This is a genomic window from Bradyrhizobium sp. WSM1743 (assembly GCF_000473065.1).
GTDB lineage: Bacteria > Pseudomonadota > Alphaproteobacteria > Rhizobiales > Xanthobacteraceae > Bradyrhizobium.
Map to the genome: position 1 here is coordinate 168121 of NZ_AXAZ01000003.1, position 56700 is coordinate 224820.

Sequence of the window (56700 nt, forward strand, 5' to 3'; positions counted from 1 at the left end):
CAACAGGGTGGCGCTCGATGCCATCGCGCAGAGCAACGGCGCCTACCGTGCGGTCGCCAATATCGACGACACCATCACCGAACGCGGGCTTCGCGTGCTGCACGAGGGCGGCTTCCGCGGCTGCCGCTTCAATTTCGTCCGTCATCTCGGCGGCGTGCCCGACAAGCGCGCGTTCGACCGCATCGTCGCGATGGTCGCTCCGCTCGGCTGGCATATCGATCTGCATTTCGATGCGATCGATCTGCCTGAATATGCCGACATGCTGATAAAGCTGCCGCTGAGCTACACCATCGATCATATGGGCCGGGTGAAAGCGTCGGAGGGGCTCGATCAGCTTCCATTCAGGATCCTGATCGAGCTGATGCAGCGTGATGAGAAGTGCTGGGTCAAGATTTGCGGGTCTGAGCGCGTGTCCTCGGCCGGGCCGCCGTTCACCGATGCGGTGCCGTTCGCGCGAAAGATCGTCGAGACCGCGCCGGATCGCGTCATCTGGGGCACGGACTGGCCGCATCCCAACGTCAAGGTGATGCCGAACGACGGCGACCTCGTCGACCTGATTCCGTTGTTCGCGCCGGAGCCGGAGTTTCAGAAGAAGATCCTGGTCGACAATCCCGCGCGCCTGTTCGAGTTCGAGACGTGACGGCGCTGCGCGGAGGCCTGGCGTCGCAAGGATGACGCCGACCATGAATACGAACGAAGGGAGTAGCCCATGAAGACAGGTCTCGTGATCACTGCTCATCCCGGAGATTTCGTCTGGCGCGCCGGCGGCGCCATCGCGCTGCATGCCAAGAAGGGCTATCGGATGAAGATCGTCTGTTTGTCCTTCGGCGAGCGCGGCGAGAGCCAGTTCGCCTGGAAGGAGAGGGGCGCGACGCTGGAATCGGTCAAGGCCGGCCGCAAGGACGAGGCGGATCGAGCGGCCAAGCTGTTAGGTGCCGAGATCGAGTTCTTTGACTGCGGCGACTATCCGCTGAAGCTGACGGAAGCGCATTTCGACCGCATGGTCGACGTCTACCGTGAGCTCAATCCGGGCTTCGTGCTGACGCATGCGCTGGAAGACCCCTATAATTTCGACCATCCGAACGCGGCGCATTTCGCGCAGGAGACCCGCGTGGTCGCGCAGGCGATGGGCCACAAGCCTGGCGCGCAGTACAAATATTCGGCTCCGCCGGTGTTCCTGTTCGAGCCGCACCAGCCCGAGCAGTGTAACTACAAGCCCGACACGATCCTCAAGATAGACGAGGTCTGGAAGGAGAAATACGAGGCGTTCCAGATCCTCGCTGCGCAAAAGCATCTCTGGGGCTATTACGAGCGCGTCGCGCTCAACCGCGGCATCCAGGGTAGTCGCAACACCGGCGTGCCCATGACCTATGGCGAGGCCTATCAGCGCCTGTTTCCGACCGTGGCGGAGGAGCTGGCATGAAGCCGGTCGTCGTTCGCAACATCAAGCGTGCCGATCCCGCCGGAATGGCGGAGTACGGCGTCTCGACCGTGCATGAGGCCTATGGCCGCATCGGCCTGATGAAGCCATATCTGCGCCCGATCTGGGCGGGTGCGTCGATCGCCGGTCCTGCGGTCACGGTGCTGGCGCAGCCCGGCGACAACTGGATGATCCATGTCGCCGTCGAGCAGTGCAGGACGGGCGATATCCTCGTGGTCGGCTGCACCGCCGACAATACCGACGGCATGTTCGGCGAACTGCTCGCGACCTCGCTCCAGGCGCGCGGCGTGCAGGGACTGATCATCGATGCCGGCTGCCGCGACGTCAAAGCGCTGCACGAGATGAAGTTTCCGGTGTGGTCGCGCGCGGTCTCGGCCAAGGGCACGGTGAAAGCCACGCTCGGCTCGGTCAACGTTCCCGTGGTCTGTGCCGGCGTCAACGTCGATCCCGGTGACATCGTCGTGGCCGATGATGATGGCGTTGTGGTGGTACCGAAGCGCTATGCGGCCGCAGTCGCCGAGAAGGCGAAGAAGCGCAACGCGGATGAAGGCGGCAAGCGTAAGCGCCTCGCCTCGGGCGAGCTCGGCCTCGACATGTACAGCATGCGCGAGGCACTGGCGAAGGCCGGTCTCGTCTATGTCGACAATCCCGAGGACGTCTGAAAGCGGAGCCGGCGGATGGATCGTCTCAAGCTGAAGGCCGTGCTCGGCAGCCACCCTCACGTCAAGGCGGTGAAGAGCGGCGAGCTCCGCTCCGACCTCTTCGATCTCGACTTTGTCGAGTACACGCCGACCAACGCGGCGTTCAAACCGATGGTGCGCGAGCAGGCCTTCGACGTCTGCGAGATGGCGATCGTCACCTATCTGATGGCGAAAGCGCACGGCAAGCCACTGGTGCTGCTGCCGGCGACCATGCTTGGCCGCTTCCAGCATTCCTACGCGCTGTACAATCCCGCTCAGGGGACGCTGGGGCCGACCGATCTCGAAGGCAAGCGCGTCGGCATCCGCTCCTTCACGACCACGACGGGCGCCTGGATCAGGGGCATCCTCGCCAATGACTACGGCGTCAATCTCGACAAGGTTCGCTGGGTGACCTTCGAGGATCCGCATGTCGCCGAATATGTCGACACCACCGAGCGTGCGCGCAAAGACAAGAAGATCCTGCGGATGCTGCTCGACGGCGAGCTCGACGCCGTGCTCGGCGAGACCTCTGATAATCCCAAGCTCAAGGCGCTGTTTCCCGATCCGGCCGCAGAAGCCGCCAAATGGTATGCACGGCGCGGCGTCGTACCGGTCAATCACCTCGTGGTCGTGACCGAGCAGCTCGCGAAATCGCGCCCTGACGTGCTTGCAGGCGTTTATGATCTGCTGAAGCGAAACAAGGCGCAGGCGGGGCCGCCGGCAACCCCAGACCTCGTTCCGTTCGGGATCGAGGCGAACAGGAAGCCGCTCGAGCTGATCGTCGACTATGCCTTCCAGCAGGCGTTGATCCCGCGCCGTTATGCGGCCGAGGAACTCTTCGACGAGACGACACGAGGATTGAACTGATGGCAGGCGATCCCAGGCACTGGCAGATCGGGCTGGTCGGCTATGGCGAGGTCGGCAGGATTCTGGCCGAGGATTTGCGCCAGCAGGACATCAAGGTCTCAGCCTATGACATCAAGCTCGGTGACGAGCAGGGCGCGCCGCTGCAGGAGCATGCGGCGAAATTCGGCGTGACGCTCGCTGCATCTCATGCCGAGCTGACCGCAAGATCCGATTTCATCATCTCCGCGGTCACGGCGAGCCAGGCAGTTACGGTGGCAAAGGCCTGTGCGGCGGTGATCAATCAGGGCACCTGGTTCCTCGATTTCAACTCGGCCTCTCCGGGAGCCAAGCAGCGCGCCGCGGCACTGATCGACGGCGCGGCCGGGCGCTATGTCGAGGGCGCCATAATGACCTCGGTGCCGCCATATCGCATCAAGGTGCCGCTGCTGCTCGGCGGACCCGGCGCGCCAGAGCTCGAGCCACTGCTCAACGCGATCGGTTTTGCGGCGAAGGTCGCCAGCGACAAGTTAGGTGTGTCTTCGGCGGTGAAGATGTGCCGCAGCATCATGATCAAGGGCCTGGAGGCCATGGTCATCGAGAGCTTCACAACCGCACGCGCCTATGGCGTCGAGGACGCCGTGCTGGCCTCGCTCGCGGAAACATTTCCCGGCATCGATTGGGAGAAGCAGGGCGCCTATGTCTTTCAGCGCGTGATCGAGCACGGCCGGCGCCGGGCCGAGGAGGTACGCGAGGTGGCCGAGACCGTGCGCGAGGCGGGCCTGACGCCATGGTCCGCACAGGGCACGGCCGAGCGGCAGGCCTGGGTGGCCGATCTCGCCGATGAGGGGCTGTTCGGCGCCAGGGGCACCAGGGAATTCGCTCGCAGCGCCGACTGGCGGACCGAGGCGGATCGCATCCTGGCCAAGATCAATCGCACCAAATAATCAAATCAAGATCGTGCCAGGACCCGTAGGCTCACGACTTGGTCGCGAGTGCGTTCGATCAGGTCAATCAGATTCCTGGATTTGCGGACGAGCTGCTCCGTGGCCGGTTGCGTGCGGAATTCCGCCAGCACGGCGCGAACGCATTTGTTGGCGGCATCGAGCGTCCAGAGCGTACGGTTCACGTCGGCCTGCGTCCGGATCGCCGAGATGTCGAGACCCGAGAGAACGTGGCCGATCCCGTCGAGCCGCTTCACCGCCGCATCGGTAGGCGTACGGGCCTGGACGGAATGATCATCGATGCTGCTGAATGCGCTGAACATACCCCTACTTCCCCACTGAACGCATATGGTCAGTGCAGGCCGTAGTTATGGTCAGCGTGGCCGGCCTCGCAATGCGTTGGGCTACGGTCCGGGATTCTACCGAACTCGGGTGGGCTCGAACCGGCGGTAAAATCGAACTGTGCGATGACCGATTCGGAATGTTTCGCGTGCAGCGTCACGCGATCCCCCCGGATATGAGCGGAACCGCTTTCAGCTCTTCGGACTGAACAGGGTGGGTCGCTGCCGCACAAATGTCTGCCGGCCGCCCTTGAATCCCATCAGGACATCGGGCAGCTCGCCGATAGCGAAGCGGCCGTCCTTTGTATCGAGCACGATGAGATCGGCGGGATTGCCGACCTTGATGCCGTAATCACGGAGGTTCATCAGCCGGGCCGGCAGCTCGGTCACGAGGTCGAGGCAGGTGTCGAAATCGCTCACCGAGGCGTGCGCGACATTGGCGTAGAAGTTCGCCATCCGCAGCAGCGAGGCGTCGCCGAACGGCGTGAAGGGATTGAGCACGTTGTTGGTCGCAATCGAGCACACGACGCCGTCGCCTGCGAGCTTGTGCGCAAGAGTCAACCCGCGTGGCGCGTTGCAGGGAGCCTCGCGCCCCATCAGATAGAGATCGGTCGCGGGCAGCACGGTGACGGCGACGCCGGCCTTTGCCAGTTGCGTGGCGGCCGCCTTCATCCGGTCCGGCGGCAACGCCGACAGCTTCGTGGCGTGCCCGATCGCCACACGTCCCTGATAGTTGCGCCGCTCGGTCTGGCGACAGACCTCGTCGAGATGCCACCAGGAGGGGTCGAGGTCGAAATCGAGATGGAGGTCGACATCGACGTCGAATTCCTGCGCGAGATCGAAGATGCGCGCGAGATGGGCGTTCGGGTCGGCGTCCATGTAGGGACAGCCGCCAATGGCCTCGCCGCCGTCGCGGAGCGCCTGGATCAGTAGCTCCTCGGCTCCGGGATCGTTGGTCAGGCCTTCCTGTGGGAAGACACAGAGTTCCAGATCGATCGCCCAGGCGTAGTCGCGCTGAAGCGCCTTGACCGCCTCGAAGCCGCGCAAGCCGATGCGCGGATCGATCTCGACATGCGTGCGCATGCGCGTCGTGCCGTGCACGATGGCGCGTTCGAGCACCTTTGCGCCGCGCGCGTAGACGTCCTCGATCGTGAAATCCCTCTTCATGCCGGCAACGGCGCGGATCGCTTCGGAGAGGCTGCCGTGATCGTGCCCGCAGCGGCCGAGCAGGCACGCCTTGTCGAGATGGATGTGGGTATCGACGAAGCCGGGCAGGGTGAGATGCCCCTCGAGGTCGATCTCGACCGCTTCGCAGGCAAGCGTTGGCGCGATCACGGCAATGCGGCCGCCCTTAACGCCGATATCGACGGGTGCGGCGGATGATCGCAAGAGCGCGTTGCGGAAGACCAGGTCGAAGGCGGTTTGGGTGGTCATGGCGTCGGATTCAGGTCTGGCAGCCTAGCGGAAGTCGTGGGAGCGGGCAGCTCCAGATTGTGTGCAGTGCTGAGGCCGAATTGTCCAAAAAATGTGCATGCACTTTGAGGCCTGAATTGTAGGATAGCAGCATCCGGAGAACCCCGTCTTGTCCGCTCCCGCCAAAGCCGAACGCCCGATGACCGACGCCGAGATTGTCGAAGCCTATCTCATCGCTTCGATGATACCCGATCCCGACGCCGCCGCGGCCTACATGAAGCCGGGCACGGTGATCACGTTCACCGGTGGACGCGAGTTCGATCATCCGCGCGGGCCGACCGGCTTCAATGCGAAACGCTATCGCTGGGTCAAGAAGAAGATGGACCGGTTCGACGTCTGCCCGGGCGCGGACGAGACCGTCGTCTACAGCGTCGGCACGCTCTATGGCGAGTGGATGGACGGCACGCCGTTCGAGGGCAATCGCTATGTCGATCGCTTTGTCGTGCGAGGCGGCCAGATCGTCAAGATGGATGTGTGGAATGACAGCGCCGAGCGCATCCTCGTTCAGCGCGGCATCGAGGCTTAGCCCCTCCGCACGATTTTCGGCAGCTTGACGACGCGATTGCTCGTCACCTCGTCGGCATAGGGCGCAAGGATATCGAGCAGATCACGGCCGCGCTGGGGGGTAGGAGCGACCAGCGCGCGATTGGCCACGGAATCCAGGTGATGATGCATCAGTTCCATGACCTTGGCCGCGTCGCCCTTGGCGAGCGCTGCGATGATGGCGCGATGTTCGTTGATGGCGCATTCTGTGGAATGCGGCCGGCTGTAGAGCGACAGCGTCAGGCAGCAGCGATAGGCGACCTCGCTCACATAGCGCACCAGGATCGGGCTGTTCGTCATGTGGGCGAGCAGGATGTGGAATTCGGTCGCAAGCCGGATCGACACCGCATCCGTGCCGCCGCGGGCGCGGTCCTCGGCGTCGACATGGGCGTTCAGCTCGGCGATCTGCACCTTGGTCAGCTTGCTCGCGAGCTGGCGCACGACAAGCCGTTCGAGCTCAATGCGGACGTCGAAGGCATCGCGCGCCTCCTGCCAGCTCGGCGTCGCCACCACCGCGATCCGGTTGCGGCGGAGCTCGACGAGGCCCTCGGCGGCGAGCTGCCCCAGCGCGTGGCGGGCAATGGTGCGGCTGACGCCGAAACGCTCGCCCAGCGCATCCTCGGGCAGCTTTGCGCCGGGCTCCAGCGCCTGCTCGATGATGGCACGCCGGAGCGCGCGGCAGATCACGCTGACCTTGTCCGCCGATTCAGAAGTCTTGCTGCTTGCACGCGCCGCCATCGGCGAATCCCATAGGAGGTGAGATTTCTCTTTAGCATAGGCTCACGTCAATTTAGCGCTCGAATTGCATGCAGTTTGGGGCCCGCGCTGCCCAAATTGAATCCGGCAATCTGGCGTGTGTTTTGGCTAGGTCATTGATTTCGCGAGGGGGCAATCGCTGGCATCCAGCTTGCATGCACTTTGGCTGTGATGCGCATGCAACCCTACGCCCAGTTTGACGGCCAGCCCGTTCCCGAAGAGCCTGCTGCGACCGCCATCGAGCTGTCCGAGGCCTCCGTGACCTTCGGGCGCGGCGACCGCGCCGTGCCGGCTCTGTCGAAGACCACGCTGAAAATCGCCGATGGGGAGTTTGTCGCACTGGTCGGCCCGTCCGGATGCGGCAAATCGACCATTTTGCGTCTGGTCAGCGGCCTGGTGCAGCCGACCAGCGGCGTCGTCATCGTCGGCGGCCGCGAGGTGGCGGCGCGGGCGATGCGGGTCGGCATGGCCTTTCAGAACCCGACCATGCTGCCGTGGATGACGATCGAGCGGAATATCATGCTGCCGCTGAAGATCGTCGAGCCGTTCCGCTCGAACTTCCGCAGGTTGCGCAAGACCGAGTTTCGCGAGAAGGCCAACGCGCTGCTGGAGCAGGTCGGCCTCAAAGGGTTCGGCAACCGTTATCCCTGGCAGCTCTCCGGCGGCATGCTCCAGCGCGCCAATCTCTGCCGCGCGCTGATCCATCAGCCGCGCATGCTGCTGCTGGATGAGCCCTTCGGCGCGCTCGACCAGTTCACCCGCGAGGAGCTGTGGGCGATCCTGCAGACCCTCTGGATGACGCACAAGCCGACGGTGCTGCTGGTGACGCACGATCTGCGCGAAGCCGGCTTCCTCGCCAGCCGCATCTGCGTGATGAGCGCGCGTCCCGGCCGCATCCTCGACGACAGCCGCGTCGCGTTTGCGCGCCCGCGCACGGTCGCGATGACCTTCGAGGCGGATTTCGTCGCGTTAAACCAGAAGCTGCGCGCCTTCATCGAGGATGCGCGCAGCGCGGCTGAGCAGGGGACAGGCTGATGATGTTCGGGATTGATGTCAGGCAGAAGGCGTGGTCGGCGGGGCTGATCGTGCTGTTCTTCGTCGCCTGGGAGCTGTTCTGCCTGATGACCGGCATGTCCGACCTGGTGTTGCCGCGGCCCTCGCAAGTGTTCGTGACGCTGGTCCAGCGTTTTCCGGTGCTGTGGCCGCACATTGTGCAGACGCTGGCCACCACCATGTTCGGCTTCGTGCTCGGCGTCGCGCTCGGTGTGGCTCTGGGCGCGATCATAGGTGTGTCGAAGACGGCCTATGACACCTGCTACCCGCTTCTGATCGGCTTCTCCTCGATCCCCAAGGTCGCGGTGGTGCCGATCTTCGTGCTGTGGTTCGGCTCCGGCACGGTGCCGGCGGTGCTGACCGCGCTGTCGATCTGCTTTTTCCCGATCGTCGTCAATATCGCGACGGGCTTAGCTACCACCGAGCCCGAGCTCGAGGACGTCTTGAAGGCGCTCGGCGCCAGCAAGCTCGATATCCTCTCGAATGTCGGCTTGCCCCGGACCATGCCGTTCTTCTTTGCTTCGCTGAAGGTCGCGATCTCCTATGCCTTCGTCGGCGCGGTGCTGTCGGAGACGGTCGCCTCCAACCGCGGCATCGGCAATGTCATGATGACCGCGTCCTCCAATTTCAACGTGCCGCTGGTGTTCGCCGGCCTGTTCGTGCTCGCCGGCCTCGGCGTCGCGCTTTACGTCGTGTTCTCCCTGATCGAAGGCCAGGTCACCGGCTGGGCCACGCGCAAGAACGATGTGATCGCCACCTGAATTCTTGAACCGTCATGCAATGAAGCTGAGGAGGTCTCGATGTTGAGAAAGGTAACTGTCGCTCTGCTGGGATTGGCGCTGTTCGGAGGCGCTGCCACTGCCGAGGAAACCACGATCAAGTTCACGCTGGGCTGGAAGACCCAGGGCAGTGACGCCGCATTCTTCTATGCCAAGGACAACGGCTTCTTCAAGGAAGAGGGCCTCAACGTCGTCATCGACCAGGGCGAAGGCTCCGGCGCCACCGTCACGCGTGTGATGTCCGGCGCCTATGACGCCGGCTTCGGCGACGTCAACGCCATCATCCAGAACGCCGCGACCAAGCCGCAGGAGGCACCCGTCATGGTCTACATGATGTGGAACCAGCCGCCGTTCGCGATCGTGGCCAAGAAGACCAGCGGCATCAACACCATCAAGGATTTCGAAGGCCACACGCTCGGCGGCGCGCAGGGCACGCCGACGACGCGCCTCCTGCCGGTGTTCACCCGCAAGAACGGTCTCGACGGCGAGAAGATCAAGATCTCCAATATGGCGCCAAATCTGCAGGAGCCGATGCTGATCAAGGGCGACATCGATGCGGCCCTGGTCTTCAACATCACCAGCTATTTCAACCTGGTGCTCAACCGCCAGGACCCGGACAAGGACTTCAAATGGTTCTCCTTCGGTGAGTATGGTCTCGATCTCTATTCGAATGGCGTGATGGTCTCCCGCAAGCTGATCGCGTCGAACCCGAAGGCGGTCGCGGGCCTCGTGCGTGCCATCAACAAGGGCGCGATTGCGGTTGCCAAGGACCAGAATGCTGGCATGAAGGCGGCGCTGAACTACGACAACCTCATCAATGCCGATGTCGAGAAGCGCCGGCTGCAATATTCCTTCGAGAAGCTGATCGTCTCGCCGGAGATGAAGGAGATCGGCATCGGCGACATCAAGGACGACCGCATGACACGCGCCATCGGCATCGTGGTCGAGGGCTATCAGCTCGCCCGCGCGCCAACGCCCGCAGAGGTGTTCTCGCGCGAATTCCTGCCTCCGCGCGCGGAGCGAGAGCTGGTGTATACTGCCAACTGATTTCGAAGGGACGGCCATGGCCACGGAGATTGCGGCAAACAGCCTGTTCCGTGGCCCCGACTGCGGCATCAGCGACAATGTCGTGCTGCGGCACGACGGGGGCGTTATCACCGATATCTCGGAAGGAGCGAGGCCGGGGCCGCGCTCTTTCGTTATCCCGGCCTTCGTCAACGCCCATGACCACGCCCGCGCCACGGCATCGTCGTTCGGCGCGGTCGGCATGCCCCTGGAAAGCTGGATCCTGCGCACCGCGCTGGGCACGCCAGTCGATCCCTATCTGACCGCGGCCTCTGCGTTGGCCCGTTCCGCCAAGGCTGGCTGCGCGGCGATGATGGTCCACTACACGCGCCCGAGCGGGACGATGCCGTTGGTCGACGAGGCCAAGGCGATCGCGAAGGCTGCGTCCGACGTCGGCATCCGCATCGCATTTGCGATGGCTGTGCGTGACCAGAATCCGATCGTCTACGGTGATGCCAAGCCGGTGCTGGCAGGCCTTGCCAGCAATGATCGCAAGACCATCGAAGACCTGTTCGTACGCGCGCCGATGTCGCCCGATGCGTATATCGAGCTGACCGACGCCGTTGCCGCCGCCATCGCCGGCCCAATGGTGGACGTGCAACTCGGGCCTGCCGGCGTGCAATGGTGCTCGAAGCCGCTGCTGGAGGCGGTGGCGGAGAACTCCGCGCGGACCGGCCGCCGCATTCACATGCATATATTGGAAACAGCGTACCAGCGCGCCTGGGCCGACCAGCACTTTCCGAACATGGTGCGCTGGCTGCGCGATATCGGCTTCCTATCGGAGCGGCTGACGCTCGCGCACGGCATCCACGCCCGCCCGGAAGAGCTGGAGATGATCGCGGCCTCCGGCGCACGCATCGTCACCAATTTCAGCTCGAATATGCACCTGCGCTCCGGCCTCGCCCCGATCGCCGCCGCGCACAAATGCGGCTGTGCCATCGCTGTCGGCGTCGACGGGCTGGCGCTTGACGAGGATGACGACATCCTGCGCGAGATGCGGCTGGTGCAGATGATCCATGGCGGCCTCGGCTTCAAGGCGACATGGACGCCCGCCGAGCTATTCGCGCTCGCCATCCGCAACGGACGCCGCGCCACCGGCGCGCCGGGGAGCGGGGAGCTCGTCGCTGGCAATCCGGCCGACTACGTCGTGATCGATCTCGACCGACTGGATCGAGACCAGATCATGCCGGTCGATCCCATGGCGCTGCTGTTCGCGCGCGGCAATGCGTCCCTGGTGAAGGAGGTCGTCGTCGCCGGCAAGACCATCGCGCGGGACGGGGTCTGCGTGGGCGTCGATCTGCCGGGCGTCGAACAGGAGTTGCGGGCCATGTACCGCGCCAATTTCGGCAAGCTCGAAGGCTTCCAGCGGATGTGGCAGCCCCTGTCGGAACGACTGGAGGACTGGTTCGAGCAGCAGCTGACCTGTCAATGAGGCGCCCGTCCTCGACCCGGATGTATATAAATAGTCGATAGCTGGTAAGCCCTGCCTCGTCTGGCGCCCGATGCATCTATGCGCTATCAGCTCCGCGATTGCGTCTCGACACCAGTCGATGACCCCCTTGAGGAGCTCTCCGATGCGTCTTCCCACCATTCTTCTGGCCGTGAGCTGTCTTGCCGCCGCTGCCTCAGCCGAAGACCTCACGGGCACGCTCCAGAAGGTGAAGGAGACCAGGAAGATCACGCTGGGCTATCAGGAGGCCTCGGTCCCGTTCAGCTATCTCGACGGCAACCAGAAGCCGGTCGGCTTTGCCATGGACATCTGCCTCAGGATCGTCGACGCCGTGAAGAAGCAGCTCAACATGCCCGACATCGCCGTCGATTATCTCGCCGTGACCTCGTCGAACCGGATCCCCTTGATGGTCAACGGCACGCTCGACCTGCATTGCTCGGCGACCACCAACAATGCCGACCGTCAGAAGCAGGTCGCCTTCACCAACACGCATTTCCTCAGTGCGACGCGGTTCGCGGCCAAGAAGGCCGCAAAAATCAACACCATCGACGATCTCAAGGGCAAGGCGGTCACGGCGGTCGCCGGCTCGGTCAACCTGACGCAGCTCGCCAAGGTCAACACCGACCGCAACCTCGGCATCAACATCATGCCGGCCAAGGACCAGGCCGAGGCCTTCCTGTTGCTGGAGACCGACCGTGCCCAGGCCTATGCACTGGACGACGTCCAGCTCGCGGTCGCGATCGCGCGCTCGAAGGAGCCGCAAGCGTTCATGATCAGCGAGGAGGCGTTCTCCAAACCAGAGCCTTACGGCATCATGCTGCGACGAGAGGATGCGCCATTCAAGGCGCTCGCCGATCGCGCAACCGCGGAGCTTTATGCCAGCCCCGAGATCGAGGTACTCTACAAGAAGTGGCTGCAATCGCCGACACCGCCGAACGGCCTCAACTACAACGTCCCGATGTCATCAGCCTTGCGCAACGCCTTCAAGAAGCCGAGCTCGAGCGCCGATCCTGATGTGTATGTGGTGAACTGAGAAGAGGGCGCGTCGCAGTTAGTCTGGATGTGACTGTGCCCTCTCCCTTAGGGAAGAGGGCGGCTTCAGCCCCTCGACGACGGCATGGATCTCACGCGATCTTATAGCCCCTGAATCTTTCGCGCAGCGCCGATTTCAGCACCTTGCCGGTGCCGGTCATCGGGAATTCGTCCAGGAATTCGACGGCGTCCGGGATCCACCAGCTCGCGATCTTCGGACGCATGTGGTCGAGCAGCGTCTTGCCATCGACGGTCGCGCCCTTCTTGCGGACGACGAGGAGCAGGGGGCGCTCCTGCCATTTCTCGTGGCTGATCGCGACCACAGCCGCTTGCAGCACGTCGGGATGGGACAGCGCGATGTCCTCGAGCTGGATCGAGGAGATCCACTCGCCGCCGGACTTGATCACGTCCTTGGAACGGTCGGTCAGCGTGACGTGGCCTTGACCGTCGATCAGGGCCATGTCGCCAGTGATCAGCCAGCCGTCGCGGTCGAGGCCCTCGTCCAACTTCATGTAGCCGGAGGCGACCCAGGGGCCACGGGCGCGCAGATGACCGACGGTCTTGCCGTCCCGCGGCAGCTCAACGCCGGCGTCGTCGACAATACGCAAAGCGGTGCCGAAACAGGCGCGGCCCGAGACTTGGCGCCGATCGAACTTCTCCTTCTCGCTGAGGTGTTCCGAGCCGGGCCGCAAGCCGGGCATCGAGCAGCCCAAGGCCTCGGTCATGCCCCAGGCCTGGATATAGTCGATGCCATACTCCCGCTTGAGCTTCTCGACCATCGCGCGCGGCGGCGCCGAGCCCGATGACAGCGTCGCGCGGAGCGTCGAGAATTTGTTGCCGGTGCGGCCGAGCCAGTCGAGCAGGATCAGCCAGAAGCTCGGCACGCCCGCCGACAGCGTCACCTTCTCGCCCTCGAGCAGCTCGTACAGCTTGTCGGGCTCGTAGTTGCGGCCCGGCAGCACCAGCTTGGAGCCGGTGTAGGGCGCGGTGAACGGCATGTTCCAACCGTTGCCGTGGAACAGCGGCGCCATCGGCATCATCACCTCGCGCACGCCTTCGCCGTGGCCCGGCAGGAAGTCGAAACTGCAGCACGTCATGGTCTGCAGGATCGCGGCGCGGTGCGAGTAGATCACGCCCTTGGGATTGCCCGTCGTGCCCGAGGTGTAGCAGATCGTCGAGGCGGACTTCTCGTCGAACTCGGGCCAGGCAAAGCCGGCATCGTTCTCCTTCTCCAGAAGCTCTTCGTAACAATGCACGCTTGCGAGCTTCGTCTCGGGCATCCGCTCGCGCGAGGACATCACGACATAGGCCTCGATCGTCTTGAGCTGCGGCGCGATCGCCTCGACGATCGGCAGCGTGGCACGGTCGATGAACAGCAGGCGATCCTCGGCGTGGTTGATGATGTAGACCAGCTGCTCGGGGAACAGCCGCGGGTTGATGGTGTGCAGCACATAGCTCATGCCCGGCGCGGCGTAGAACATCTCGAAATGGCGGTGGGTATTCCAGGCCAGCGTGCCGACGCGGTCGCCGGGATTCATGCCGAGCCGCTTCAACGCGAGCGCCATGCGCTTGATGCGCGGATGCGCGTCCGCGTAGGTGTAGCGATGGATGTCACCCTCGATCTCGCGCGCGACGATCTCGGCCTCGCCGTGATAGTCGGCCGCATACTGGATCAAGCCGCTGATCAGAAGCGGCATGTCCATCATCAATCCCTGCATGGTCTCCTCCGAATGCCGCGTCGTTGCGTGGCGTAGGCTTATGATTTGCGCGGAAGGTTAGCGGAACGTCACGCGGCGTTCACGCAAAAAACAGCGAGCGTGATTGCACGCAGCGCTTTTTCAGAGCTAACGTGATGTCAGCTGCCGGCGAAGCAGCGTTCGCGGTGGAGGAGATGGATGTCAGCGGAAAGACACAAGACCGGCACAACCGGCGCATCTACGGTCGATGTTTCCGCTCTCCGTGCCCGCTATCGCGACGAGCGCGATCGTCGTCTGCGCGCCGAGGGCAAGACGCAATATGTCGAGGTCACAGGCGAGTTCAGCCGCTATCTCGACGACCCCTGGGCCGATCCCGGATTTGCGCGCGCAGCTGTCAGCGAAGCGACCGAAGTGCTCATCGTCGGGGGCGGCTTCGGCGGTCTGTTGTGTGGCGCGCGGTTGCGCGAGGCCGGCATCGCGGATTTTCGTATCGTGGAAAAGGCCTCCGATTTCGGCGGCACCTGGTACTGGAATCGTTATCCCGGTGCCGCCTGCGATACCGAGAGCTATATCTATCTGCCGCTCCTGGAAGAAACCGGCTACATGCCGGTGCGCAAATACGCCCGGGCGCCGGAGATCTACCAGCACTCGCGCCGCATCGGCCGTCATTTCGGGCTCTATGAGCGCGCGCTGTTTCAGACCGTCATCTCGCGGATGACATGGCAGGAGCAGGAAGCACGTTGGCTGGTCGAGACCGATCGGGGCGACCGCATCCGTGCACGATTCGTCATTCTTGCCGGAGGTCCGCTGAGCCGTCCGAAGCTGCCGGGCATTCCCGGCATCGAGACGTTCAAAGGCCACAGCTTTCATACCAGTCGCTGGGACTACGGCTACACCGGCGGCAATGCGGATGGTGGTCTGACCGGTCTCGCCGACAAGCGCGTCGGCATCATCGGTACCGGCGCCACCGCCGTGCAATGCGTGCCGCATCTCGGCCGTTCGGCGAAGGAGCTCTATGTCTTCCAGCGCACGCCGTCCGCGATCGGCGTTCGCGGCGACCGGCCAACGGATCCGGCCTGGGCGCAGAGCCTCAAGCCTGGCTGGCAGCGCGAACGCATGGACAATTTTACGTCGGTGATTTCAGGCGAGCCGTTCGAACAGGATCTGGTGCAGGACGGCTGGACCGGCCTGCTCGGCGAGATCCTGCTGGCGCCGCGCCGCCAGAAGCAGCCGGTGACCTCGTTGGAGGAGGCGCTGAAGGTGATCGAGCAGGCCGACTACCGCAAGATGGAGGAGATCCGCGCCCGCGTCGACGCGGTGGTCAAGGACGAGGCGACCGCGGCTGCGCTCAAGCCCTGGTACAAGGCGTTCTGCAAGCGACCGTGCTTTCACGACGAATATCTCGATACCTTCAATCGTCCCAACGTGCATCTCGTCGATACCAAGGGGCAGGGCGTCGAACGCATCACCGAGAATGCCGTCGTCGTCGACGGCAAGGCCTACGAGCTCGACTGCCTGATTTATGCCAGCGGTTTTGAGGTCGGCACCGATTACGCGCGCCGCATGGGCTTCGAGGTCTATGGCCGCGACGGCACGAGCCTGTCCGAGCGCTGGCAGGGCGGCGTCATGACGCTGCACGGCTTCTACAGCCGCGGCTTCCCGAACTGCTTCCTGATCGTCACGGTGCAAGCCGGCCAGAGCGCCAACTTCCCGCACATCATCGACGAGGAGTCGCAGCATATCGCCTATGTCATCAAGGAGGCCCGCGAGCGCAAGGCGCGCACCCTGGAGCCGACGCTCGTTGCGGAGACCGCCTGGGTCGACGAGGTCGTCAAGGCGGCACTCGGCCGGCAGACCTATCTCGCCGAATGTACGCCGGGCTACTACAACAACGAAGGCGTATTCGATCCGATCGCGGCAAGAAACAGCCAATATTGGCGCGGGCCGGTGGCATTCCTGCGGCTGCTCGACAAATGGCGCAAGGAAGGCAATCTGGAAGGCCTTGAATTGTCCTATGATCAGGCCATGGAGTCGGCGCGTTCCACCGGGTAAGATTGCGCTGCCGAACGGTACAGGACAGGAGAGCTTGGGTATGATCAGGGGCAGGGCTGTTGCGGGAGCGGTTTTGGGCGCAATGACGCTGCTCGGCTGCCTGGCACCCTCCGCCGAGGCCGCGCAATGCGGCAGCTCGCCGGCCGGCTTCGAGGCCTGGAAGCGTGAGTTCAGCGCGGAGGCGCAGGGCAAGGGCATCGGCCCCACCGCACTGTCGGCGCTGATGCAGACCAATTACGCCAGCGCCACCATCGCGGCCGACCGCGGCCAGCGCAGCTTTTCGCTGACGCTCGACCAGTTCCTGGCCAAGCGCGGCGCCACCACCATCGTCGCCAAGGGCCGGCAGCTCAAGCAGTCGCAGGCCGCCTTGTTCGCCTCGATCCAGCAGCGCTATGGCGTCCCGCCCGGGCCGTTGATCGCGATCTGGGGCATGGAGACCGGCTTCGGCAGTCAGCGCGGCAACCAGAATATGCTGTCGTCGATCGCGACCCTCGCGTATGATTGCCGCCGTCCCGAATTCTTTACCGACCAGCTCTATGCCGCCTTGAAGCTGATCGACCGCGGCACGCTGTCGGGATCGACCCGAGGCTCCATGCATGGCGAGGTCGGCCAGACCCAGTTCATGCCCAAGAACATTTTGGCCTACGGCACCGGCAATCTCGAAGTTGCTGCGAATGCGCTAAACTCGACGGCGAATTTCCTCAAAGCCCATGGCTGGCGCGCGGGAGCCGGATACCAGCCGAGCGAGCCGAATTTCGCCGCCATCGAGGCTTGGAATGCCGCAGGCGTCTATCAGAAGGCAATCGCGCTGATGGGCCGGCAGATCGACGAGGGCGGGGCCGCCGCGGCCTCGCGCTAGAGCATGATCCGGACCCGAAGGCCGCGCCAGCGAAAAGTGTGCAGCGGTTTTTCGGGAAAGATCATGCTTAAACAATAGCCTAAAGCGCGATGACGATCTCATCGCGCTTGCGGCTGCTCAGCAAGGCGTGATGCGCCGGCGCGAGAAAGTTGTTGCCATCGGGAACCGACGGCATGAGGTTTGCTTTGATCAAGTTCAGGGCTGGGCATGAGGAGACTCAACATGGCTACCCAGATCGTGATGGACCAGACGGGCGATACGCGCCACGAGTTTGATCCTGGCAATGCCGAAGCGCTGGCGCGAGCCGAACGGCGCTTTCGGGAGCTGACCGGAGCCGGCTTTACCGCGGCTCTTCGAACCGGGCCCGGCGAAGTCACCCGCATCAGATCGTTCGATCCGACCGCGCAGGAAACGCTGTTCTTTCCCCGCCTGGTCGGCGGCTGATCTGAGCCGCTCATGATCGCGGCAGTTTGGCTCCGCGCACCGGCGCGTGCGCGTCTGCATGCGCTGCGTGAACTCTATCGCCGCTTCTTCGGCGAGAACACGCCGGATGCCCGCGGCCGCCGGCTTCTGGCCGAATGGCTGACGCCGGCGCAGCGCGCGCAGTTCGAGCAGCACCGGTATTTCGACGTCGTCGGCAGCGACACCGGCAGGACGTATCGCATCCACTACGGCACGGCCGCCAACGTCCACGAGATCGACGATGAAGGCCACGCGACGATGGGGTGGTGCTTCGTCCCGTCAGGCTTCCTGGTGCCGGGCGACGTGATGCTGGCGCAAAAGATCGCGCTCGAGACCGACGAAAGGGGAGCGCTTGCGCTCGCCAACCGGTTTCCGCCGGCCACGCATTCCGAGCACTTCTACCGGCGGCCTTTCTAGGCCGGGAAGGGCAAGGCAGTCAGGAGTGCGTGGTGCGGTAGGCGTCCAACGCATGCGCCGCGAAGACGCCGATGCTGCAAAGGGCGAGCAGGGCTGAGATCAGCTCAATCATAGCTCGTCCTCCCGCAGCGGCAGGGCAACGAGGTTTTGGCAGCAGGAATAGTCGTAGATCAGGTCGAGAATGAACTGCATGGTGGCCGTCCCTTTATTTATTTTGACAACCACTTAACTGGCCATCTGTTTCAGGCGTGTTTCGTCGCACCGGGAAAGGGGTTTCGCGCGGAACCCTGTGCTGGTTTGTGCGCTGCCGGCCCGCTATATCCCGCTATCGCTCAAGCCGTTTAAGCCGTCTCCCCGGGAGCGGCGCATTATATTGCGAGGCAGAATCATGGCGCAGGTCGAGTGGTTCGATGATCTCACCGTCGGAATGCGGTTCAAGTCCCCCGAAGTTCTGGTCACCGAGGCCGACATCAAGCGCTTCGCCGCCGAGTTCGATCCGCAGCCGATGCATCTCGATCACGAGGCCGCCAAGACGACCCTGTTCAAGGGGCTTGCCGCCTCGGGATGGCACACCGCCGCGATCGCCATGAACCTTGCGATCCAGACCCGCCCGTTCGGCCCGCATCCGCTGATTGGCGCCGGGGTCGATGGCCTGCGCTGGACGATGCCGGTGCGGCCCAACGACCGCCTGCATCTGGTCGGCGAGGTCATGAGCCTGACGCCGTCCAAGTCGAAGCCGCAGGGTGTCGCGCTGGTGAAATGGACCATGTTCAACCAGAACGGCGAGGAAGTTTACACCTTTACTCCCATCGCCATCGTGCCGCGGCGGGACTCGCGTTGATTCATTCGGCAGGCCCCTGAACCGGCGCCGCGCTGATGTCGCTGCCGTGATGCGTCAGCGGCTTCATGCCGGTGACGGTTCTGAGCAGCACATAGAACACCGGTGTCAGGAACAGGCCGAACACCGTGACGCCGATCATGCCGGAGAACACGGCGACGCCCATGGCCCGCCGCATCTCCGAGCCGGCACCGGTCGAGAGCACCAGCGGCAGCACGCCCATGATGAACGCCATCGACGTCATCAGGATCGGACGCAGCCGCAAGCGGCTCGCCTCGATCGCGGCGCGGATCGGCGTGCGGCCTGCGAATTCGAGCTCGCGCGCGAATTCGACGATCAGGATCGCGTTCTTGGCGGACAGCCCGACGAGCACGATGAGGCCGATCTGGGTGAAGACATTGTTGTCGCCCTTGGAGATCCAGACGCCGAACATCGCAGCGAGCAACCCCATCGGCACGATCATGATGATCGAGAGCGGCAGGGTCAGGCTCTCATAGAGCGCGGCCAGCACCAGGAACACCAGCAAGATCGCCAGCGGAAACACCCAGATGCCGGAATTGCCGGCGATGAACTCCTGATAGGTCAGGTCGGTCCATTCGAAGGCAAAGCCGGGCGGCAGCACCTCCGCCGCGATCCGCGTCGCCGCCTCCTGCGCCTGGCCCGAGGAGAAGCCTGGCGCAGCCGCGGCGTTGATGTCGGATGACAGGAAGCCGTTGTAGCGGATGGCGCGCTCGGGCCCCGCGCTCTGGCGGATATTGAGCAGCGCCGACAGCGGCACCATGTCGCCCGAGGACGAGCGCACTTTCAATTGCCTGATGTCGTCGGCGCGAGCGCGGAACGGCGCGTCAGCCTGGACTCGGACGGAGTAGGTGCGGCCGAACTTGTTGAAGTCGTTGACGTAGTACGAGCCGAGGTAAATCTGCAGCGTGTTGAACACCTCCGTCACGGGCACGCCCAGCTGAAGCGCCTTGGTGCGGTCGATGTCGGCGAAGAGCTGGGGCACGTTGACCTGGAAGCTCGAGAACACACCGGCGATCTCAGGCGCTTTCTGCATCGCCGCCATGAATGCTTTTGTCGCCTCGTTCAGCGCGTCATAACCGAGGCCGGCGCGGTCCTCGATCTGCAGCTTGAAGCCGCCGATGGTGCCGAGGCCGTTGACCGGCGGCGGCGGGAACATGGCGATGAAGGCCTCCTGGATGCCGGCATATTTCTTGTTCAGCTCGGCCGCGATCGCGGGCCCGCTGAGCGCGGCATCCTTGCGCTCGTCAAACGGTTTCAACGTCGAGAACACGATGCCGGCATTGGATGAATTGGTGAAGCCGGAGATCGACAAACCCGGGAAGGCGACCGAGCTCTCGACACCGGGCTGGGTCAGCGCGATGTCGCTCATGTTGCGGATCACCTCTTCGCTGCGATCGAGTGTGGCACCATCGGGCAGGCGGGCGAAGCCGACCAGATATTGCTTGTCCTGTCCCGGCACGAAGCCGCTCGGCACCTGCTGGAACAGCAGGGCAGTGAGGCCGACCAGCACCACATAGAGGCCCATCACCGCGGCCTTGCCCGAGATCACCTTGGTGACGGTGCCGCTGTAACTCTCCGAGGAGTAGGTGAACGCCCGATTGAAGCGGCGGAAGAACCAGCCAAGGCTCTTCTCCATGACGATCGTCAGCTTGTCCTTCGGCTCGTTGTATCCCTTGAGCAGCAGCGCCGACAGGGCCGGCGACAGCGTCAGCGAGTTGATGGCGGAGATGACCGTCGAGATCGCGATCGTCAGCGCGAACTGCTTGTAGAACTGCCCGGTGAGGCCGGAGATGAAGGCGAGGGGGACGAACACCGCGATCAGCACCAGCGCAATCGCGATGATCGGGCCCGACACTTCGCGCATGGCCTGATAGGTGGCATCGCGCGGCGACAGCCCGGCCTCGATATTGCGCTCGACGTTCTCGACCACGACGATGGCGTCGTCGACGACGATGCCGATGGCGAGCACCAGGCCAAACAGGCTGAGCGCATTGATGGAGAAGCCGAACACGTGCATCACCGCAAACGTGCCGACGATCGACACGGGCACGGCGAGCAGCGGAATGATCGAGGCCCGCCAGGTCTGCAGGAATAGGATCACGACCAGCACGACCAGCGCGATCGCTTCCAGCAGCGTGTGGATGACGGCTTCGATCGAGGAGCGTACGAATTGGGTGGGGTCGTAGACGATCTGGTAGGACACGCCCTCCGGCATGTTCTTCTTGATCTCGGCCATCGTGGCGCGGACGTTGTCGGAGATCTGCAGCGCGTTGGAGCCCGGCGCCTGGAAGATCGGGATCGCCACTGCCTGCTTGTTGTCCAGCAGCGAGCGCAGGCCGTATTCCGAGGCGCCGAGCTCGATGCGTGCGACGTCACGCAGCCGCACCACTTCGCCGCGCCCGCCCGTCTTGACCACGATGTCGGCGAACTGCTCCTCGTTCGCAAGCCGTCCCTCTGCATTGACCGAGAGCTGGAGATCGATGCCCTTCACGTTCGGGGAGGAGCCGACGACGCCGGCGGCGGCCTCGACGTTCTGCGCCTGGATCGCCCTCACGATATCGCTCGCGGTCAGGCCGTGCTCGGCGGCCTTCTGCGGATCGACCCAGACCCGCATCGAATAGTCGCCGGCGCCATAGAGCTGGACGTCGCCGACGCCGTCGATCCGCGCCAGGCGATCCTTGACGTTGAGCACGGCATAGTTGCGCAAATACGTCATGTCGTAGCGGCCGTTCGGCGACAAGAGATGCACGACCATGGTGAGGTCGGGCGACGACTTCTTGGTGATGATGCCGAGCTGGCGCACCACGGCGGGCAGGCGCGGCTCGGCCTGCTGCACGCGGTTCTGCACCAGCTGCGTCGCCTTGTCGGGGTCGGTGCCGAGCCGGAACGTCACCGTCAGCGTCATGGCGCCGTCGGTGGTCGCCTGGCTCGACATGTAGAGCATGTTCTCGACGCCGTTGATCTGCTCTTCGATCGGGGTTGCCACCGTTTCGGCAATCACCTTGGGGTTGGCGCCGGGATAGGTCGCGCGCACAACGACTGAGGGCGGCACGACGTCGGGGTATTCCGAGATCGGCATCGCGAACAGCGAAATCAGGCCGGCGAGGAAGATCAGGACCGACAGCACGCCGGCGAAAATCGGACGATCGATGAAGAATTTTGAGAGATTCATGACTTTGCCCCTGGGCAATATCCTGCGGTTCTCCGACAGCTCTCCCGTCATTCCGGGGCGCGCGCAACGCGCGCGAACCCGGAATCCAGAGGTGAAGTGATCAGAGTCGGTAACTTCGAGATTCCGGGTTCGCGACTTCGTCGCGCCCCGGAATGACCTGATTTAACGTTGCACCACGTCCTGGTTGCTGTGGTTGGAAGCTTGCTGCCCACGCGCACCCATCGCTGCCACCTCCGTCTTGAGGAGGCCACCGGGACGCACGCGCTGCAGACCGTTGACGACGATGCGGTCGCCGGACTTCAGGCCCGCGGTGACGATGCGAAGCCCGTCGACGGCGCCACCGAGGGTAACCGGCCGGTAGACCGCGCGGCTGTCGTCGCTGACCGCCATCACGAACTTCTTGTCCTGGTCGGTGCCGATCGCGCGCTCATCGATCATCACCAGCGCCTGTTGCTTCGGCTGGCCCATGCGCACGCGGGCGAACTGGCCGGGGATGAGACGCCCGTCCTCGTTCTTGAATACCGCGCGAACGCGGATCGTGCCGCTCTGGCCGTTAACCTGGTTGTCGATGAGCTGGATGTGGCCCTTGGCCGAGAGGCCGCCCGAGGTCGTCATCTCGACCGGAATCTGGTCGAGCTTGCCACGTTGGCCGGTGCTATCTGCGATCGAGTTCAGCGCGCGCAGCACAACCTCTTCGTCCGCATCGAACGAGGCATAGATCGGATTGACCGAGACCAGCGAGGTCAATACCGGGGACGCGGTGCCGGCGGCGACGAGATTGCCGACGGTGACCTCGATCTTGCCGACGCGGCCGTACACGGGCGCGCGCACCTCGGTGTAGTCGAGATTGAGCTTTGCGGTCTGGAGCGTCGCCTCGGCCGCCTTGACGTTGGCGATAGCTTCACGATGGGCATTGTCGCGCTGGTCGTAGTCGCGCCGGGTGACCACGGCGTTGCCGACGAGCTGCGCGCCGCGCTCGAGCTCGCTCTGGGTGAAAACGACCCGGGCCTTCGCAGCCTCGAGCTGGGCCGCAGCCTTGTCGACCTCGGCCGCATAAGGGGCGGGATCAATCTTGAACAGCACGTCGCCGGCCTTCACCAGCGCGCCTTCGGTGAAGTTCGCCGACAGGATCGCACCCGCGACGCGCGGGCGGAGCTCGACGCGGTTGATGGCCTCGAGCCGGCCGGAGAAATCGTCCCACAGCACGGTCTGCCGCGGCTCGATCATCGCGACGGTGACGGAGACAGCCTGTTCAGCCGCGGCCGCCGGTGCGGTCGCTTGCGCCGCATGAAAATAGCGGCCGGTTGCAATCGAGCCGGCCGCAGCGAGGGCGCCCACGATGGCGACGCCACCCAGAAGGCGGCTGAAACGGCCGGTGCGGGAGGTATTTTGGGAGGGGTGCATTTGCGCGCTCCAGATATGTAGTGTTCACTACAGATGTGGAGCTGGATACCGCAGCGCAAGATACTTATGTACCGTTCACTAAGAAAATTGTAGCGGCATACCGCAAGAATTGGAAGACCCTGGGAAAGTAGAATTAGAACAAATAGTTAGGATTCGGCGCTAAGCCTCAGGCAGAACGCGAATTCCGAGGAGGTAGGTACATGGGCATGGGACGCCCCCGCGAATTCGACGCCGAAATGGCGTTGGATCAGGCGATGGAAGTGTTTTGGCGCCATGGCTATGAGGGCGCGACCATCGCCCAGCTCACCGAGGCCATGGGCATCAACCCGCCCAGCCTCTACGCCTGCTTCGGCAACAAGGAAGGCCTGCTGAAGGCCGCGCTCGACCGCTACACCAAGCTGCGCGGCGCCTGGATGGACGAGGTGGTGGCAGCGCCGACTGCCCGCGCCGTCGCCGAGCGGATGCTGATGGGCATCGCCGACAAGCAGACCGATCCCGCCAATCCGCCCGGCTGCCTGCTCGTGCAAGGCGGCATCGCCTGCGGCACCGGCTCCGAAAACGTCCCGTTCGAGCTGGCCGCCCGCCGCGCCCAGAACGAAGACCAGCTCCGCGAGCGTTTCGTCCGCGCCAAGGCGGAGGGCGATCTGAAGGAGAGTTCGGATCCTGCCGCACTCGCGCGCTACGTCTCGGCCGTGTCGGTCGGCATGGGCGTGATGGCGTCCTCCGGCGCGGACCGCGAAGCGCTGCGGCAGGTTGCGAGCGTCGCCGTGCAGGCGGTCGAGGCGCAGTCCGCCGGCAGAACGTAGTCAGCTTTTGTCATCGCGCGGATTGCGTTGAAGGCAGTATCGGCGGCGGGACGAAACCGCCGAATTCGCGCTCGATCAGCCCAGCCAGCGCGATCCTCGTGCGGTCCTCCAGATACGGCCCGATGATCTGGACGCCGATCGGCAGGCCTGACGGCGTGTGCTCGATTGGAACGACGGTTGCCGGCAATCCGCAGGTCGAGGCGGGGTCGGCCCAGATGAAGCACGCATCGGAATGGTTGTATAGCTTGCCATCGATGTCCAGCTGCCGCCTCAGCTGTCAGAATCCGTATCGCCACGTGACCTCCTAAGAGTTTCTACACACAGTTCTGGCACGCTCCGCGCGTCAAGCTCCGCAACCTGCATCGTCGCCTCTCATTGCGCGCACGAAAAGATGGGCCTGCGAACATCGAGGGGGCGTAAGCCATGACTGCACTTGCTTCGGACGCCCGTCGCGCCAAGGGTGGGATCGTGCCGATCCTGTTGTGTGTCGTGCCATTCAGCCAGCTTCCGCTCGATGCCTATACGCCCGGCCTGCCGCAGATGGTGGTGGATCTCGCCGCCGATGCGGCGTCGATGCAGAACACCGTCACCGCCTACATGCTCGGCATGAGTCTGGCACTGGTGCCCGTCGGCATCGCCTCCGACACGCTCGGCCGCCGCAACGTTCTGCTCGTAGGGCTGTCGGTGCTGATCGCGATGAGCATCGCCTGTGCATTCGCCACCAGCGCCTCGCTGCTGCTGGGCTTGCGTTTCCTGCAAGGCATCGGCGGCTGCACCTGTCTTGTCGTCGCCTATGCGGTCGCCGCTGATTGCTTTCGCGGCCGCGAGCTCACCGCGATCTCCGGCCTGTTAGGTGCGGCCTGGGGGCTTGCGCCAGTGCTGGCGCCGGCAGCCGGTGGCTTCATCGTCGAGCTGACGTCCTGGCGCGGTGTCTTCGTCGTCATCGCCATCGCCGCTGCGATCGTCGCCACGATCGTCGTATTCCTTCTGCCCGAAACATTGCCGGCCGAGCGGCGCGCGCCGTTCGATCCGCGCCGCACCGCCGGCATCTTGCGCGATGCGCTCGTGCGTCCGGGCTTCCTGGCCTTCGTGCTGGTCTTTGCTGCCGCGGCCAGCGCGCAACTGGCGTTCGGCGTGGTCGCGCCGTTCTTCTACCAGACCGGCCTCGGCTATTCGGCGGCCATCTACGGCCTCGTGGCGCTCGGCCTTGGCGGCGTCAATCTCGCCGGCGAACTCGGCTGCGCGCATTTCGCGCGCTTCATGCCGGCCCGCATGCTGGGCTTCGGCGCCTTCGCGCTGTTTCTTGCCGGTGCGGTGGTCCTGACCGCGACAGGCATGACCCTCGGCCTCGATGTCATGTCGATCACGATCGGCGGCGCGCTGGTGCTCGGCGGTTGCGGCGTGCTGTGCCCGATGATGTACGGCATGGCGCTCGGCCTGTTCGAGCGCGACCACGGCTTGATCGGCGGCCTCATCAGCGCGCTCTGTTATCTCGCGGTGAGCGGCGCCATGGCGGTCGCGGCGGTGCTGCCTGAAGCGACGCAGGCGCCAATAGGATGGCTCTATCTCGGCCTTTGTGCAGTCGCGGGCGCGCTGCTTGCGATCTCGCTGCCTTCGGCACGCCACGCCACACAGACTTAAGGAAGGAAAATTCTCATGACCACCGTTGGTATTCGCGGCACGTTCTTCGACTTCGTCGACGATCCCTGGAAGCATATCGGCAACGAGCAGGCGGCTGCGCGCTTCCACCACGATGGCCTTATGGTCGTCACTGACGGTGTGATCAAGGCGTTCGGCCCTTATGACAAGATCGCCGCCGCGTATCCGGGCGTCGAGATCACCCATATCAAGGACCGCATCATCGTCCCCGGCTTCATCGACGGCCACATCCATCTGCCGCAGACCCGCGTGCTGGGGGCCTATGGCGAGCAGCTCCTGCCGTGGCTGCAGAAGTGGGTCTATCCGGAAGAGCTCAAATACCGGGATCGCAACTACGCGCGCGATGGCGTGAAGCGTTTCCTCGACGCGCTGCTGGCGTCCGGCACCACCACCTGCCAGGCCTTCACCAGCTCCTCGCCGGTCTCGACCGAAGAGCTGTTCGAGGAGGCGAGCCGGCGCAACATGCGGGTCATCGCGGGCCTCACCGGCATCGATCGCAACGCGCCGGCCGATTTCATCGATACCCCCGAGAATTTCTACCGCGACAGCAAGCGGCTGATTGCGCAGTACCACAACAAGGGCCGCAACCTCTACGCCATCACGCCGCGCTTCGCCTTCGGCGCCTCGCCGGAATTGCTGAGAATGTGCCAGCGCCTCAAGCACGAGCATCCGGATTGCTGGGTCAACACCCACATTTCCGAGAACCCGGCCGAATGCAGCGGCGTTCTGGTCGAGCATCCGGACTGCCAGGACTATCTCGGTGTCTACGAGAAGTTCGACCTGGTCGGTCCAAAGTTCTCCGGCGGCCACGGCGTCTACCTCTCCAACAATGAGTTCCGCCGCATGTCGAAGAAGGGCGCGGCGGTGGTGTTCTGCCCGTGCTCGAACCTGTTCCTCGGCAGCGGCCTGTTCCGGCTCGGCCGCGCCACCGATCCTGAGCATCGCGTGAAGATGTCGTTCGGCACCGACGTCGGCGGCGGCAACCGCTTCTCGATGATCTCCGTGCTGGATGACGCCTACAAGGTCGGCATGTGCAACAACACGCTGCTCGACGGCAGCATCGATCCGGCGCGCAAGGACATCGCCGAGGCCGAGCGCAACAAGCTCTCGCCCTATCGCGGTTTCTGGTCGATCACGCTCGGCGGCGCCGAAGGCCTCTACATCGACGACAAGCTCGGCAACTTCGAGCCCGGCAAGGAGGCCGATTTCGTCGCACTCGATCCGAACGGCGGGCAGATCGCGCAAGCGTGGCACCAGTCGCTGATCGCCGACGGCGCCGGCCCGCGCACGATGGACGAGGCCGCGAGCATGCTATTTGCCGTCATGATGGTCGGCGACGACCGCTGCGTCGATGAGACCTGGGTGATGGGCAAGCGTCTCTACAAGAAGGGTTGAGACGGCGGCTCATGAGCGCATCTCCTGACACAACCGGCCAGCCGGTCGCCCTCGTCATCCAGCGCCGCATCGCGGACGATGGCTTCGCCGCGTTCGCGCGATGGAACGGTGAGGTCGGCGAGGTGCTCAAGGCCTGGCCCGGCTTCCTCGGCCAGGAGGTGGTACCGCCACAGCCGCCCGCGCATGTGGACTGGGTGACGATCCTGCGCTTTGCGAGCCCGGCCGCCGCGCGGGCCTGGCTTCAGAGCGAGGTGTGGGCGAAGCTGATCGCGGACGTGCAGCGCTTCTTCGTCGGTTCGGAGGACGTTCACATCCTGCCCGACACCGGCGTCCAGCGCGACAGCGCGGTCTCGGCCGTCATCTCCTTCAAGGTCCCCGACGGGCTCGAGCATGCGTTCCTGAAATGGCAGCAGAGCATCCAGGCCGCCGAAGCCGAGTTCAAGGGCTTCCTGCGCCACAAGATCGAGCGACCGATTCCCGGCTTGCATGACGAGTGGATCATCATCCTGTCGTTCGACAACGATGCAAACCTCAATGCCTGGCTCGACTCGCCGTTGCGGCAGACGCTGCTCGAGGAGGGCGCGCGCTTCAACGCCGGGATGAATGTGAAGCGGGCGAGCTACGGCTTCAATTTCTGGTTCCCGACGGGGAAGACGCAGGCGCCGGAGCAAAGCGCGGGCCTGATCTGGAAGAGCAACCTGATCGTCCTCCTGGTGCTCTATCCCGTGGTGTACCTTTGGGGCTATTTCATCGGCAGGCCGCTGATCGACAGCCACGGCGTGCCGGTTTGGCTGTCGCTGTTCGTCGGCAATCTCGTCAGCACCCAGCTGCTTGGCTGGTGGCTCGTGCCAGCCGCCTTCAGGGCGCTCGACTGGTGGGTGACGCCGAAGGCGACGATCAGTCGCCAGATCGCGGGCTACGCGCTGCTTGCCGCGCTCTACGGCGCGTCGATGGCCCTGTACGCACTGCTGCTCGCGTGGCATTGGGGACGGTAAGGCCGTCCACCCTATTGTCGCGGAGAAGGGCGGTCGCTGGACATCGATGACCATGTTCGCCCTGACATTTCTTGGGACATCGGCAAGCGTTCCCTCAGCGGAGCGCAACCATCCGGCGCTCCTCGTGGAAGCCGCAGGCAAGCGTGTCCTGATTGACTGCGGCGAGGGCACGCAGCGCCAGCTGCTGCGCAGCGGCGTCGGCTTTCGGCGGCTCGACCGCATCCTGCTGACGCACGCCCATCTCGATCACGTGCTCGGCATCCCCGGCCTGTTCTCGACCCTGGGCCTGCGGCAGACCTCCGACGTGATGACAATTCACGGCGGACTGGGAACGCTCGACATCATCATCCGCATGCTCGCAGGCCTATGGGGCGCGGGGAGGGCGCCGATCGCGGTCAAGTTCGCACCGCTGACCGCGGGACGGGTCATCGATGCCGATGAATTCACAATCGACTGTTTTCCGGTCCGCCATCGCGACACCGACAGTTTTGGTTTCGTCTTCCAAAGCCCCGCGCGCCGTCATCTTCGGCCTGACCGCCTCGTCGCGCTTGGTGTCCCCGACGGTCCCTTGCGCGGCGAGTTGGCCGCGGGCCGACCGATCGTGCTTGCCAACCGAACCGACGATCCGGAAGACGTCCTCAGCCCGCCGAGCGGCGGCAGGAAGCTCGTCGTGATCGGCGACACCGAGACCACCGAGGGGCTGTCGCAATACGCTGCCAATGCCGACATGTTGGTGATCGAGGCGACGTTCCTCGATCGCGACGCACCGACCGCGCGGAATTACGGCCATCTCACCGCGGCGGAGGCGGCTTCCTTTGCGGCCGCGAATAACGTCGGGCAGCTCGTGCTGACCCACATGTCTGGGCGCTACGAAGACGAGGAGATCCTGGCGGAGGCGACAAGGATCTTTCCGAACAGCCGGGTAGCCGCTGATTTCGACCGCCTCGTGATCTAGTCGCCGCGACCGCGCTCAGCTTGACAATCCCGACTTGATCGCGAGATCCTGCGCCTGGCTCGTCACCTGCACCAGCCGCGGCAGCGCCTGATCGCGAAAGGCCGACATGTCCATCCGTATCGCATCGACAGTGACGCTCAATCCGGCGATCACCAGACCCTGTGCGTCGAAGATCGGCGTTGCCAGCGTGCGCAGGCCATAGGCGTTCTCGCCGTCGGAGACGGCATGGCCCTTCTTCTTCACCTGATCGAGCCGGGCGAGCAGGGCATCGAGGTCGGTGAGCGTTCGCTCCGACAGCTTTACACGGGGGCGCAACTCAAGCCGTGAGATCTGCTCGTCGCGCGCCAGATGCGCCAGCATGACGTGGCCGAGCGCAGCGCTGTAGGCGGGGATGCGGGTGCCCGGCCGCCGATCCATCTTGTGGCGATCGAGGCCGGCACCGACGCGGGCAAGATAGACCACGTCGCCGCCGTCGAGGATGCCGAGCGAGGCCGCATCGCCGACCGCAGGCACGAGCTCGCGCAGCAGCGGCTCGACGATGGTCCGCAGCGATCCGTGCGACAGCACGGTGTAGCCGAGATCGAGGCAGGCAACGCCGAGGCGGAACCGGCGGCTCTGCGGAACCGCCTGGAGATATCCGAGTTCGACCAGGGTCTGGATCAGCCGGAACGCTGTCCCGCGATCGAGATCGGCCCGTGCGGCGATCTCACTCAGGGTGAGCTCGAAGGCCTCGCTGGTGAAACTCTTGAGCACGGCAAACGCCTTGCCAACGGAAGCGACGTAATTCTTTGGATTTGTCGGTGTGGCTTCAGGTTTACGCTTTGCGGCCTTGTTCTCAGCCTTTGCCATGCTCGAATGCCCGCCATGACAGCTGCCCTTGACGCGGCGGCAGCCTGATCTTACCAACGGGACAGATCATAACAAATGTTCGCAATCCGAACAATATCGATTTGACGATCGGAGGAAGTTTGTCGACATCATCGCTGCACCCTCATGGCGTGTTCTCCGCCGCGTTGACGCCCCTCGACGCCGAGCTCGCCCCCGATCATGCGCGCTTCGTCGCGCATTGCCGTTACCTGCTGGACGAAGGCTGCGACGGCATCGCGCTGCTGGGCACCACCGGCGAGGCGAACTCCTTTTCCGCGGCCGAGCGGATGTTCCTGCTCGAGGCGGCGGTAGCGGCGGGCATCGCGCCGCAGCGGCTTCTCCCCGGAACGGGCGTCGCCGCGCTCACCGAAACCATTGCGCTGACGCGTCACGCGCTCTCGGTCGCTGTCGACACCGTGGTGATGCTGCCGCCGTTCTACTACAAGGGCGTCAGCGACGACGGCATCTACGCGTCCTACAGCGAAGTCGTGCAGCGCATCGGCGATGCCAGGCTCAAGGTCGTGCTCTATCACATCCCGCAGATGTCGGCGCAGCCGATCTCGCACGCGCTGATCGAGCGGCTGCGCAAGGCCTATCCGGCCACCTTCACCGGCATCAAGGATTCCTCCGGCAACTTCGCCAACATGACCGCGATGGTCGAGCGCTTTCCGGGTTTCTCGGTTCTCGTCGGGGCAGATCCACTGCTCCTGCCGCTGCTGCGCAAGGGCGGGGCGGGCTGCATCACCGCGACCTCCAATCTCGTCGCGCGCGACCTTGCTTATGTCTACAAGCATTTTCGCGACAGCGACGATGATGTGGCGCTCAAGGCGGCACAGGCGCGCATCGTGAAGGCGCGCGAGCTGGTCTCGCGCTTCCCGCAGATGGCCTCGCTGAAGGCGATCGTTGCCGAGCGAACCGGACATGCCGGATGGCAGCGCCTGCGGCCGCCGTTGGAATCCCTGCCGCCGGCCCAAGTGAAAGAGCTGCTTGCGGATGCTGCGGCATTCGCTGCCGCCACCGTCTAGATACGGCCACGGACGACGAGGCGAACCCGATGTCCGATTCTTTCCAGGATGCGTTGGCCGGGCTCGCCGCGATCGTCGGCGACAAGTACGTCATCGCGTCCGGGCCGGATCAGGAGCCTTACGTGGTGGACTGGCGCGGGCGCTATCACGGTCGCGCCGTTGCTGTGGTGAAGCCCGGCTCGACCGCCGAGGTCGCCGCCGTCGTGAAATTCTGCGCCGCAAGGCGGCTGGCGATCGTGCCGCAGGGCGGCAACACCGGTATGTGCGGGGCGGCGACGCCCGACAATCGCGCGGGCAATGTCGTGATCCGGCTCGACCGCATGCGGGCCGTGCGCGACGTCAGCCCGCTCGCCAACACCATCACGGTGGAGGCCGGCTGCATCCTCGCGGAGGTGCAGAACGCTGCGCGGGACGTCGATCGCTACTTTCCCTTGAGCCTTGGCGCCGAGGGCTCCTGCCAGATCGGCGGCAACATCTCGACCAATGCCGGCGGCACCGCCGTGCTGCGCTACGGTCCGACGCGCGATCTCGTGCTCGGGCTGGAGGTCGTCTTGCCTGATGGCCGCGTCTTCAATGGCCTGCGCGCATTGCGCAAGGACAATACGGGCTATGCGCTCAAGCAGCTCTTCATCGGCGCGGAGGGCACGCTCGGCATCGTCACCGCGGCAGTGCTGAAGCTGTTCGCGCCGCCGCGCAGCTCGGCCCTGGCGCTGTTGAAGCTGCAAGGCGTCGAGCAGGCGCTCGAGGTCATGCAGCGCCTGCGCGGCGCGGTCGGCGACCGGCTCGGGAGCCTCGAGATCATGTCGCGCTCGCAGATCGAGGCGATCGCCGCGACCGTGCCGCATGTCACCATTCCGTTCGAGCTGACGGCGCCATGGTATCTGATCGTCGAGCTGACCGACACCCTCGCAAGCGTTGACCTCAACGAGCAGCTGGCCGCGGTGCTTGCTGATGCCATGGAAGCGGGCCTCGCCGAGGACGCCATATTGGCCTCCAATCTGGCGCAGGCGAAGGCGATCTGGGCTGTCCGGCATAGCGTGTCCGAGGGCAACAAGCGCAGCGGCTATGTGGTATCGCATGACAGCGTGGTGCCGCTGGAGCGCCAGGCGGCTTTCGTCAACAATGTCGAGGCGCGGATCAAGGCCGCCGTGCCGCATGCGAACGTCGTGATGCACGGCCATATCGGCGACGGCAATATCCACGTCGTGGCCCTGATCGATCGGGTGCATTGCCAAGACCCGGATGTGACGGCGGCCCTGGTGGCGCAAATCAATGAGATCGTCGATGATGAGACCGCAGCGCAGGGCGGGGCGATCAGTGCCGAGCACGGCATCGGCATCACCAATCGCAGCCGGCTCGCCCGCGTCACCGATCCACTCGACATCGCGCTCATGCGCGACATCAAGCAATTGCTCGATCCGCATGGCCTGATGAATCCCGGTAAGATCTTTTCCGCGGGAGCGAGATGACAATGACGAGCGTCCGGCTGCTTGCTGACGATCTGACCGGTGCGCTGGACACCGCGGCGGAGTTCGTCGGCCTATGCGGACCGTTCGACGTCACCTGGCCGGAAGCACCCGCGACCTTCGGCCCCGGCAGCCTCGCGATTGACAGCGGTACTCGCGAGAGATCGAAGGCCGAGAGCGTAGAGATCGTGGGACGGTTGGCGCCGCGGCTTCAGGGAGCGACGATCGCCTACAAGAAGGTCGACAGCCTCCTGCGTGGTGCCTGGGCGGCCGAGCTCGGCGCCTGTCTGCGCAGCGGTCATTGGGCTTCCTGCGTGGTCGCGCCCGCGTTCGATTATCAGGGACGCCGCACCGCAGGCGGCCAGCAATTCGCACGCACGGTGCAAGGCGAGTGGCATCGGGTCGGCGACAATTTGCTTGATCAATTGAGACAGAGCGGCATCGAAGCACGGCAGGGACAGGCTGAGACGCTGTCGCAGGGTGGTGTCCAGATATTCGATGCCGAGAGTGACATCGACCTCGATCGCGTCGTCGAGATGGCACGGCGCATGCCGGGGCCCGTGCTGTGGTGCGGAAGCGGCGGGTTGGCCGGCGCGCTTGCGCGCAGCCACCGTGCCGATGCGCCGGGCCAATTGAAGTTGCCCGTGCTGGGGCTGTTCGGCTCCGACCAGCCCGCCACCGCCTCTCAGCTGTCTGCGTGCGGCGCGGCGACGATTGCGCTTGCGGAAGACGAGGGCGCGACGCGCGTCCAGCGCAAGCTGGGCGACGACCGGGTGGCACTGGTCAAATTCGCTCTCGCTGAAGGCCTGTCACGCACTGAAGCGGCGCGGCGGATCGCGCGCGAAATGGCGTCGCTGATTGCGGCGCTCGATCCGCCCGGCACGCTGGTCGTCGCCGGCGGTGAGACCTTGAAGGCCGCATGTATTGCCCTTGGCACGCATGCGCTCCAGGTGACGGGGCGTATCGTTCCCGGATTGCCGCGCTCGATCCTGCAAGGCGGGCGCTGGTCCGGCGTCGACGTCATCTCGAAATCCGGCGCATTCGGTCCCAGCGGGCTGTGGCGCGACCTGCTCCGGGACAATCATCTGCTCAGCATGGAGAGTCCGACATGACCTCTCGTCATCTTGCCATCACCATGGGCGATCCGGCCGGGATCGGGCCGGAGATCATCGTCAAGGCCTGCGTCGGGCTGAAGGAGCGGATCGCGAAGGGCGATCTACGCCTGCTCGTCATCGGCAGCGGCGCGGCGCTGGAAGGCGCCAAGGCCGCGCTCGGCGCAGACGTTGCGATCCCGGAGGTGACGGCCGACGATCGCGAATGGCCCAATCTCTGCTACCTGCAAGCCGACGTTGAAGGCGATCCGATCAAGCCCGGCGTGCTCAGCGCCGATGGCGGTCGCTTTGCATACAAGGCGATCGAGCAGGGCGTGCGTCTGACGCAGGCCGGCCGCACCGCGGCGATCGTCACCGCACCGCTCAACAAGGAGGCCCTCAACAAGGCGGGCTATCATTTCCCTGGCCACACCGAGATGCTGGCGCATCTCACCGGCGTGCGCGGCTCGGTGATGCTGCTCGCCCACGGCAACATGCGCGTCAGCCATGTCTCGACCCATGTCGCGCTGGAGGACGTGCCGAAGCGCCTGACGCCGGAGCGGCTGCGCATGGTGATCGATCTCACCAACGATGCGTTGCGCCGGCTCGGCATTGCCAGGCCGAAGATCGCGATCGCCGCGCTCAATCCGCATGCCGGCGAGGGCGGCCTGTTCGGCCGGCAGGATATCGACGTGTCGGCGCCGACGATTGCGAAAGCGGTCGCCGATGGCCTCGACGTCGTCGGCCCGGTGCCCGGCGACACCATTTTCGTCAAGCTGCGTGCCGGCCAGTTCGATGCCGCGGTCGCGATGTATCACGATCAGGGGCACATCCCCGTAAAACTGCTCGGCTTCCAGGTCGATCCGGCGACCGGCCGCTGGCAGGAGCTCTCCGGCGTCAACATCACGCTGGGCCTGCCGATCATCCGCACTTCCGTGGATCACGGCACCGCCTTCGACATCGCCGGCAAGGGCATCGCCAACGAGCACAGCCTGATCGAGGCGATCGACTATGCCGAACGGCTGGCCGCCGGCGCATCCACAGCCAAATCATGAGATCGAACGCACGATGACCAACGCCTTCACACCTATCGAAATCCAACGTCCCAACATCCTCGAGTTCGGCAACGGGACGATCGCCGCCGCGGCGCGCTTCGCCGAGCGGATTGGCGCCAGGCGGCCGCTGGTGATCTCCGACCCGTTCAATGCGCGCCGCGTCGACACTCTGGCGCTGCCGGGTGCGGTGAAAGTGTTCGGCGACGTCAAGCCCGAGCCGGACCTGCCCAATCTCGAGAAGGCGGTGGCGATGGCGAAGGAGGTCAAGCCCGATCTCGTCGTCGGCTTCGGTGGCGGCAGTGCGATGGATCTCGCCAAGCTGGTCGCGGTGATGTGCACGAAGGAGGTAGCATTCGCCGACATCGTCGGGCCCGAGAAGGTGGCCGGACGCAACGTGGCACTGATGCAGATCCCGACCACATCGGGCACCGGCAGCGAGGCCGGCACCCGTGCGCTCGTCACCGATCCCGTCAGCCAGAACAAGCAGGCGGTGCAGAGCCGCTTCATGATGGCCGATATCGCCATCGTCGATCCTGACCTGACTTTGACCGTGCCGAAGGAAGTGACTGCGGCGACCGGCGTCGACGCCTTGGCGCATTGCGTCGAGGCCTATACCAGCCGCAAGGCGCATCCGACGATCGATCTCTATGCGCTCGAAGGCGCACGGCTGGTCGGACGCTATCTCAAGCGCGCGGTCACTGACGGCAGCGACCGCGAGGCGCGCGCCGGGCTGTCACTGGCCTCGCTCTATGGCGGCTATTGCCTCGGGCCGGTGAATACGACGGCGGGCCACGCCGTGGCCTATCCGCTCGGCACGCGCCATCACGTTGCGCACGGTCTCGCCTGCGCGGTGATCTTCCCGCACACGCTCTCTTTCAACATGCCGGCGATGGAAGAGAAGACAGTCGCCGTGCTGGGTGCACTGGGGCTGCCAGAACGCAATGATCTCGGGCTTGCATTCGATGCCAGCTATGAGTTCTGCAAGAATCTCGGCATCGAGATGCGGCTGTCCGCGCTCGGCGTGCCCAAGAACGATCTCGGCGTGATGGCCGACGAGGCGCACGCCATTCGCCGCCTGCTCGACAACAATCCGCGCGATTTGAGCCGGGATGCGATCCTCAATATGTACGAGGTCGCGTTCTAGTCGTCTCCCGCGGCCCGCGGCACCAATCAACAACACAGTGAAACAGAGGAAACTTCGATGAGATCGATGTGGCTTGTTCTTGCCTCAGTCATGCTGCTGGCGACGTCCCCGGTGAAAGCGCAGGATGGCTATCCGTCCAAGCAGGTGACGGTGATCGTTCCCTTCGCCGCCGGCGGCACGGCCGATATCTTCGCGCGCATGGTCTCGAACCATCTGCAGGCGAAATTCGGCAAGCCCTTCGTGGTCGAGAATGTCGGCGGCGCGGGCTCGATCCTCGGCGTCACGCGGCTCGCGAAGTCGGCGCCCGATGGCATCACGCTCGGCCTTGCCAGCACCTCCGCCCTCGCGATCAACCCGTCGCTCTACGGCCCGAAGCTGAGTTACCAGCCGGACAAGGATCTGGTGCCGATCGCCCAGATCAGCGTCGTGCCTAATGTGCTCGTGGTGAACCCCAACAAGATCAAGGCGCGCACCGTGCCGGAACTGATCGCCTATCTGAAGGCGAACCCCGACAAGATCTCGTTCGGCTCCGCCGGGGTCGGCACCTCGCAACATCTGGCCGGCGAGCTGTTCCAGCAGATGACCGGCACCAAAATGGTGCATGTGCCCTACAAGGGCTCGAGCCAGATGCTGACGGACCTCCTCAGCGGCCAGATCGATCTTGCTTTCGACAACGTGCCGCTGCTGCTGCCGCAGGTGAAAAACGGCCAGCTCGCGATGCTGGCGACCGCAACACCAAAGCGCGCCACCTTTGATCCGGAAATCCCGGCGGTGGCTGAATTTCTGCCGGGCTTCGAAGCGGTGGCCTGGCATGGCTTCTTCGTCCCTGCGGGCACGCCGAAGCCGATCGTCGAAAAGCTCTCGGCCGAAATCCGCGCCTTGATGCAGCAGCCGGAGACAGTGCAGAAGATGGCCGAGCTTGGTGCGACCGCGGTCGCGGTGGATTCCGAGCCGTTCTCGGCCTACATCGCTTCCGAGACGGCGCGCTGGAAGAAGGTGATCGAGGCGGCGAACATCAAGTTGGACTAGGCGCAGCGTTGCTGGTCTTTCGGCAGCCGAGACGGGCCGGATCACGAGATGGCCGCTTCTGCGCGGTCCGGCCCGAAATGCGCATTGCTAGCTCACGCCATTGGGATCATGGAATGTGCATGTGACACCGATCGGGGCGCTCGCGTTCTCCTGCCTTAGTGCCGCGCGTGACACAATGACGGTACGCTCGGGATTGGCGAAATTCTCACGCATCTCGATCATCAGTGCGTTGTCGGCGAGCGTCATCATGCGCCCTGACCCGACCGCTCCGTCCGCAGCCCGTGCCACACAGTAGCGGAAATCCACGGAACCATAATCAGGAAGCGGAAACAGGTAGCCGCTTCTCGGGTCTGTCGGCCGCTCCATCACCCATTCCACCGATGATCCCAGCGGTTCGATCTCTCCGGGCGGCTGTCGGGCGAGAAACGAGCGGAATTGGCCGGTGCTCTGGTTCTTGATGAAGTACAGAACGTCTCCGCTGACCTGCACCGCAAGACCGGCGAGGATCTCATCGCCAGTCTTGATCGGGAGGTTGTCGATCACCGTAATCGCTTGTGGCGTCGTGTCCTTCTCGTCCGAGTTGTGCCACCAATCCCACCATGCAAAGTGATTTGGCTTGCGGTTGGGCCAGTGGCCGGTGCCGATTTGAGGAAGGGACGTATTGGGCAACCTGCCGTTGCGGCCGTCGAGGCCGACCCATAACAACGATTTGGGATCGTCGGAGTGCGTGTTCAGCGCCGGCGCGGACGGCTGTTGTACGGCCGGCACCTTCCATCCGCCTGCTGCGAAAACGATCCGCTGCGGCCAGGGCGTGGAGATCAACGCCCCCGACCAATTCAGCATCGACTCGAGCGCCCCTCCGAGCGACGGGGGATCGATGGTGCTGAACGTCGGTTGTTTCGCGAAAAAGCGCGGCGAGACGAGAGCTGTCCAAAATTCGAACAGCTCCGGCTCGGTGAGAACATCCGGCCTTTGCGGAATGCCGTAGAGATCGAGCTTGTCCGGGCTTGCCTCAAGGAGGTTGAAGCCTTCCGGCACGACCTCGTACAAGCCGTAGTCGTCAGTCTTTGGCATCTTTCCCTCCCGCGAAGTCGCCGGTGTCCGCCCATTCGCGCCTGGCGTTGTCGATGAGCTTTGCAAACCTCGGCAGGTACGCTCGATCGAGGAGAATTTTGTCAGTGATCGCGGCTGCGAGTGTCACGCCCGCCACGGTGTCCGAGCGATAGTGGAGGCCGGCGATTTCGCGATTGCGCGCCACTCTGTCGGCGAGCACACCGAGCAACTTATCGATCGTGGTTGTCCCTGCGGCCGCCGGCGGGGGCACCGGAAAGCCGAGCGATGGCGGAATGACTTTCGTGAGCAGCCGCGCGAAGACGTGAGCCTGGGTAGCGTGACCGCTTGGGAAGGATGCATGCCCGCCGTGCTGGATCGGCGACATGAGGCCGGGGACGACCTGGGTCGGACGCGGACGATTGAAATGAGCCTTGTAGTGCATCGTGATCAATGCCGTGAGCGCGTCGGCAACAATCAGCATGCGCGATGTCGCCGGATGCGTCGTCGCCGTCGCGGACACCAGATGCAGGAACTTACTGATGAATTCGTCGGCCTCGGATACGATGTCGTCGAGGGCCGCGGCGCGCTCATGAACTGCCATGTTTCTCAACGCGCTGATATCGTCGTCAAGAACCCCGGCCCATGGGGTTGGTCCGGCGCCGAGCAGTGCAAATCCGCCGAGCCTGTCGAGCCAATCGGCCCGACTGGCAAGATCGGACATCACGACCCAGGCGTACCAACGGGTCGACCACAGCCTCATGCCAAAGCCGCTTGGATTGAATCTGGCGCCGGCGATATCGCGCTCGCTTATGAACGGGCGATCGACGCGATCGCTGAACATGGCGCCGCCTGATCCGCCAGCGTTGCCGCCGTAGCCTCCATACCCGCCATAGCCTCCGTAGCCGCCATATCCGCCGTAGCCGCCGTAACCGCCATATCCGCCGTATCCGCCTGCCATGTGTGCCTCCTCCGTTTAGAATTTGTCGGTGCCGCTCGTGCCGTTTCCGTGTTGAAGTGCCATTGCCAGCCGTGAGAGCGCTGCTTCGACGCGCGCCAGGGTCGGCTTCGGCCATGGCGACGTCGCGATCCACCTCAGGTCGATCTCGCCCGCCGTCATCAGTGGTTGGGCAAAATTCTGCGCATCGTCGAGGCGTCCGCTCTCGACGAGTGCGGCAACGAGGACGCGCAGGTTCACCTGATTGCTGGACAATTGCGTCGCAACCCGCGTCGCGTGTTCGATGGCAGATGTGAGATCCCGTTTGGCAAAATAGGCCTGAGCCGAGATCATCTCGGCGAACCATGCGTGCCGGTCTCTCGGGGACAGGCGCAGATTGACTGCGGCGTCGCGGAGCGCGTCTTCGTAGTTTTCGCAGCGGACATGCACGGCGGCCCGGTACGCGAATGCGAGCGCCAGGTTCGGCGTAAGCTCGATCGCGCGGTCGAGTTGCTCGAGCGCCCCGACATGGTCGTGCTTGCACTGCGACAGCGTGTAACCGCCGACGGCGTTGGCGAGCGGATCTGCCGAGTTGCGCTCCAGCGCTCTTTCGGCGAGTGCACGCGCGGTATCGCGCTCGTTCAATGCATTCGCAGACCACCCGCGCGCCACGCGCTGCATGTGCCAGATGGCGCTGTAGGACAAGGGAGGTGCCCAGCTCGGGCTGAGGACATGCGCCCGCTCGAAATTGGTTCGGGCCGTCACGAACGTCGTGTAATCCGGACTGAACATCTGATCGTAACCGACCAACGCCAGTTGATAGGCGTCGAGATCGTCTGGTCTCTTCTGCATAGCGCGATGGAGCTCCCGGTCGCGGACTTGGGGCGCCAGCGAGCGTATGACCTCGACGGCGATGCGATCCTGCAAGTCGAAGACATCGGCTGCAGTCCCGCTGAGACGATCGACGCGGACGACTTCGACCGTTTCGGCGGCAACGAGCTCGGTCGAGATCCGGATCTGATCGCCGGCGCGCTGAATGCTTCCATGAAGCAGATATTGCGCATTGAGATCGCGGCCGATTGCGCGCAGATCCGGCGTCTGCGATGCTGGGATCATCGTGGAGCCGCGGGAGATGACGAACAGCTCTTTCAAACTCGACAGAGCCTGGACGACGCTGTCGACGACGCCGATCGTGAATTGAGGCTCCAGAGTGGGCGAGAGCGCGCGAAAGGGAAGGACGGCGACCGACGGTCGGCTGACGACGGATCCGGTCAGGGCGACAGCGGGTGCCGCTACGGAAGGCGGAGCCGGCCGCACGACGGTTTCGGGCTGCTGCTGCCGCAGGCCGGCAATCAGGTCCTGCGTCAGTTTGTGCGGCTCGATGTCGTAAGCATCTTCGAGCTGGCGCCAGAGGCGCGCATAGATCGCAAGTGCCGCGCCAATGCTCCCGGCCGCGAGATGGCTCTTGATGAGAACACGAATGGCCCGCTCGTCCTCGGAATCCAGCCGGTGGATCGCCTTCGCTGCAGCTTCCGCGGTTGCCGTGACGACTGGGTCAGTCTCGCTGGGCAGCAGCCTCGTCAGCGCGTCAATCAGCCGTTCGTGGATCAGAGGTCGCGTCTCTGCGAGCCATTCCGAGAATGCCGGATCGACGCTTTCCAGGTCGTCGAGGATATCGTCGGTCAGGCGTTCGCGCGTGAGCAGGAGTGGATGGACGATGCCGCGCTCGGCATCCGAGATGATCTCGACCAGATCGCAGCTCACCCGTTCGATCTCGAGTGCCACGTGGATCTGGTCTGCATGGAAGTGCGGGCAGCCGAGCGCCTTTAGCTCGCGCTGAATCTGGCTTAACGATTGGCGTAGCGAACCCTTTGCGAGCGGGTCTTCCTTCTCGCTCCAGAGCAGCCCGACCAACTTGCTCCTGGGCAACTGGCGTGCGGAAGAGAGCATCATATAGCCGAGAAGCGCTTGCGCCTTTCGGCCGAGCCCGACCTCTTGCCCATCCACGGACGCCGAAAATGCTCCGATGATTTTAAGTGTCAGGTGGCGGGGCTCGTCTGCGCCAACCGCCTTGTTGTTGACTCCCGACATCTCGTCCCATCCCCCGTCGATGGTGTCGACGACAGTGTAGGAGGGCAGGTTCCGGGTGGCCAGACTTGGCAGAATGCAAACGATCGGTTCGCGCGGTCTGCGAAGCCAATGACAGGTGAGCTCAGGAATGCAGCCCGCCGGATCTGAAGCAATTCGGGAATGGTACATCTCGGCTCGTCAGATGGTCAAGGGTTGCGGAATGATCGAAATGCGACTTGCGTGCGGAATGAAAATGCGACTGCGTGCGGAATGAAATGGCTCATCACTTCGAGCCGACGGGCGTGAAATCAGCGTGAATCGGCGGATCTTCGGCGGCATGCGGGGCATTCGCTGCGTCGTCGACAACTCACGCGCGAGCTCGACCTGACTTGTTCGCCTTGTCCGACGTAGCGTGCGCGGCGCCGCAGAGGCGGGCAGGACCCGACGCGCCTCCGGGCCAGGATCGTGTGGCGGCAAGTCCCGTGTGGTCGCGGCAGCGTGTTGGCGCGAACCGGATTCACGGCCCATTCACGATCTGCTTCGCATCGTCGGCCTATGTTTTGTTCACGACCGAAGGGTCGCGCAACTTGGCAAGGGAGAGGCGTATCATGACTGTCCTGCTGAGAAACACCTTCAAAGCCTGGATCGATCGCGCGCCCGGCGCGCCGCCCAAGCTGATCATGACCGGTGACGTGCGGGTGCCGACCAACGGCTGGCAGGCCCGGCTGACAAAGCGCTCGCCGCAGGGGATCAATCCGAAGATCCTGATCCTCGACGTGAATGCACAGGAGCCGAGCGGCGAGGCCCCGCAGAAGATCACGACGATCCCGCTTCGCTACGAGGAAAGCCCACCGCAGGACGAATACGGCCAGGTGATGATTGCGAACGGCAAGGGCGAGATCGTCGTCCACATCGGTCGCACGCATTGAGGGGTGCTCTGGCCGGAATGGTCATGTCCGATCCGGCCATTCCGGGCAGGCCCAGTGCACCGCCTGAGGTCCCCGAGATCAGCTTCCAAGCGCGGTGTTGCCAACGGCGCTCCCCGCTTAGAACTATGCGATGTGGAAAGTGGGGCGCCGATAAGCCGCGTGGAGGGTGCTTGCTCAGTGCTGATCGTCGGTCTAGGTTCGCAGCAACTAACGGGTGCGGGGCCGATGGGGTACGTGCGTTTTGTGCTGGCGGCGATCGTCGTCGGATTTCACTGCAAGTTTGGAGTCATTCATCAGACGATCGGAGGCTTGGCCGCGGTTGAAGCCTTCTTCATTATCAGTGGCTTCTACATGGCCGCCGCCTATGAGCGGCACTATTCCGGTCAGCCTGCTGCGTTCGTCGCCAGCCGCTTCGCGAGGCTTTATCCGCTCTACATCATCGTTGTGATGGCGACGTTCGTTCTGCATTGGTGGAACCCGGCGAACCAAACCGGCATCCTGAATTACTTCCGGACGGACACGCCGCCGTATCTGGTCAACCTGTCGCTGATCGGCCTCGATCTCTTTTCAGCCATCCACAGCAACAAGTACCTGCTCATTCCACCAGCATGGTCGATCAGTGCGGAACTCGTGTTCTACGCGCTGCTGCCCGCCCTGCTTTTGCTCAATGGGAAGAGCCTCGCCGCTTTCGTGGTCGCTGCCTTCGCGTTCAAGATCACCATGATCCACTGCTGCGGATTGAGGTGGGCATATTACCCGTTTTTCAGCCAGATCGGTTATTTCGGCACGGGTATCCTGCTATTTTGGCTGCGAGATCGCCTGACATGGTCGACGCGTACGGGCTACTGCGCTCATTGCTCTCTACGTCCTCTACCTTCTCGGCAACCATTATGCCGACATCGACCAAAACGGAGGCGTCGTTCAGGGAGTGGTGCTGGTTCTCGCGACTTGCATCGTGATTCCGACGCTCTTCGAGCGGATCAACGGGCCGCTGTCCACCGCATTGGGCGACGCGTCATATGGCGTCTATCTCCTGCATTTTCTCTTCATCCAGATCGCGATCGATCTGCAGATCTTTGACCCGATCACGTTGACCAATCCGACCAGCCTAAGTCACTGGCGGATTCTCTTTCAGACCGCGGGCATCCTGTTCACATGCACTGTCGTGGCGCTCGCTTTTGAGTTCACGGTGCAGCGTTGGATTGACCGGGCGCGCCGGTCGGTTTTCTACATCCGGGAAGGAAGACCAGCGTCCTCCCGTCCGCGATACCGGCCTGACGCTGCTTGAACGGTAGGGAAGAAGTCTGCCCGAAACGACCAGCAAGACGATCTCGCTCGCACGTGAACGCAGCAAGAACAGGCGACGATGTTCACAGAAGGGCTGGACCGCGAAGATCAGCGCGGCTATATGAGCGGCCTGCGAGCCGCTGATTTGCAAAATTTCAGCCAGCCTTGCAAAAACTCCGAAGAAAGCTTAGCGATTTCAAGCGCTTCGGTGGGGAATGGTGTAACGGTAGCACAACAGACTCTGACTCTGTTTGTCTTGGTTCGAATCCAGGTTCCCCAGCCAGCTCCGAGCACTTTCCAAAGTATGGTTGAAGGTCCCTGAGCGGGATGGCAGGTCCATGGGCCGCCTCGCTGCTCGCGACGGTTTGCCTCACCTGACACCGTATTTCCAAAGTCGGATCGCAGTGCGCTCTATCGTCCTTGGGGCTGTACAACCCAAGGAGATCCGTAATGCCCTATGTCGATGGTTTCGTTCTCGCCGTGCCGAAGGACAATCTCGAGGCCTACAAGGCGCTGGCGACGACCGCCTGCGCGATCTGGATGGAGCACGGCGCGCTCGATTATGTCGAATGCATCGGTGACGACGTTCCCTATGGAGAACTCACCTCGTTTCCGCGCGCGGTGATGGCGAAGGAGGACGAGGTCGTGGTGTTCTCCTGGATCGTGTACCGCGACCGAGAGACCCGCGATGCCGTCAACAAGAAGGTGATGGCGGATCCGCGGTTGAAAATGGACGGCGCGCCGTTCGACGGCAAGCGCATGATCTATGGCGGCTTCACGACGCTGCTGCGGGCGAGCGACATCGCGACTTGAGGGTGCCCGTTACTTGATCTTGTCGTAAGCTGCCGCGAAATCGCCCAGCGGCATCGGGATCGCGATGGTCTCCTTGGCCATGTTCTGGAAGGAGACCTTCAGCTGCTTGCCCGACCGCAAGGCGGCGAGGAGGTCCGCTGCGATCGGTGTCGAGGCGTAGCAGCCGCGGTTCTCGCAAGTCTGGACCTGGAGGTCGACGGTCTTGCCTTCGTCCACCTGGAGCTTGGCGCCGACGGGAAGGTTGAGGCCGAGCGGCAATTGCAGCAGCGCGATCGGCGCGCGGGTGTCGGGCGCGATGCGGATGTTGATCAGGACGACGGTCTGGCCGGTCTTGGTCAGCACCGCGTTCTGCTCCATCGCGCATTCGAGCGGCGCGTCGCGGCTTGCGCTGGTGCAGCGGACGATCCAGCCGGGCTGTCCGGAAGCACCGTCGGCCTGCGCTTGCGTCGGGGCAGGCGCGGGCTGCGCGGCCGGAGGAGCGGCGTTCTTCTTGGCGCCCTGCTGGGCGTGTGCGGCGCCCGCCGACAGCAGGACGGCAGCGACAACGACGACAAGTCTGGATTGCACGAGCATGGTGAAACCGCATTTGCGAACCGGGGTCTCGCTGTACCGTCGCGGCAGGCGCGGCGCAAGCTTACTCGGCGGCTTCCTTGACGTTGCCGCGCTCGGGCGCCTCATGGCTTTCGTCGCCTGAACGGCCCCAGGTGGAGAACCAGTTGTTGAACTTGTCGAGATAGAGATAGACGACGGGCGTGGTGAACAGCGTCAGCGCCTGGCTGACGATCAGGCCGCCGACCATGGCGTAGCCGAGCGGCTGGCGGATTTCGGCCCCGGTGCCGTGGCCGAGCATCAACGGCACGCCGCCGAGCAGAGCCGCCATCGTCGTCATCATGATCGGGCGGAAGCGCAGCAGTGCAGCCTGGCGGATCGATTCCTCCGGCGTCTTGTGCTCGTCGCGCTCGGCGGCGATCGCGAAGTCGACCATCATGATGCCGTTCTTCTTCACGATGCCGATCAGCAGGATGATGCCGATCAGCGCGATCAGGCTGAAGTCGAAGCCGGCCGCCATCAGGATGGCGAGCGCGCCGACGCCGGCCGAGGGCAGCGTCGACAGGATCGTGATCGGATGGATGTAGCTCTCGTAGAGAATGCCGAGGATCAGATAGACCACGACGAGGGCGGCGAGGATCAGGAGCGGCACGGTGCCGAGCGACTGCTGGAATGCCTGCGCGGTGCCCTGGAAGCTCGAATTCAGCGTCGGTGGCGCGCCGAGCTCGGCCATTGCCCGCTGCACGGCCTCCGTTGCCTGGCCGAGCGCCACGCCTTGCGCGAGGTTGAAGCTGATCGTGATCGCCGGGAACTGGCCCTGATGGCTGATCGAGAGCGGGCGGACCGGATCGGTGGTCCAGGTCGCGAAGGTCGACAATGGCACCTGGTCGCCGGTCGACGGCGACCTCAGATAGAGCTTGTTCAAGCTGTCGAGATTGCCCTGCATCTCCGGCAGGATCTCGAGAATCACCTTGTAGGTGTTGAGCTGGGTGAAATACTGCGTGACCTGCCGCTGTCCGAAGGCGTCATAGAGCGTGTCGTCGATCAGCTGCGGCTGGATGCCGTAGCGGGCGGCGGTGTCGCGGTTGATCTTGAGCTGCACCGTCGTGCCCTGCGTCTGCTGGTCGGTCGCGACGTCGCGCAGCTCCGGCAGCGTCTGCATCTTGGCGAGGATTTTCGGCGCCCACTCGTTGAGCTCGGCGAGATCGGCATCCTGCAAGGTGAACTCGAACTGCGTGCGCGTCGGCCGGCCGCCGAGCCGGACGTCTTGGGCTGCCTGCATGTAGAGGCGGGCGCCCTCGACCTTGTCGAACTGCGGACGCAGGCGCGCGATGATCTGCTGTGCCGAGGCCTCACGCTGATCGCGCGGCTTCAGCGTGATGTATAGGGCGCCGTTGTTGCCGGCGCGTCCGCTGCCGCCGATCGCCATGGCAACGCTGGCAACGTCGGGATCGGCCAGGATGATCTTGCCGAGCTGCTCCTGGCGTCTCATCATCTCCTTGAACGAAATGTCCTGCGAGGCTTCTGAGGTGGCCGTGATCAGGCCGACGTCCTGCTGCGGGAAGAAGCCCTTCGGGATCAGCACGAACAGGTAGATCGACAGTCCGAGCGTGGCGAAGAAGATTGTGAGCGTGGTGCGCCGCCAGGCCAGGGCGTGGTCGAGCACATATTCGTAGCCGCGCAGCATCGCGTCAAAGGCGCGCTCGCTCCATTGATAGAAGCGGCCGTGGCGGACTTCGCCGTGAGCGCGCAGGAAGCGCGAGGCCATCATCGGCGTCAGCGTCAGGGACACGAACATCGAGACGAAGATGGTCATCGCCAGCACGACGGCGAATTCGCGGAACAGGCGCCCGATGATGCCGCCCATCAGCAGCAGGGGGATCAGCACGGCGACCAGCGAGATGCTGATCGAGACGATGGTGAAGCCGATTTCCTTGGAGCCCCTGAAGGCGGCCGCGAGCGGGGTTTCGCCTTCCTCGATGTAGCGAGTGATGTTCTCGAGCATCACGATGGCGTCGTCGACGACAAAACCGACCGCGATGGTGAGCGCCATCAGCGACAGATTGTCGAGCGAATAGCCGGCCACCCACATCAAGGCGCAGGCGCCCAGAAGCGCCAATGGCACCGTGACCGTGGGAATGACTGTCGCCCAGAAGCTGCGCAGGAAAATGAAGATGACCATGACCACGAGCGCGATGGTCAGCAGCAGCGTGAACTGGACATCCTCGACCGCGGCACGGATGGTCGTGGTTCGGTCGCTGATGAGCTCGACCTTGATCGCTGGCGGGATCGCTGCAACGAGGCGGGGCAGGGTCGCCTTGATGCGGTCCACCGTCTCGATGACGTTGGCGCCCGGTTGCTTGAAGATCACCAGGAACACGCCGCGCTTGCCATTGGCCCAGGCCGCCTGCTTGGCGTCTTCGGCGGCGCTGACCGCTTGGCCGATGTCGCGAATCCGCAACGGACCGCCGTTGCGATAGGCGATGATGACGTCGTTCCAGTCCTTCGAGTGGGTGAGCTGGTCGTTGGCGTAGATCGTGTAGGCGCGTTTTTCGCCGTCGATATTGCCTTTGGGGCTGTCGACCGTGGTGATCGCGATCTGGCTACGCACGTCTTCCAGCGACAGGCCCTTGGCGACGAGTTTCGCCGGGTCGACCTGGATGCGGATGGCGGGTTTCTGCTGGCCGCCGATGAAGACCTGCGCGACGCCCGAGAGCTGACTGATCTGTTGAGCAAGCTGAGCGTCGACCGCGTCGCTGACGCTGGTCAGCGGCAGCGTCTCGGATGTCGCCGACAGCAGCAGGATCGGCGCGTCGGCGGGGTTGACCTTGCGGTAGGTCGGGGGCGAAGGCAGGTTTTTCGGCAGCTGGCCGCTGGCAGCGTTGATGGCGCCCTGCACGTCGTTGGCGGCGCCGTCGATGTTGCGATTGAGGTCGAACTGGATGGTGATCGACGCCGTGCCCAGATAACTCGTCGAGGTCATCTGCGCGATGCCAGGAATCTGGGCGAATTGCCGCTCGAGCGGCTGCGCCACCGACGAGGCCATCGTTTCGGGGCTGCCGCCGGGCAGGTTGGCGGTGATCTGGATGGTCGGAAAGTCCACCTGCGGCAGCGGCGCAACCGGAAGCAGGGGATAGGCGACGAGACCGACGAACAGAATGCCAGCCATCAGCAGCGAAGTGCCGATGGGATATCGGATGAAAGGTGCCGAAATCCCGCCCCCAATCATTCCTGTCGTACCTTGTTCTGGGCTGGATCCGAGCTTGCCACAGCCGTCGACACAAGGCTGCCGGGCTGGACCTTGAACTGACCGCCGACGATCACCTGCTGGCCCGGGGTCAAGCCTTCCTCGATGACCGATCGCCCGTCGATGCCATACCTGACCTTGATCTTGTGCACCTCGGCCTTGTTGTCCTGATTGACGGTATAGGCGTAGAGGCCGTTCGTGGAATGCTGGACCGCGTCATCCGGAACCACGGTCGCATCCTTCAGCGTTCGCACCAGGAGCCGCGTCGAGACCGATTGGCCCGGCCACAGCGTGTGGTCCTTGTTGTCGAACACCGCCTTGAGCCGGATCGTCCCGCTGGTCGTGTCGACCTGGTTGTTGATGACCGCGAGCTTGCCCTCGGCCAGCGTCTTCTTGCCGTCGGTGGTGAAGGCGATCACCTTGAGCGCGCCGGCTTTCTGGCCCTCGCTGATATAGGGGAGCTGGTCCTCCGGCGCCGTGAAGATCACCGAGATCGGCTCGACCTGCGAGATCGTGACGATGCCCGTCTGCGTCGAGGCGTTCACGATGTTGCCGATGTCGACCTGGCGCAGGCCGGCGACACCGGTGATCGGCGCCTTGACCTGGGTGTAATCGAGCTGGGTCTGGGAGTTGGCGATCGCGGCTTCGTCGGCAGCGATCTGGGCGGTGAGCTGGGCGACCGTCGAGCGCTGGGTATCCACCCGCTGTGCGGTCGCGAATTCGCCGAGCCTCATGGCGCGCTGAAGTTCGAGATTGGCATTGGCCAGACTAGCCTCGTCCTGCGCCTTCTTGGCCTTCGCCTGGTCGAGCGCGGCTTGATAGGGACGGGGATCGATCGAGACCAGGAGATCGCCCTGCTTGACGATCTGGCCCTCTTTGAATTCGAGCCTGTCGATCTGGCCGTCCACACGGGTTCTGACTTGGACCGTATTGAAACCCTGAACCGTGCCGAGACCGGTGAGGTAGACCGGAAAGTCTGTTTTCTGGACCGGCGCAACGCTGACAGGGACGGCGGAGGGACGAGGCGGGCCTTTTTGCGCGGTCTGGGTTTTTCCAGCCTGGGACGAGCCGAATTTCTGCCAACTATAATAACCCGCGGAGGCCACGGCCGCGATGATCAGAAGCCAGAGGATCGGCCGGGACTTTTTCATGTCGTCTCGTGTCGGCTCGTATGCCCTCAGCTACGAATAATAGGGCAATCGCAGAGTTCCATCGCGATGTATAATACACGCCAAGTTCCAGTGTAAACAGCACTATCAGTTGAGAATCCTAAACAATTGGAAAGCTTTGCACCCTTTGGGCAGTGGTCTGGCGCGGCGATGTGCAGCGCTGCATTTTCCCGGCACGACCGATCGGCGTGCCTGTCTTGCGCAGCACCCGAGACGGTGTGCTCATGCCGAATGACCTCGCGCTGGCCGTCGTTTCGGATCAGTCGCAAGAATGGTTCTAAGTCGCATGGTGGCCGTTTCGGTTGTCAGGCATTTCGGCATCGTCCATATCGGCGCCGCCATAAATGGAGCGCAGGATGGACGAGCTGAACGGCAAGCTGATCGCATGCCAGATTCTGATCACGGGATTGATCGCGCGTGTCGCCAACGAGCAGCGCGATCCCTTGCGCTTCCTCACCGACTTTCGCGACGAGATCAAAGCCGTCGTGAACGGCGTCAACATCGCCGGTATGGACAGCACCGATCGCGTGCGCGCCGTCGCGCAGAAGACTGTCGACGAATTGTTCTCGCTGATGAAGCCGCCGAGCAGCGACTGAGAACGAAGCGCTATAGCTGCGTTGTCTTTAGAACGAATCCAATGTCGTCTTAGAACGATTTCAAACTGTAGTTTAGAATCGTTTTGATCTGGACCGATTCAAGTATTCTCGCGAACGGCTCGCATTGACCCGCTATTTTGCGGCCGATACCAACAGCCCATCGTTCGTTCGAAGTGAATGAGCGAACAAGAAGATGGGGCGTTTGGTAATGGGGCAGGTGGTCGCACCGAAGTCGTTGCGTTCGGTCGTAGCGTTCAACTCGATGGATGAGAGGTCCGCGGGCGTATCCGGCAAGAAGGTCTCAGCGGTTGCGAGCTTGATCGCGGTGGCGTCGGTGTCGAGCGGCGCGCAGGCGCAGCAGTCGAACCTGCCGCCGGTGACGGTCGATGCTCCGGTCGAGCGTCCGCGTCCGGCGGCCTCGAAGCCTTCGCCTGAGCAAGTCCGCGCCCGCAACGCGCTTCGCCGCGCCGCGCAGCGCCAGCAGGCGGCACAGACGGCTCCCACCACGCCGTCCGGCGCGCCCGACGCCAATCCGTACGCGGATCCGGCTGCACCCTATAAGGTCGATCATGTCCAAGCCGGCGGCAAATTTCCGGAGAAGCTGGTCGATACGCCGAAGTCGATCACCGTTCTCAGCAAGGAAGTCCTCGAGGACAAGAACGCCACGTCGCTGAAGCAGGCGATCCTCAGCACGGCCGGCGTGACGCTTGGCTCGGGCGAGGGCGGCAACGCGTTCGGCGACCGCTTCTTCATCCGTGGTTTCGATGCCCGCAACGACATCTTCATCGACGGCGTGCGCGACGCCGGCGTCAGCGTGCGTGAAAACTTCTTCACCGAGCAGGTCGAGATCCTACGCGGTCCCGGTTCGACCGTGTCCGGCCGCGGCGTCGCCGGCGGTGCGATCAACATCGTCACCAAGCAGGCGACGACCGGGGGCAGCTTCTACAACATGGACAGCACGTTTGGCACTGACCAGACCAAGCGTGTCACACTCGACGTCAACCAGGTGATCGACCCGACGCTTGCAGTTCGTGCCGGTGGTCTGTTCCAGGACGCCAATGTCGCTGGCCGCGACTATGTCACCGATAATCGAAACGGCGCGTTTGTCGCGACGACCTGGAAACCGACCGACACGATCAAGCTCACCGGCAACTACATCCATACCGAGCTGACGGGTATCCCTGACTTCGGCGTACCCTACTATCGTCCCAGCACGTCGAGCACCGCGGGCGGGCCGTTCCCGGATTTCGGCGTCAACCGCAAGAATTTCTACGGCTTCGTCAATCGCGACTTCTTCCGGACTGGTCAGGACATCGGCACTCTCAATGCCGAGGTGCAGATCACCCCCGACCTGATGCTCAGCAACAAGACGCGGGCGTCGCATTCGACGCAGAACTATATCGGCACGCTTCCTGAGGCGCCGTCATTGAAGAACCCGCTGACTGCCTCGACTCTCAGTGCCAATCCGCAGAGTCGCTTCCAGGCGACGGACGCATTCGCAAACCAGACCGAAGCGACCTACAAGTTCAACGACGGCGCGGGCTTCAAGCACACGCTGCTCGGCGGCATCGAATACGACCGCGAGCGGTCGTCGATCGACCGATACACCGGACTTAGTTCCGAGCAGGTCACCGGGACGCCCTTTACCGGCAGCGGGGCCAAGACCGACGTGAGCGTGTTTTATCCGCAATATACCAACCTTGGCTTCCCGATACCCGGCGGGCTCACCGGATTGCCCACGAAAATCGCGATCGATACCGTCAGCGGATATGTCATGGATTCCGCCAACTACCGCGATCTGGTGATACTCAACGGAGGTTTCCGTTACGACGACTACAGCATCAAGACCTCCGGCTATGCCGCGAATCGCGCATTCGGTCAGCAGTCGGCTGAGTTCCTGATCCCCAACTTCAATCTCGGCCTTACCCTGAAGCCTCTGCCCAACGGCAGTGTCTATGTGGCCTACGCAACTTCGGCGAACCCGGTCGGTGCCGAGTTCGACGGGACCAGCACGGCCTATGGCGGCCTCAATCCGACCCTTGCCGGCGGCAACAACCAGATATTCGGGCCCGAGAAGAACAAGGCTATCGAGCTCGGCACCAAATGGGAGCTGTTCGACCGTCATCTGCTTCTGACCGCGGCGCTGTTTCAGACCACGAAGGAGAACGCGCGCGAGTCGCAGAACGTGGGCAGCTCGGCTGCGGCTGCGGCGCTCGGTTGCACATATGCTCCGGTTGCGCCAGCGACGACCGTCTCTTGTATCACGGCCGGTGCCGCCTATCGCATCCGCGGCATCGACCTTGGTATCGGTGGCAACATCACCGACAAATGGAGCGTGTTCGGCGGCCTCGTGCTGATGCAGTCGGAAGTGACGCAGTCGCTGGCGCCGTCGGCCAACAAGGCGCTGTACCCGACCAACGTCGGACGTCCGCTCGCCAATATCGCGCACGAGTCGTTCAGCCTGCTGTCGAAATATCAGCTCACCGACACCTGGGAACTGGGCGGGCAGGCGGTGTATCGCTCCAAAATCTACGGCGGCACCCTCCTTGCCGCCAACCAGGGCACGTCGCTCCCGAGCTACTGGCGTTTCGACGTCTTCGCGGAGGCGAAGCTTGATCAGCACTGGAGACTCAAGCTGTTCGTGAACAACATCTTCGACAAGCGCTACTACGACGCGCTCTATCAGAGCGCAGCACCTTTCGTGCTGGAAGCACCGGGCCGTGCCGCCTACGTGGTGCTCTCCGCGCGCTACTAGGAGCAGCGACGAGTTTCATGCTGACATGCATAGCGAACGTTCTTAGCAAGGATGATGTGGCGGATTTCCGCCGCATCATGGACGCCAGCGCGTGGGAAGATGGCCGCTCCACCGCCGGCGCGCAGTCGGCGATGGTCAAGCGCAACGAGCAACTGCCGCCGGACAGCGAGGTCGCGCGCAAGCTCGGCAACCGCATCATCTCGGCGCTGACGTCGAACCCGCGCTTCATCGCGGCGGCGATCCCGCTCCAGATCTTCCCGCCGCTGTTCAACCGCTATGCGGCCGATAGTGGCCATCATTTCGGCCTGCACGTCGACAATGCGATCCGCGGCGACCGTTTGACCGGCCTTCGCATCCGCACAGACCTGTCGGTCACGCTGTTCCTCGCCGAGCCGGAGGAGTATGACGGTGGCGAACTTGTGATCGAGGACACCTACGGCTCGCACGAAGTCAAGTTGCCAGCCGGGGACTGCGTGCTCTATCCCTCGACCAGCCTCCATCTGGTCACCCCCGTGACCAGGGGAACGCGGGTTGCGTCTTTCTTCTGGCTTCAGAGCATGATACGGGACGATCAAGCCCGGAGCATGATCTTTGACCTCGACACCGCGATACAGGCGCTGGTGCAACGGCTCGGGCGTGACGATCCCGAAACGATCAAATTGACGGGTATCTATCACAACCTCATTCGCTACTGGGCCGAAGTATGAAGACCATGTCCTTCCAAGCAAGCCTTGCCGCAGCCTTGATGCTGGCGGCCGCCTGGCTCGCATCCCCCGTTTCTGCCCAGACGCAAAGCCCGCCGGCCCCGGTTCAATCGACAGCTCAGCCGTCCGCGGCCGGAACGGTTCCGTCGGCAACCGCCCCGGCGGCGCCCGCGGCCTCGACGGCTCCCGCCGTTGCGGGCGCGGTCCCCGTGGCCGCCAATCCCGCGAGTGCGAAGCCCGAGGCGGCGGCCATCGCGCCGGCCATGAAGGAATTGTCGCCCTGGGTGATGTTCATGTCGGCGGACGTCATCGTGAAGGCGGTGATGATCGGGCTTGCTTTCGCCTCGCTGGTGACCTGGACCGTCTTCATCGCCAAGTCGATCGAACTGTCGGTCGCCTCGACCAAGCTTCGTTCGGCATTGAAGAAGATTGCGGAGGCACGCTCCCTCGCCGAAGCGCAGATGGCGCTCGGAGCTAAGGAGGGTATCCTGCCGTCCTTCCTGGCGGCGGCGCTGCGCGAGGCGCGGATGTCGGCCGGCTTGTCCAGCGATGCCGGCATCAAGGAGCGCGCGGCCTCGAGCTTTTCCGAAATCGTGCGCGCGGAACAGCGGCGCATCCGGATCGGCATGGGCGTGCTCGCGACCATCGGTTCGACTTCGCCCTTTGTCGGCCTGTTCGGCACGGTCTGGGGCATCATGAACAGCTTTATCGGCATCTCGAAGTCGCAGACCACGAACCTCGCCGTGGTCGCGCCCGGCATCGCCGAAGCGCTGCTCGCCACCGCGATCGGCCTCGTCGCCGCCATTCCCGCCGTCATCATCTACAACCACTTCTCGCGCGTGACCAAGGGCTATCTCGAGCTCGTCAGCCGCGCCTCGGGCGCAGCAGGGCGGCTGCTCTCGCGAGATCTCGACCGCAGCCACGGCAGCGTGCATTCACGCGCGGCGGAGTAGACCATGGCCGTTTCACTCGCAGACAATGATGACGACGACGACTTCTCGGAAACGCATGACATCAACGTCACGCCGTTCATCGACGTCATCCTGGTGCTGCTGATCATCTTCATGGTCGCCGCGCCGCTCTCCACGGTCGACCTGCCGATCGATCTGCCGACGTCAAGCGCGACGCCGCAGAAGAAGCCGGACAAGCCGACTTATCTCAGCATCAAGCCCGATCTGACGCTCGCGATCGGAGAGAACTCGGTTCACCGGGCCGAGTTAATCGGCACCCTCGACGGCCTATCCGACATGAGCAAGGACAAGTATGTTTTCCTGCGCGCCGATCGTTCGGTCCCTTATGGCGAGTTGATGGGCGTCATGGAGCTCTTGCGCTCGGGCGGCTACACGCGGGTGAAACTGGTCGCGCTGGAAGGCGCGCCGAAGGCGCCTGCGGCAGGCGCCGCTCAGCCTTAAGAAGGCGCAACGATGTCGGACGAACCGAGACCATCCCGGAAGCTCTGGATTTTGGCAGCGGTGGCGGCGCTTGCGCTCCATCTGGGCGGTGCTGCGCTCGCGCTGGCTCATTTGCGCACCGACGATGACGGCGACGGCCTTGGCGCGGCCGGCGCCGAGTTCGCCGTGGAGATGGCATCGCCCAAGGTGCCCGATACTGATCTGCCGCCGGGGCCCGATAGCGAGGCGATGCAGGAGCAGCAGGCGCTTCCCGAGCAGAAGGCCGAGACCAAGGAGACCGAGCTTCCGAAGGATCAGTCGCAGCAGGTCGAGGATCCCGATCGCGTCGTGACCGAGAACAACACGAAGAAGCCAACGGAAGACGATCCGAAGATTCAGGCTGTCGAAACTCCCGCGGCCGAGGCATCGCCGAAGTCGGTTGCAACGGCACGGCAGACGCTCGATGAAGACGCGCGCGAGGCCGAGAAAGCCCTGGCGCCGGTGCTGGGGCTCGGCAAGGACATCCTGAAGATAACGGCCGACTGGAACCGCAAGATCAGCGCACACCTCGCGGCTCACAAGGTCAATCCGGAGGGCAAGCAGCCCAATAACCAGAAGGTCAAGGTGAGCTTTGCGATCAACCGGAAAGGCAACGTGCTGTCGGTCGATGTCGCGGAGTCGTCGGGCGATGCAGCCTACGATGCTGCGGCGGTGTCGATCGTCCGCAAGTCCGATCCGATCCCGCAGCCGCCTGCCGGACTGACCGACGACCGGTTCGAACGGACCGTGGACATCATCTTCACGCCGCCGGATTCGAAGAAGAAAAAGACAGCTCAGCGCCAGTAGAGCCGGATCCCGACATAGACCACGACCAGGCAGGCGAAGATCAGCGCCACGGGGAGGGGGCGTTTCTGGGCTCCGCTGGCCGCGCCTGCCCCGAAGAAGCCAGCGCTCTTCGGCTTCGGCGCCGGGCGCCGGAAGGCGGTAACATTGTCCGCTGCCGGCGCGGCCTGTCGGGGACGGACGTCGGGCGGCGTTCCAGCGCCGCCCATCTCGACGTAATAGGCCTTGTAGATCGCACCGATGGTGGCCTCGGTGGCTTCGCCCTCGCTCATCTGCGCCAGCAGGTTCTGATAGCTCGCCAGGAACTCCTGGGCCTCCGGAGGCAGCGCGGACGCCCCGTTGAGCTTGGCCATCATCTTCCAGGTGGCGAAATCGGCGCGGGCACGGGTGTCCGCGCGTCGCGCGATCAGCATATCGGCAGCTTTGACCAAGTCGGCCTCTGGTCCTTCGGCGTGGGTTCGGACGTTACGTTCAACTAGGCGTTGCCGGTCAGGAAGAGAACAGCCTGAATCACATAACCGGTCAACGTTCGCAGTATTGCTGAAATAACATCAAGATTTAGACCGAACTGGGAACCCGCAAGCGGCAGCAGAATCAAGAGCCCGATCAGGATCAACATACCGACCGGCTCGAGCCGGGCCAGCGGCAAGGCGAGAGCCCGCGGCAGCAGGCCGACTGCAACGCGGCCGCCGTCCAGCGGCGGGATCGGCATCATGTTGAAGACAGCCAAGACCGCGTTGATGACGAGGGCATTCTTGAGATTGTCCGCAATCCACTTCGCCGAGCTTGCGGGCACGAGGGGCAGAGCATGGAAGGCGGCAGCCGCGGCCAGCGCCAGCAGGATGTTGGTGACGGGCCCGGCGAGCGCGACCCAGACCATGTCGAGCCTGGGGTTGTTCAGCTTGCGGAAGTTCACCGGCACCGGCCTGGCATAGCCAAACAGGAACGGCGAATGCGCGAACAGCAGCATCGCTGGGAGGATCAAGGTGCCGAACGGGTCGATATGCCTGAGCGGGTTGAAGCTGACGCGGCCGAGCTGCGAGGCCGTGTTGTCCCCGAGCCGGTCCGCGACGAAGGCGTGCGCAGCCTCGTGGAAGGTGATGGCGAGCACCAGGGGGAGGACCCAGACGGAGAGATCATAAATGGAAATGTTCACCAGCTCATCCGTTCCGGTTCGACGCGCGCGCTTTGCAAAGCAGGCCGTATAGGGCCACAACCCTTTACGATCTACCGTTATATGGCGCTCAATTCCGAAATTGCCCGCTGCAAATGATCCGCCAGCAGTGCCGCCGGACGCGACAGGTTGCGCGCGCGGTGGAGGCGGATGTCCGCGGCCGGCAGCGGCGGCAGGCCGTCGCGCTCCGACAGGACGCGCAGGCGAGGGGGCAGGGTGCCCGCCTTCACGACCGTGATGGCGAGGCCCTGTGCCGCGATCGCTTCCACCGCCGCGAGGCTCTGGCTGACGAAGGCGAGCCGCCACGGGCGGCCGGCGGCATCGAGGGCGTCGGCCGCCCATTGCCGGAACAGGCAGCCCAGCGGATAGAGCGCGAC

52 protein-coding genes, 1 tRNA gene and 1 pseudogene (2 of these 54 cut by a window edge) are annotated in these 56700 nt (G+C 63.9%); 37 read left to right on the top strand and 17 right to left on the bottom strand.

The genetic code is table 11. From position 1 onward, the window contains the following. The 5 genes from YU9_RS0104630 to YU9_RS0104650 all read left to right on the top strand — a co-directional run. Nucleotides 1-640: the 3' portion of an amidohydrolase gene (locus tag YU9_RS0104630; RefSeq protein ID WP_027571714.1), read on the top strand. 245 nt of this gene lie to the left of the window's left edge; 640 of the gene's 885 nt are visible here — the last part of the coding sequence; the start codon falls outside the window, past its left edge; the stop codon is at nt 638-640. A gap of 69 nt (nt 641-709) precedes the next feature. Continuing rightward, a complete protein-coding gene (locus tag YU9_RS0104635) occupies nt 710-1423 on the top strand; it encodes a PIG-L deacetylase family protein (protein ID WP_027571715.1) in 714 nt (237 codons plus the stop codon). Then, a complete protein-coding gene (locus YU9_RS0104640) occupies nt 1420-2103 on the top strand; it encodes a 4-carboxy-4-hydroxy-2-oxoadipate aldolase/oxaloacetate decarboxylase (RefSeq protein WP_027571716.1) in 684 nt (227 codons plus the stop codon). Before YU9_RS0104635 ends, YU9_RS0104640 begins: the two co-directional genes overlap by 4 nt. 15 nt (nt 2104-2118) lie before the next feature. Further along, nucleotides 2119-2988 carry an ABC transporter substrate-binding protein gene (locus YU9_RS0104645; protein WP_027571717.1) on the top strand — a complete coding sequence of 290 codons (870 nt, stop codon included), beginning with the start codon at nt 2119-2121 and terminating at the stop codon, nt 2986-2988. Continuing rightward, nucleotides 2988-3911 carry a DUF1932 domain-containing protein gene (locus tag YU9_RS0104650; protein WP_027571718.1) on the top strand — a complete coding sequence of 308 codons (924 nt, stop codon included), beginning with the start codon at nt 2988-2990 and terminating at the stop codon, nt 3909-3911. Before YU9_RS0104645 ends, YU9_RS0104650 begins: the two co-directional genes overlap by 1 nt. Nucleotides 3912-3916: 5 nt before the next feature. Here the strand turns inward: YU9_RS0104650 and YU9_RS0104655 are convergent, their stop codons facing one another. Together YU9_RS0104655 and YU9_RS0104660 are read right to left on the bottom strand one after the other, a co-directional pair. Beyond that, complete coding sequence (locus YU9_RS0104655) at nt 3917-4231, bottom strand: hypothetical protein (protein WP_027571719.1); 315 nt, start codon at nt 4229-4231, stop codon at nt 3917-3919. A gap of 210 nt (nt 4232-4441) precedes the next feature. Beyond that, nucleotides 4442-5683, bottom strand: coding sequence for an amidohydrolase family protein (locus YU9_RS0104660; protein WP_027571720.1), 1242 nt, complete (start codon nt 5681-5683; stop codon nt 4442-4444). Nucleotides 5684-5831: 148 nt separating this feature from the next. Here YU9_RS0104660 and YU9_RS0104665 point away from each other — a divergent pair, with 148 nt between their 5' ends. Continuing rightward, the gene (locus tag YU9_RS0104665) at nt 5832-6248 is read left to right on the top strand and encodes a hypothetical protein (RefSeq protein ID WP_027571721.1); all 417 of its coding nucleotides are present in this window, start codon (nt 5832-5834) and stop codon (nt 6246-6248) included. On the opposite strand, the gene YU9_RS0104670 is transcribed toward YU9_RS0104665, so the two are convergent. Beyond that, nucleotides 6245-7003 (bottom strand): GntR family transcriptional regulator, encoded by a 759-nt coding sequence (locus tag YU9_RS0104670; protein ID WP_027571722.1) that lies wholly within the window; start codon nt 7001-7003, stop codon nt 6245-6247. The two genes, YU9_RS0104665 and YU9_RS0104670, sit on opposite strands and share 4 nt — an antisense overlap. A gap of 195 nt (nt 7004-7198) precedes the next feature. On the opposite strand from YU9_RS0104670, the gene YU9_RS0104675 reads away from it, so the two are divergent. From YU9_RS0104675 to YU9_RS0104695, 5 genes are all read left to right on the top strand, one after another. Further along, the gene (locus tag YU9_RS0104675) at nt 7199-8056 is read left to right on the top strand and encodes an ABC transporter ATP-binding protein (RefSeq protein ID WP_051380344.1); all 858 of its coding nucleotides are present in this window, start codon (nt 7199-7201) and stop codon (nt 8054-8056) included. Nucleotides 8057-8058: 2 nt separating this feature from the next. After that, complete coding sequence (locus tag YU9_RS0104680; RefSeq protein WP_027571724.1) at nt 8059-8835, top strand: ABC transporter permease; 777 nt, start codon at nt 8059-8061, stop codon at nt 8833-8835. 39 nt (nt 8836-8874) lie between these two features. Beyond that, nucleotides 8875-9900 carry an ABC transporter substrate-binding protein gene (locus YU9_RS0104685; RefSeq protein ID WP_027571725.1) on the top strand — a complete coding sequence of 342 codons (1026 nt, stop codon included), beginning with the start codon at nt 8875-8877 and terminating at the stop codon, nt 9898-9900. Nucleotides 9901-9916: 16 nt separating this feature from the next. Further along, on the top strand, nt 9917-11350 hold the full coding sequence (locus YU9_RS0104690; protein WP_027571726.1) for an amidohydrolase family protein: 1434 nt from the start codon (nt 9917-9919) through the stop codon (nt 11348-11350). 142 nt (nt 11351-11492) lie between these two features. Continuing rightward, entirely contained in the window at nt 11493-12401 is a 909-nt protein-coding gene (locus YU9_RS0104695) for an amino acid ABC transporter substrate-binding protein (RefSeq protein ID WP_027571727.1), read from the top strand. A 91-nt stretch (nt 12402-12492) separates the two neighbouring features. Here the strand turns inward: YU9_RS0104695 and YU9_RS0104700 are convergent, their stop codons facing one another. Then, nucleotides 12493-14118: a long-chain fatty acid--CoA ligase gene (locus YU9_RS0104700; protein WP_027571728.1), complete on the bottom strand. Its 1626-nt coding sequence runs from the start codon at nt 14116-14118 to the stop codon at nt 12493-12495. Between the two features lie 177 nt (nt 14119-14295). Between YU9_RS0104700 and YU9_RS0104705 the strand changes: the two genes are divergently transcribed. The 5 genes from YU9_RS0104705 to YU9_RS0104740 all read left to right on the top strand — a co-directional run bounded on the left by YU9_RS0104705 (nt 14296) and on the right by YU9_RS0104740 (nt 18728). Next, nucleotides 14296-16149 (top strand): NAD(P)/FAD-dependent oxidoreductase, encoded by a 1854-nt coding sequence (locus YU9_RS0104705; protein ID WP_027571729.1) that lies wholly within the window; start codon nt 14296-14298, stop codon nt 16147-16149. 40 nt (nt 16150-16189) lie between these two features. Then, nucleotides 16190-17008, top strand: a complete 819-nt coding sequence (locus YU9_RS0104710) for a lytic transglycosylase domain-containing protein (RefSeq protein ID WP_027571730.1) — start codon at nt 16190-16192, stop codon at nt 17006-17008. A 222-nt stretch (nt 17009-17230) separates the two neighbouring features. Next, a complete protein-coding gene (locus YU9_RS0104720) occupies nt 17231-17452 on the top strand; it encodes a hypothetical protein (RefSeq protein WP_027571731.1) in 222 nt (73 codons plus the stop codon). A 12-nt stretch (nt 17453-17464) separates the two neighbouring features. Then, complete coding sequence (locus YU9_RS0104725; protein ID WP_027571732.1) at nt 17465-17887, top strand: hypothetical protein; 423 nt, start codon at nt 17465-17467, stop codon at nt 17885-17887. Between the two features lie 388 nt (nt 17888-18275). Continuing rightward, nucleotides 18276-18728 (top strand): MaoC family dehydratase, encoded by a 453-nt coding sequence (locus YU9_RS0104740; RefSeq protein ID WP_027571733.1) that lies wholly within the window; start codon nt 18276-18278, stop codon nt 18726-18728. Nucleotide 18729: 1 nt separating this feature from the next. Here YU9_RS0104740 and YU9_RS0104745 read toward each other — a convergent pair whose 3' ends face one another. Beyond that, nucleotides 18730-21918: an efflux RND transporter permease subunit gene (locus YU9_RS0104745; RefSeq protein WP_027571734.1), complete on the bottom strand. Its 3189-nt coding sequence runs from the start codon at nt 21916-21918 to the stop codon at nt 18730-18732. A 162-nt stretch (nt 21919-22080) separates the two neighbouring features. Continuing rightward, nucleotides 22081-23322, bottom strand: a complete 1242-nt coding sequence (locus YU9_RS0104750; protein WP_027571735.1) for an efflux RND transporter periplasmic adaptor subunit — start codon at nt 23320-23322, stop codon at nt 22081-22083. Between the two features lie 200 nt (nt 23323-23522). Between YU9_RS0104750 and YU9_RS0104755 the strand changes: the two genes are divergently transcribed. After that, nucleotides 23523-24128 carry a TetR/AcrR family transcriptional regulator gene (locus tag YU9_RS0104755; protein WP_027571736.1) on the top strand — a complete coding sequence of 202 codons (606 nt, stop codon included), beginning with the start codon at nt 23523-23525 and terminating at the stop codon, nt 24126-24128. Nucleotides 24129-24138: 10 nt separating this feature from the next. On the opposite strand, the pseudogene YU9_RS45445 reads toward YU9_RS0104755, so the two are convergent. Further along, nucleotides 24139-24396 (bottom strand): annotated as a pseudogene (locus tag YU9_RS45445) (amidase family protein); the annotation flags it as partial. Between the two features lie 155 nt (nt 24397-24551). Here YU9_RS45445 and YU9_RS0104765 point away from each other — a divergent pair. Genes YU9_RS0104765 through rnz form a run of 4 tightly spaced genes read left to right on the top strand, consistent with a single transcriptional unit; the run spans nt 24552 to nt 29132 of the window. Beyond that, nucleotides 24552-25769 (top strand): multidrug effflux MFS transporter, encoded by a 1218-nt coding sequence (locus YU9_RS0104765; RefSeq protein ID WP_027571737.1) that lies wholly within the window; start codon nt 24552-24554, stop codon nt 25767-25769. Nucleotides 25770-25784: 15 nt separating this feature from the next. Next, nucleotides 25785-27182, top strand: coding sequence for a guanine deaminase (gene guaD, locus YU9_RS0104770; protein ID WP_027571738.1), 1398 nt, complete (start codon nt 25785-25787; stop codon nt 27180-27182). 11 nt (nt 27183-27193) lie between these two features. After that, the gene (locus YU9_RS0104775; protein WP_027571739.1) at nt 27194-28177 is read left to right on the top strand and encodes an antibiotic biosynthesis monooxygenase; all 984 of its coding nucleotides are present in this window, start codon (nt 27194-27196) and stop codon (nt 28175-28177) included. Nucleotides 28178-28229: 52 nt separating this feature from the next. After that, on the top strand, nt 28230-29132 hold the full coding sequence (gene rnz / locus YU9_RS0104780; protein ID WP_027571740.1) for a ribonuclease Z: 903 nt from the start codon (nt 28230-28232) through the stop codon (nt 29130-29132). Nucleotides 29133-29147: 15 nt separating this feature from the next. On the opposite strand, the gene YU9_RS0104785 is transcribed toward rnz, so the two are convergent. Further along, nucleotides 29148-29981: an IclR family transcriptional regulator gene (locus tag YU9_RS0104785; RefSeq protein WP_027571741.1), complete on the bottom strand. Its 834-nt coding sequence runs from the start codon at nt 29979-29981 to the stop codon at nt 29148-29150. A gap of 119 nt (nt 29982-30100) precedes the next feature. Here YU9_RS0104785 and YU9_RS0104790 point away from each other — a divergent pair, with 119 nt between their 5' ends. The 6 genes from YU9_RS0104790 to YU9_RS0104815 are packed head-to-tail and all read left to right on the top strand — an operon-like array spanning nt 30101 to nt 36809. Continuing rightward, nucleotides 30101-31024: a dihydrodipicolinate synthase family protein gene (locus YU9_RS0104790; protein WP_027571742.1), complete on the top strand. Its 924-nt coding sequence runs from the start codon at nt 30101-30103 to the stop codon at nt 31022-31024. Between the two features lie 29 nt (nt 31025-31053). Beyond that, nucleotides 31054-32493, top strand: coding sequence for an FAD-binding oxidoreductase (locus YU9_RS0104795; RefSeq protein ID WP_027571743.1), 1440 nt, complete (start codon nt 31054-31056; stop codon nt 32491-32493). A 2-nt stretch (nt 32494-32495) separates the two neighbouring features. Then, nucleotides 32496-33602 (top strand): four-carbon acid sugar kinase family protein, encoded by a 1107-nt coding sequence (locus YU9_RS0104800; protein WP_027571744.1) that lies wholly within the window; start codon nt 32496-32498, stop codon nt 33600-33602. After that, on the top strand, nt 33599-34636 hold the full coding sequence (pdxA, locus tag YU9_RS0104805) for a 4-hydroxythreonine-4-phosphate dehydrogenase PdxA (RefSeq protein WP_027571745.1): 1038 nt from the start codon (nt 33599-33601) through the stop codon (nt 34634-34636). The genes YU9_RS0104800 and pdxA overlap by 4 nt, the downstream gene beginning before the upstream one ends. 13 nt (nt 34637-34649) lie before the next feature. Beyond that, nucleotides 34650-35780, top strand: coding sequence for an iron-containing alcohol dehydrogenase (locus tag YU9_RS0104810; RefSeq protein WP_027571746.1), 1131 nt, complete (start codon nt 34650-34652; stop codon nt 35778-35780). 57 nt (nt 35781-35837) lie between these two features. Then, on the top strand, nt 35838-36809 hold the full coding sequence (locus YU9_RS0104815) for a tripartite tricarboxylate transporter substrate binding protein (RefSeq protein WP_027571747.1): 972 nt from the start codon (nt 35838-35840) through the stop codon (nt 36807-36809). A gap of 87 nt (nt 36810-36896) precedes the next feature. Here the strand turns inward: YU9_RS0104815 and YU9_RS0104820 are convergent, their stop codons facing one another. The 3 genes from YU9_RS0104820 to YU9_RS0104830 are packed head-to-tail and all read right to left on the bottom strand — an operon-like array spanning nt 36897 to nt 40710. Then, entirely contained in the window at nt 36897-37883 is a 987-nt protein-coding gene (locus YU9_RS0104820; RefSeq protein ID WP_027571748.1) for a G1 family glutamic endopeptidase, read from the bottom strand. Then, nucleotides 37870-38820, bottom strand: coding sequence for a phosphatase PAP2 family protein (locus tag YU9_RS47450; protein WP_027571749.1), 951 nt, complete (start codon nt 38818-38820; stop codon nt 37870-37872). The genes YU9_RS0104820 and YU9_RS47450 overlap by 14 nt, the downstream gene beginning before the upstream one ends. A gap of 15 nt (nt 38821-38835) precedes the next feature. Beyond that, complete coding sequence (locus YU9_RS0104830; protein WP_198028209.1) at nt 38836-40710, bottom strand: BTAD domain-containing putative transcriptional regulator; 1875 nt, start codon at nt 40708-40710, stop codon at nt 38836-38838. Nucleotides 40711-41474: 764 nt separating this feature from the next. On the opposite strand from YU9_RS0104830, the gene YU9_RS40995 reads away from it, so the two are divergent. The 4 genes from YU9_RS40995 (at nt 41475) to YU9_RS0104850 (ending at nt 43895) form a co-directional block, all read left to right on the top strand. Beyond that, complete coding sequence (locus YU9_RS40995; RefSeq protein WP_027571751.1) at nt 41475-41795, top strand: hypothetical protein; 321 nt, start codon at nt 41475-41477, stop codon at nt 41793-41795. Between the two features lie 177 nt (nt 41796-41972). Further along, nucleotides 41973-42875, top strand: a complete 903-nt coding sequence (locus YU9_RS47455; RefSeq protein WP_156951687.1) for an acyltransferase — start codon at nt 41973-41975, stop codon at nt 42873-42875. A gap of 416 nt (nt 42876-43291) precedes the next feature. Beyond that, nucleotides 43292-43365: transfer RNA gene (locus YU9_RS0104845), tRNA-Gln, on the top strand. Between the two features lie 167 nt (nt 43366-43532). Then, complete coding sequence (locus YU9_RS0104850; protein ID WP_027571753.1) at nt 43533-43895, top strand: DUF1428 domain-containing protein; 363 nt, start codon at nt 43533-43535, stop codon at nt 43893-43895. Nucleotides 43896-43904: 9 nt separating this feature from the next. Here YU9_RS0104850 and YU9_RS0104855 read toward each other — a convergent pair whose 3' ends face one another. From YU9_RS0104855 to YU9_RS0104865, 3 genes are all read right to left on the bottom strand, one after another. Beyond that, nucleotides 43905-44468: an invasion associated locus B family protein gene (locus tag YU9_RS0104855; protein WP_027571754.1), complete on the bottom strand. Its 564-nt coding sequence runs from the start codon at nt 44466-44468 to the stop codon at nt 43905-43907. 61 nt (nt 44469-44529) lie between these two features. Further along, the gene (locus YU9_RS0104860) at nt 44530-47673 is read right to left on the bottom strand and encodes a multidrug efflux RND transporter permease subunit (protein ID WP_027571755.1); all 3144 of its coding nucleotides are present in this window, start codon (nt 47671-47673) and stop codon (nt 44530-44532) included. Further along, a complete protein-coding gene (locus YU9_RS0104865) occupies nt 47670-48842 on the bottom strand; it encodes an efflux RND transporter periplasmic adaptor subunit (protein ID WP_027571756.1) in 1173 nt (390 codons plus the stop codon). Before YU9_RS0104865 ends, YU9_RS0104860 begins: the two co-directional genes overlap by 4 nt. Before the next feature lie 374 nt (nt 48843-49216). Between YU9_RS0104865 and YU9_RS0104875 the strand changes: the two genes are divergently transcribed. The 6 genes from YU9_RS0104875 to YU9_RS0104900 all read left to right on the top strand — a co-directional run bounded on the left by YU9_RS0104875 (nt 49217) and on the right by YU9_RS0104900 (nt 55152). Further along, the gene (locus YU9_RS0104875; RefSeq protein ID WP_027571757.1) at nt 49217-49456 is read left to right on the top strand and encodes a hypothetical protein; all 240 of its coding nucleotides are present in this window, start codon (nt 49217-49219) and stop codon (nt 49454-49456) included. A gap of 208 nt (nt 49457-49664) precedes the next feature. Continuing rightward, the gene (locus tag YU9_RS0104880) at nt 49665-52211 is read left to right on the top strand and encodes a TonB-dependent siderophore receptor (RefSeq protein WP_027571758.1); all 2547 of its coding nucleotides are present in this window, start codon (nt 49665-49667) and stop codon (nt 52209-52211) included. A 17-nt stretch (nt 52212-52228) separates the two neighbouring features. After that, nucleotides 52229-52918: a Fe2+-dependent dioxygenase gene (locus tag YU9_RS0104885; protein ID WP_027571759.1), complete on the top strand. Its 690-nt coding sequence runs from the start codon at nt 52229-52231 to the stop codon at nt 52916-52918. Further along, the gene (gene exbB / locus YU9_RS0104890) at nt 52915-53868 is read left to right on the top strand and encodes a tonB-system energizer ExbB (RefSeq protein WP_027571760.1); all 954 of its coding nucleotides are present in this window, start codon (nt 52915-52917) and stop codon (nt 53866-53868) included. Before YU9_RS0104885 ends, exbB begins: the two co-directional genes overlap by 4 nt. 3 nt (nt 53869-53871) lie before the next feature. Further along, on the top strand, nt 53872-54327 hold the full coding sequence (gene exbD / locus YU9_RS0104895) for a TonB system transport protein ExbD (protein WP_027571761.1): 456 nt from the start codon (nt 53872-53874) through the stop codon (nt 54325-54327). A 12-nt stretch (nt 54328-54339) separates the two neighbouring features. Continuing rightward, a complete protein-coding gene (locus tag YU9_RS0104900) occupies nt 54340-55152 on the top strand; it encodes an energy transducer TonB (protein ID WP_027571762.1) in 813 nt (270 codons plus the stop codon). Here the strand turns inward: YU9_RS0104900 and YU9_RS0104905 are convergent. From YU9_RS0104905 to YU9_RS0104915, 3 genes are all read right to left on the bottom strand, one after another. Beyond that, nucleotides 55140-55562, bottom strand: coding sequence for a hypothetical protein (locus tag YU9_RS0104905; protein ID WP_027571763.1), 423 nt, complete (start codon nt 55560-55562; stop codon nt 55140-55142). The two genes, YU9_RS0104900 and YU9_RS0104905, sit on opposite strands and share 13 nt — an antisense overlap. A gap of 62 nt (nt 55563-55624) precedes the next feature. Beyond that, on the bottom strand, nt 55625-56305 hold the full coding sequence (locus YU9_RS0104910) for a site-2 protease family protein (RefSeq protein ID WP_027571764.1): 681 nt from the start codon (nt 56303-56305) through the stop codon (nt 55625-55627). Nucleotides 56306-56382: 77 nt separating this feature from the next. Continuing rightward, nucleotides 56383-56700 carry the 3' end of a LysR family transcriptional regulator gene (locus YU9_RS0104915; RefSeq protein WP_027571765.1) on the bottom strand. The gene runs 549 nt beyond the window's last position, so only the last 318 of its 867 coding nucleotides appear in the window; its start codon lies beyond the right edge, outside the window; it ends in the stop codon at nt 56383-56385.

Coding starts and splice junctions, on each gene's coding strand:
- YU9_RS0104860 (WP_027571755.1), bottom strand. CDS start 47,673: ATGATTGGGGGCGGGATTTCGGCACCTTTCATCCGATATCCCATCGGC.
- YU9_RS0104650 (WP_027571718.1), top strand. CDS start 2,988: ATGGCAGGCGATCCCAGGCACTGGCAGATCGGGCTGGTCGGCTATGGC.
- exbD (WP_027571761.1), top strand. CDS start 53,872: ATGGCCGTTTCACTCGCAGACAATGATGACGACGACGACTTCTCGGAA.
- rnz (WP_027571740.1), top strand. CDS start 28,230: ATGTTCGCCCTGACATTTCTTGGGACATCGGCAAGCGTTCCCTCAGCG.
- YU9_RS0104785 (WP_027571741.1), bottom strand. CDS start 29,981: ATGGCAAAGGCTGAGAACAAGGCCGCAAAGCGTAAACCTGAAGCCACA.
- YU9_RS47450 (WP_027571749.1), bottom strand. CDS start 38,820: ATGGCAGGCGGATACGGCGGATATGGCGGTTACGGCGGCTACGGCGGA.
- exbB (WP_027571760.1), top strand. CDS start 52,915: ATGAAGACCATGTCCTTCCAAGCAAGCCTTGCCGCAGCCTTGATGCTG.
- YU9_RS0104700 (WP_027571728.1), bottom strand. CDS start 14,118: ATGCAGGGATTGATGATGGACATGCCGCTTCTGATCAGCGGCTTGATC.
- YU9_RS0104820 (WP_027571748.1), bottom strand. CDS start 37,883: ATGCCAAAGACTGACGACTACGGCTTGTACGAGGTCGTGCCGGAAGGC.
- YU9_RS0104875 (WP_027571757.1), top strand. CDS start 49,217: ATGGACGAGCTGAACGGCAAGCTGATCGCATGCCAGATTCTGATCACG.
- YU9_RS0104880 (WP_027571758.1), top strand. CDS start 49,665: ATGGGGCAGGTGGTCGCACCGAAGTCGTTGCGTTCGGTCGTAGCGTTC.
- YU9_RS0104885 (WP_027571759.1), top strand. CDS start 52,229: ATGCTGACATGCATAGCGAACGTTCTTAGCAAGGATGATGTGGCGGAT.
- YU9_RS0104810 (WP_027571746.1), top strand. CDS start 34,650: ATGACCAACGCCTTCACACCTATCGAAATCCAACGTCCCAACATCCTC.
- YU9_RS40995 (WP_027571751.1), top strand. CDS start 41,475: ATGACTGTCCTGCTGAGAAACACCTTCAAAGCCTGGATCGATCGCGCG.
- YU9_RS0104800 (WP_027571744.1), top strand. CDS start 32,496: ATGACGAGCGTCCGGCTGCTTGCTGACGATCTGACCGGTGCGCTGGAC.
- YU9_RS0104865 (WP_027571756.1), bottom strand. CDS start 48,842: ATGAAAAAGTCCCGGCCGATCCTCTGGCTTCTGATCATCGCGGCCGTG.
- YU9_RS0104710 (WP_027571730.1), top strand. CDS start 16,190: ATGATCAGGGGCAGGGCTGTTGCGGGAGCGGTTTTGGGCGCAATGACG.
- YU9_RS0104905 (WP_027571763.1), bottom strand. CDS start 55,562: ATGCTGATCGCGCGACGCGCGGACACCCGTGCCCGCGCCGATTTCGCC.
- YU9_RS0104685 (WP_027571725.1), top strand. CDS start 8,875: ATGTTGAGAAAGGTAACTGTCGCTCTGCTGGGATTGGCGCTGTTCGGA.
- YU9_RS0104900 (WP_027571762.1), top strand. CDS start 54,340: ATGTCGGACGAACCGAGACCATCCCGGAAGCTCTGGATTTTGGCAGCG.
- YU9_RS0104695 (WP_027571727.1), top strand. CDS start 11,493: ATGCGTCTTCCCACCATTCTTCTGGCCGTGAGCTGTCTTGCCGCCGCT.
- YU9_RS0104795 (WP_027571743.1), top strand. CDS start 31,054: ATGTCCGATTCTTTCCAGGATGCGTTGGCCGGGCTCGCCGCGATCGTC.
- YU9_RS0104640 (WP_027571716.1), top strand. CDS start 1,420: ATGAAGCCGGTCGTCGTTCGCAACATCAAGCGTGCCGATCCCGCCGGA.
- YU9_RS0104855 (WP_027571754.1), bottom strand. CDS start 44,468: ATGCTCGTGCAATCCAGACTTGTCGTCGTTGTCGCTGCCGTCCTGCTG.
- YU9_RS0104755 (WP_027571736.1), top strand. CDS start 23,523: ATGGGCATGGGACGCCCCCGCGAATTCGACGCCGAAATGGCGTTGGAT.
- YU9_RS0104725 (WP_027571732.1), top strand. CDS start 17,465: ATGATCGCGGCAGTTTGGCTCCGCGCACCGGCGCGTGCGCGTCTGCAT.
- YU9_RS0104815 (WP_027571747.1), top strand. CDS start 35,838: ATGAGATCGATGTGGCTTGTTCTTGCCTCAGTCATGCTGCTGGCGACG.
- YU9_RS0104690 (WP_027571726.1), top strand. CDS start 9,917: ATGGCCACGGAGATTGCGGCAAACAGCCTGTTCCGTGGCCCCGACTGC.
- YU9_RS0104670 (WP_027571722.1), bottom strand. CDS start 7,003: ATGGCGGCGCGTGCAAGCAGCAAGACTTCTGAATCGGCGGACAAGGTC.
- YU9_RS0104750 (WP_027571735.1), bottom strand. CDS start 23,322: ATGCACCCCTCCCAAAATACCTCCCGCACCGGCCGTTTCAGCCGCCTT.
- YU9_RS0104775 (WP_027571739.1), top strand. CDS start 27,194: ATGAGCGCATCTCCTGACACAACCGGCCAGCCGGTCGCCCTCGTCATC.
- YU9_RS0104745 (WP_027571734.1), bottom strand. CDS start 21,918: ATGAATCTCTCAAAATTCTTCATCGATCGTCCGATTTTCGCCGGCGTG.
- YU9_RS0104645 (WP_027571717.1), top strand. CDS start 2,119: ATGGATCGTCTCAAGCTGAAGGCCGTGCTCGGCAGCCACCCTCACGTC.
- YU9_RS0104680 (WP_027571724.1), top strand. CDS start 8,059: ATGTTCGGGATTGATGTCAGGCAGAAGGCGTGGTCGGCGGGGCTGATC.
- YU9_RS0104720 (WP_027571731.1), top strand. CDS start 17,231: ATGGCTACCCAGATCGTGATGGACCAGACGGGCGATACGCGCCACGAG.
- YU9_RS0104635 (WP_027571715.1), top strand. CDS start 710: ATGAAGACAGGTCTCGTGATCACTGCTCATCCCGGAGATTTCGTCTGG.
- YU9_RS0104765 (WP_027571737.1), top strand. CDS start 24,552: ATGACTGCACTTGCTTCGGACGCCCGTCGCGCCAAGGGTGGGATCGTG.
- YU9_RS0104850 (WP_027571753.1), top strand. CDS start 43,533: ATGCCCTATGTCGATGGTTTCGTTCTCGCCGTGCCGAAGGACAATCTC.
- guaD (WP_027571738.1), top strand. CDS start 25,785: ATGACCACCGTTGGTATTCGCGGCACGTTCTTCGACTTCGTCGACGAT.
- YU9_RS0104705 (WP_027571729.1), top strand. CDS start 14,296: ATGTCAGCGGAAAGACACAAGACCGGCACAACCGGCGCATCTACGGTC.
- YU9_RS0104740 (WP_027571733.1), top strand. CDS start 18,276: ATGGCGCAGGTCGAGTGGTTCGATGATCTCACCGTCGGAATGCGGTTC.
- YU9_RS0104660 (WP_027571720.1), bottom strand. CDS start 5,683: ATGACCACCCAAACCGCCTTCGACCTGGTCTTCCGCAACGCGCTCTTG.
- YU9_RS0104655 (WP_027571719.1), bottom strand. CDS start 4,231: ATGTTCAGCGCATTCAGCAGCATCGATGATCATTCCGTCCAGGCCCGT.
- pdxA (WP_027571745.1), top strand. CDS start 33,599: ATGACCTCTCGTCATCTTGCCATCACCATGGGCGATCCGGCCGGGATC.
- YU9_RS0104675 (WP_051380344.1), top strand. CDS start 7,199: ATGCAACCCTACGCCCAGTTTGACGGCCAGCCCGTTCCCGAAGAGCCT.